This window comes from Streptomyces sp. NPDC052079, from assembly GCF_040680275.1.
Classification (GTDB): Bacteria; Actinomycetota; Actinomycetes; order Streptomycetales; family Streptomycetaceae; genus Streptomyces.
The window spans coordinates 93595-135760 of record NZ_JBFAWL010000001.1; the positions used below are offsets into that span (position 1 = coordinate 93595).

Here is a 42166-nt window from a genome sequence, read left to right on the forward strand (position 1 = left end):
GGGGTCCCGCGTGGGGACCGGAGTCGGGGCTGGGTGCCGGGTCTGTACGGGGCCCGCAGCCGACGTCCGGTGCTGAGCCTGTGCGGGGTCGGGGCCCCGCGTCGGAACCGGAGTCCGTGCGGGGAGCGGAGCCTGCGCGAGGCCCGCAGCCGGCGCCTGGTGCTGAGCCTGTGCGGGGTGGGGGTCCCGCGTGGGGACCGGAGTCGGGGCTGGGTGCCGGGTCTGTACGGGGCCCGCAGCCGACGTCCGGTGCTGAGCCTGTGCGGGGTCGGGGCCCGGCGTCGGAACCGGAGTCCGTGCGGGGAGCGGAGCCTGCGCGAGGCCCGCAGCCGGCGCCCGGTGCTGAGCCTGTGCAGGGTGTCGAGCCCGCGCCGGGATCGGAGCCCGGGTGGGGGTCGGAGCCTGCTCGGGAATCGCAGTCTGCTCCGGGCCCGCAGCCGACGTCCGGTGCTGGGCCTTTGCGGGGTGGGGGCCCCGTGCCCGGACCGGAGTCCGTGCGGGGAGCGGAGCCTGTGCGAGGTGCCGGGCCCGTGCCAGGCATGCATCCCGTGCCGGGCGCGCTTCCCGTGCCGGGGTCGGAGTCCACGCGGGGTGTGGAGCCCGTCTCCGGGGCCGAGTCCGCGCCCGGTGTGGAGGCCGGGCGGGGGAGTGGGGCCGACGCCGACCGGGCGACGCACCTTCTGCGTCGCTTGCCGGGAGCGCAGGCGCCGGCGGAGCCGGATGCCGTGCGGGATGCGACCCCCACCTACAAGCTGCGGCCGGTCCCCGAGCCACGCGCTCCCCGGGACGCCGTGCCGACGTTCGAGCTGCGGGCCGTGCCCGGGCAGGCGGAGGGCACGCCGCCGGGCACGGTCGTGCCCCCGACCGGCGAGTTCGGTCCGCCCCCGCCCATGGATGTGAGGCCCCACCCCGCGGAGCAGGAGCGGGAGCGAGAGCCCGAGCCGGAGCCGGACCGCATGTCGGACGTCATGCCGGACGCTGACACCAAGCCCACGCCGCCCCGTGGGTTCGACGCCGTGGCGGAGGCGGTGCTCGGGGATGAGCCCCTCGCCGGATCCGGCGAGAACCACCTCGCCGTGCCCATGGCGCGGGTCAACGACGCCGTCCGCTCCGGCCGGATCGACACGGCCGCCCGCCTGGCGGAGGAGACCGTGACGGAGGCGTCAGCCACCCTGGGGCCGGAACACCCCGAGGTGCTCCGCCTGCGTGAACTCACGGCGTACATCGCCTACCTGGCCGGTGAACCGCTGCGCGCCTTCCGCCTCTCCCTCGACCTCGCCCGGATCTGCCGCCGCGCGCAGGACGCCGAGGCCGCCTACGGCAACGTCCGCAGCGCCGCCACCGCATGGCGCGCGGTGCGCGACCCGCAGATCGGACTGGAGCTCGGGCACGAACTGATCGCGCTGTGGACCGAGCTCACCACCGAGGGCGGCCCCGCCGCCGACGAGATGGAGGAACTGGAATCCGCCCGCGCCCGCATGGGCCGCCTGACCGAACGCGCTCGCACGCAGCAGACCTGACCGGCCCCGTTCCGACGCGCGCGTGTCCCTAGTGCAGGCAAAACTCGTTGAGTTCCGGGTCGGCCATCACCAGCCAGCTCCCGGAAGGCTCGTCCACCTGTCTCAGCACCCGCGCACCGAGCTCCTCGAGCCGGGCGAGTTCCTCCTCGCGGCGCCCCTCACCGGGATGCAGATCGAGATGCAGCCGGTTCTTGACCGTCTTCTCCTCCGGTACCCGCTGGAAGAGCAGCCGCCGCCCGCGGCCGGTGCCGCTCTCCTCGTCATAGGGGTCGTCGGGGTGCCGTACCGCCGCCAGGTCGCGCCAGGCGTGGCGGCCGTGGGACTCGGTGACGAGCTCGGCCGGGACCGCTCCCGCGCCGAGCAGCTTTCCGATGAGCGCGCTGTGGTCCTCCACCACGTACCGGAGGGCGGCGGCCCAGAAGTCGGCCTGCGCGTGGGGGTCGGCCGCGTCGATGACGACCTTCCAGTGCACGGGCGTGGCCGGAGTCGGTGTCTGCGTCATGGCACCAGTTATAGAGCCCGGCGCTGACAACGCCCGGCGGCTCGGCGCCCGCGCCGCGCGTGGTGCGCGACAGCCCCCTACGGCCTCGTCCCCAGCGCGTCCGCCTCGGGCGCGGCGGGTACGCCCTCCGGGCTCCGCTCGGCAGCCACCGGAGCCGTGGCGGTCGCCAGCGGGGCGCGGCCGTCGGCCAGGGCCCGCGCGGTCCGGCGGGAGGTGCGCAGCGCGTCCCAGGTCAGCAGGGTCAGCGCCAGCCACACCAGCGCGAAACCGGCCCAGCGCTCGGGCGGCATGGCCTCCTTGAAATAGAGGACGCCGAGCACGAACTGGAACACGGGCGCCAGGTACTGCAGCAACCCCAGCGTGGACAGGGGCACGCGGATCGCGGCGGCACCGAAGCAGACCAGGGGGAGCGCGGTGACCAGTCCGGTCGCGGCGAGCAGCACCGCGTGTCCGGCGCCCTCGGCGGCGAAGGTCGACTCGCCCCGGGCGCCCAGCCACAGCAGGAAGCCGAGGGCGGGCAGGAACTGGATCGCCGTCTCGGCGGCCAGCGACTCGACACCGCCGAGGTTGACCTTCTTCTTCACCAGCCCGTACGTGGCGAACGAGAACGCGAGACAGAGCGAGATCCACGGCGGCCGGCCGTAACCGATGGTGAGGACCAGCACCGCCGCGACGCCGATGCCGACCGCCGCCCACTGTGCGGGCCGCAGGCGCTCCTTCAGCAGCAGCACGCCCATCGCGATGGTGACCAGCGGGTTGATGAAGTAGCCGAGCGAGGCCTCGACGACATGCCCCGAGTTCACGGCCCAGATGTAGACGCCCCAGTTGACCGTGATGACCGCCGCGGCCACCGTGATCAGCGCCAGCCTGCGTGGCTGCCGCACCAGCTCACCGAGCCAGGCCCAGCGGCGGACGACGAGCAGGGCGGCGGCCACGAAGAACAGCGACCAGACCATCCGGTGGGCCAGGATCTCCACGGCCCCGGCCGGCTTCAGCAGGGGCCAGAACAGCGGCACGAGCCCCCACATGCCGTACGCCGCGAAGCCGTTCAGCAGTCCTATCCGCCGCTCTGCGGCCGACTTCCCGGTCACGGGCCCTCCCTCGTGCCTTGTCGCATGTCGCATGCCCTGTATCCGCGATGCGCGCCGAACGCGCGCGATGCTCGCCGGACGACGTTAACGCCGGACACCCCCGCGTGTCATGTCCGTACCGGCAGACGGTCATGACGGGCGGGGGTGGGAGGGCGGAGGGCCCAGGGCTCCGAACCGTGACGCGGCTCAGCCGACGACGGTCCAGGTGTCGCCGCCGGCCAGCAGCGCGCCGAGGTCGCCCTTGCCGTTCTGCTCTATGGCGGCGTCGAGCTGGTCGGCCATGAGGGTGTCGTAGACGGGCCGGTCGACCGAACGGAAGACGCCGATGGGCGTGTGGTGCAGGGTGTCGGGGTCCGCGAGCCGGGACAGGGCGAACGCGGTGGTCGGGGACGCACCGTGCGCGTCGTGGACCAGGATCTCTGCCTCGTTCTCCGGTGTCACCGTGACCACCCTCAGGTCACCGGTTCGCTGGTCCCGCACGACGCCCTTGGAACCGTCGGCGCCGAAGCGGATCGGCTCGTCGTGCTCCAGGCGGATCACGGCCTCCTCGGCCTGCTGCCGGTCCTTGAGGACCTCGAACGCGCCGTCGTTGAAGATGTTGCAGTTCTGGTAGATCTCCACCAGCGCCGTGCCGGGATGGTCGGCGGCCTGGCGCAGCACCTCGGTGAGGTGCTTGCGGTCGGAGTCGACGGTGCGGGCGACGAACGAGGCCTCGGCGCCGAGGGCCAGCGACACCGGGTTGAAGGGCGCGTCGAGGGACCCCATCGGCGTCGACTTGGTGATCTTGCCAACTTCGGACGTGGGGGAGTACTGGCCCTTGGTGAGCCCGTAGATCCGGTTGTTGAAGAGCAGGATCTTGAGGTTGACGTTGCGCCGCAGGGCGTGGATGAGGTGGTTGCCGCCGATCGACAGGGCGTCGCCGTCACCCGTGACGACCCAGACGGACAGGTCCCGGCGGGAGGCGGCCAGGCCGGTGGCGATGGCCGGGGCACGGCCGTGGATGGAGTGCATCCCGTAGGTGTTCATGTAGTACGGGAAGCGGGAGGAGCAGCCGATGCCGGAGACGAAGACGATGTTCTCCCTCGCCAGGCCCAGCTGGGGCATGAAGCCCTGCACGGCGGCGAGCACGGCGTAGTCGCCGCAGCCGGGGCACCAGCGCACCTCCTGATCGGACTTGAAGTCCTTCATGGACTGCTTGCCCTCGGCCTTGGGGACGAGCTGGAGCAGCGCGTTGGCGTCAGTCATCGATGGCCTCCTTCAGCGCCGCGGCGAGCTGCTCCGCCTTGAACGGCATGCCGTTGACCTGGTTGTACGAGCGAGCGTCGACCAGGTACCTCGCCCGGACGAGAGTGGCGAGCTGCCCGAGGTTCATCTCGGGGACCACCACCTTGTCGTATCTCTTGAGAACCTCCCCGAGGTTGCGCGGGAAGGGGTTCAGATGCCGCAGATGGGCCTGGGCGACCGGCTCCCCGGCGGCACGCAGCCGCCGCACGGCCGCCGTGATGGGGCCGTAGGTCGAGCCCCAGCCGAGCACCAGCACCCGCGCGGTCCCGTCCGGGTCGTCGACCTCCACGTCCGGAACCTCGATGCCGTCGACCTTGGCCTGGCGGGTGCGGACCATGTGATCGTGGTTGGCGGGGTCGTAGGAGATGTTGCCCGTGCCGTCCTGCTTCTCGATGCCGCCGATGCGGTGCTCCAGACCCGGCGTGCCGGGGACCGCCCAGGGACGTGCCAGGGTCTGCGGATCACGCTTGTACGGCCAGAACACCTCGGTGCCGTCGTCCAGGGCGTGATTGGGGCCCTGCGCGAACTGCACCCGCAGATCGGGCAGCTCCTCCAGCTCCGGGATCCGCCACGGCTCGCTGCCGTTGGCCAGATAGCCGTCGGAGAGCAGGAAGACGGGAGTGCGGTAGGCCAGCGCGATCCGCGCCGCCTCCAGGGCGGCGTCGAAGCAGTCGGCCGGAGTGCGCGGCGCGACGACCGGGACCGGCGCCTCGCCGTTGCGGCCGTACATGGCCTGCAGCAGATCCGCCTGCTCCGTCTTGGTCGGCAGGCCGGTGGACGGGCCGCCGCGCTGGATGTCCACGATCAGCAGCGGCAGCTCCAGCGACACCGCCAGACCGATCGTCTCGCTCTTGAGCGCCACACCGGGGCCGGAGGTCGTGGTCACCGCCAGCGACCCGCCGAACGCCGCGCCCAGCGCCGCCCCGATACCGGCGATCTCGTCCTCGGCCTGGAAGGTGCGCACACCGAAGTTCTTGTGCCGGCTCAGCTCGTGCAGGATGTCCGACGCCGGAGTGATCGGATAGGAGCCCAGGAACAGCGGGAGATCCGCCTGCCGGGAGGCGGCGACCAGCCCGTAGGCCAGCGCCAGGTTCCCGGAGATGTTGCGGTAGACACCCGGCGGGAACGCCGTCGCCGCCGGCGCCACCTCGTAGGAGACCGCGAAGTCCTCCGTGGTCTCACCGAAGTTCCAGCCCGCCCGGAAGGCCGCGATGTTCGCCTCCGCGATATCCGGCTTCTTGGCGAACTTCGACCTCAGGAACTTCTCCGTGCCCTCGGTGGGCCGGTGGTACATCCAGCTCAGCAGCCCGAGCGCGAACATGTTCTTGCTGCGCTCGGCCTCCTTGCGGGTCAGGTCGAACTCCTTCAGCGCCTCCACCGTCAGCGTGGTCAGCGGCACCGGGTGCAGCTGGTAGCCGTCCAGCGAGCCGTCCTCCAGCGGGGACGCGTCGTAGCCGACCTTCTGCATCGCCCGCTTGGTGAACTCGTCCGTGTTGACGATGATCTCCGCGCCGCGCGGCAGATCGCCGATGTTCGCCTTGAGCGCCGCCGGGTTCATCGCGACCAGCACGTTGGGGGCGTCGCCGGGCGTGAGGATGTCATGGTCGGCGAAATGCAGCTGGAAGGACGAGACACCGGGCAGAGTGCCGGCGGGCGCGCGGATCTCGGCCGGGAAGTTCGGCAGCGTCGACAGATCGTTGCCGAACGACGCGGTCTCCGACGTGAAACGGTCTCCGGTGAGCTGCATGCCGTCACCCGAGTCCCCCGCGAACCTGATGATCACTCGGTCGAGCCGGCGGACACCCTTCGTGTCCGCCGCTTCGCGCTGCTCTCCTACGACTGCTCCGTCGGCCTGCTCGGCCGTGCTGCTGACCTGCCTGGTCACTGAACTGGACCTCCTCGAGGGCGGCTGTCCGGGACGGCCTTCCCGCAGGCCATCCCCGGATCAACCCTACGACCGTAAGGGTCGCCTTCCTGGGGTCATTCGCATGTTGGACACCACATCGGACGTCCCACTGGGCTTATCGCACGTCCTCAGGAGGTCACGCCTCAGGAGTTGAGGTAGGTGAGAACCGCCAGGACCCGCCGGTGGTCGCCGTCGCTCGGGGAGAGCCCCAGCTTCAGGAAGATGTTGCTGACGTGCTTCTCCACCGCACCGTCGCTGACCACCAGCTGCCTGGCGATCGCCGAGTTCGTCCGCCCCTCGGCCATCAGCCCGAGGACCTCCCGCTCGCGCGGGGTGAGCCCAGCGAGCACGTCCTGCTTACGGCTGCGTCCCAGCAGCTGCGCGACGACCTCCGGGTCCAGCGCCGTACCGCCCTCGGCGACGCGCACCACCGCGTCCACGAACTCGCGCACCTCGGCCACCCGGTCCTTCAGCAGATAGCCGACGCCCCGGCTGGAACCGGCGAGCAGTTCCGTGGCGTACCGCTCCTCCACGTACTGCGAGAGCACCAGCACCCCGACACCCGGATGCGTCCTGCGCAGCTGCACCGCGGCCCGCACGCCCTCGTCCGTGTGCGTCGGCGGCATCCGTACGTCCGCCACCACGACGTCCGGGAGCAGGTTCTGGCCGTCCAGCTCGTCGATGGTCTTGATCAGCGCATCGCCGTCGCCGACACCGGCCACGACCTCGTGCCCCCGGTCGGTCAGCAATCGGGTCAGGCCCTCCCGCAGCAGCACCGAATCCTCGGCGATGACCACCCGCACCCTGTCCTCCACGTCCCTCGCCCCCCACACGACTGCGCCGGGCCCGCCCTTCTGGCGGGTCCGGTCGTGAACAGGTCCAGCATTCCAGCATCCGCCGGTGGGACGGGCCCGGGCAACGCGATTGGGGAGTGTCATCAGGGTTGCCCGTCCGGTGAGCGGGGCGGGTGCGCGCCCGCCCGGCGTTTCCGGGAGACGTTCAGTCCGTGTCCGGGTCCGTGGTCACCGGGTCCCCTCCGCGCGCCACGGCAGTTCGGCGGTCACCCGGGTCGGCCCGCCGGCCGGGGAGTCCACCACCAGGATCCCGTCCACCGCGTCCAGCCGCTCCGCCAGACCCGACAGTCCGGAACCCCGGGAGGTGTCGGCGCCACCCACCCCGTTGTCCACGACCTGGAGCATCAGCCGGTTCTCCGACCGCCACACCTCCACGGCCGCCCAGGTGGCCCGCGAGTGCTTGCTGATGTTCTGCAGCAGCTCCGAGGCCGTGAAGTAGGCGATGCCCTCGATGGCCGGCGCGGGCCGCTCCGTGAGGTCCACCTCCACCTGCACCGGGACCGTGCACCGCGAGGCGACCGAGGAGAGCGCCGCGTCCAGACCTCGGTCGGTCAGGACCGCAGGATGGATACCGCGCGCCAGGTCCCGCAGCTCCTGCAGGGCCGTCTTCACCTCGCCGTGCGCCTCGTCCACCATCTGCGCCGCGACCCGCGGGTCCTCCCGCAGCTTCTCCTTCGCCAGACCCAGATCCATGGCCAGCGCCACCAGCCGGGCCTGCGCCCCGTCGTGCAGATCCCGCTCGATGCGCCGCAGGTCCGCCGCCGCCGTGTCCACCACGACCCCACGGTCCGACTCCAGCTCCACCACCCGCGTGACCAGCCGGGACGGACCGAGCAGCCCGTGCACCATCAGGCGGTCCACCATCGTCAGCGCCCGCACGATCCACGGCGTGGCGAGCGTGAACAGCAGCCCCACCCCCGCCGTCACCGTGATCTCGAACGGGTTGTCCAGATAGACCCGGTGGGTTTCGTCGCCGTACAGCTGTAGGCCGTCCTGCCCGGCGTACGCGGGGAAGACCCAGAACCACAGCGGATACGTCAGCAGCGTCCAGCCCAGCGACCAGAGCGTCACGGTGACCGTGAAGGAGAGCACCGCCCACGGCAGCTGCAGCACCGCGTAGAGCAGGGACCGCCAGGAGGCGCCGCTCTTGAGTACGGCGCCGACCCACGCCATGAGCCCGTTCCGCCGGGTTCGCAGCGGCTCCGGCTCGCCCACCTCCAGGCCCAGCAGCCCCCGCGCCCGCGCCCGCTCCACCGACCCGAGGCCGCGGCAGCCGGCGAGCGCCGCCGCCAGTACCGGCACGCCGAGGAACGTCACCAGCAGGCCCGCCCCCAGCGCCACCATCGTGACCGCGTACGTGAACAGCAGAACGCTGATCGGCAGGCTCAGCAGCACATACCCCAGCTCACGCCATGTGCGCCCTTCGACCGGCGCCCGCAGCGCGGCCGGCAGCCGATGCCGCCGTTCCCCGGCGCCCCCGGGATGTCCGGGCTCCGTGCGGACCCCGTAACCCTGTCCGTACTCCGTGGTCATCGGCGTCGTCCTTCTTCCCGTCCGGAGGCTGTGCTGTCGTATCTCCAGACTGCTCCGCCGCAGGTGGGCGGACCATGGAGTCCGGCGCAGTCTTGGACGGGGGGTTTTCCCTACCTCCTACCGCGGGCGGGCGCCCTCCTGGCCGTCCGCGCGTTCGGGGCGAGGTGGCCGGAACGGTCGCGCCACGGCAGTTCCGCCGTCACCGTCGTCGGACCGCCCACCGGCGAGTCCACGACGAACAGACCGTCCACCGCGTCCAGCCGGTCGGCCAGGCCCCGCATGCCCGTCCCGCCGTCCATCCGCGCACCACCGTGCCCGTCGTCCCGGACCTGGAGGAAGAGCCGGCCGTCCGACCGCCAGGCCTCGACCGATGCCGACCGGGCGCCGCTGTGCTTGCTGACGTTCTGCAGCAGCTCCGAGACGGTGAAGTAGGCGATGCCCTCGATCGCCGCGGCCGGGCGCTCGTCCAGGTCGACCGTCACCGTCACTGGCACCGTGCAGCGCGAGGCGACGGAGGACAGCGCGGCGTCCAGCCCCCGGTCGGTCAGGACCGCAGGATGGATACCGCGCGCCAGGTCCCGCAGCTCCTGCAGGGCCAGCTTCACCTCGCCGTGCGCCTCCTCCACCATCGACGCGGCGGCGTCGGGATCCTCCAGCAGCTTCTCCTTGGCCAGCCCCAGCCCCATCGCCAGATTGACCAGCCGCGCCTGCGCCCCGTCGTGCAGATCGCGCTCGATGCGCCGCAGGTCCGCCGCCGCCGTGTCCACCACCACACCCCGGTCGGACTCCAACTCGGCGATGCGCCGCTCCAGCTCGTCGGAGGGCGACAGCAGACCGCGCACCATCGCCCGGTCCGCGTTGGCCAGGGCCCGTACGACGAACGGCAGCACCGGCCACAGCACGAACAGACCGGTCAGCGTGACGACGAAGGTGACGATCCCCCAGGGCAGCCGCATCAGCTCGTACAGCACCGTGCGCCAGCCCACCGGATCCTTCAGCGCCAGCCACAGCCGCGGCCACAGCCTCCTGGCTCCGCGCCACGGCAGCCGGCTCGGCTCCTCCACCCGCACCCCGAGCAGCTTCCTGGCCCGCGCCCGCTCCAGCCGGCCCAGCAGCCGCGCGCCCACCAGCCCCACGGCGAGCAGCGGGAGCCCAATCACCGTCACGGCCAGCCCGGCACCGGTGAACAGCATGGTTACCGTGTAGGTGAAGCCGATGAGCGACACCGGCAGATTGGCCAGGAGATGCCCGATCTCCTTCCAGGTGTGCACGTCGTAGGCGAAACGGGCCGGCGGCGGGCCGTCGTCGGCCCCGGCCGGTTCCGGCAACGCCGTCACGGGCGGGCCCGGGGGCGCGAAAGGTTCGGTCATGTGCCCCAGCCTGCCCGCAGCCGGGGGCCGGCGCCATGATGCGGACCGCCGACGGACACTGGGGAAATCCCCACCCCCGCGTCCGACCGGAGACGGGCTGCTTACCGGTCCTTTATCAGGGCCTAGACTCCCGTGCGTACAGATCGTCGAACCAGGGCGTTCGGCGTTCACCGGCAGAGATCGAGGGCACGGGACAGACATGGGCCCGGGTGCCGATCCGAGGGAGTGAGGTTCGGACGTGCGGGAAACGACCGTCGTCGCGGCGGACTACTTCCAGTCCTACTCGGTCGTCGGGCTGCTCGTCGCCGTCGGCCTGCTGTTCGTCGCCGTCGCCTTCGGGGCGGGACGCCTGCTGCGTCCGGTGGTGCCCACGCCCGAGAAGCTCCTGACGTACGAGTGCGGCGTCGACCCCGTCGGCGAGGGCTGGGCCCACACCCAGGTCCGCTACTACGTCTACGCCTTCCTCTACGTGATCTTCGCCGTCGACTCGATCTTCCTGTTCCCCTGGGCGACCGTCTTCGCCGCCGACGGCTACGGCGCGACCACCCTCGTGGAGATGTTCGTCTTCCTCGGCTTCCTCGCCGTGGGTCTGCTGTACGCATACAAGAAGGGCGTCCTGACATGGACGTGAACCCTGCCGCCCCCGAGCCGGTCCTGCTTCCGGAACCGAAACAGCTCGGCGCGCTCGCCCGGCTGGCGCCCGAGCCGATGAAGGTGATCCTCAACTGGGGTCGCCGCTACTCGCTGTGGGTCTTCAACTTCGGCCTCGCCTGCTGCGCGATCGAGTTCATCGCCGCGTCGATGGCCCGGCACGACTTCATCCGCCTCGGCGTCATCCCGTTCGCCCCGGGGCCGCGCCAGGCCGACCTGATGGTCGTCTCGGGCACGGTCACGGACAAGATGGCGCCCGCGGTGAAGCGCCTGTACGAGCAGATGCCCGAGCCCAAATACGTCATCTCCTTCGGCGCGTGCAGCAACTGCGGCGGCCCCTACTGGGACTCCTACTCCGTCACCAAGGGCGTGGACCAGATCATCCCGGTCGACGTCTACGTCCCCGGCTGCCCGCCGCGGCCCGAGGCGCTGCTCCAGGGCATCCTGAAGCTTCAGGAGAAGATCGCCCGGGAGTCGCTGGGGGAGCGGTACGGATCCGGCGGCGGGCGGCCCTCGGCGGCGGCGCTGCAGAGCGGACTGGTCCGGCCTCCGGCGCCGGCCGGTGAGGGGGAGGGCCGATGACCGCGGTCGGCTGGCTCCCCGCCGACACCGGGGAACTCTTCGGTACGGAGGCCACGGCGGAGGAGTCGTACGGCGTCCTGACCGTCGACGTACCGCCCGCCTCCTGGATCACCGCCCTGCGGGCCGCGCGCGACCGTCTCGGCTGCACCTTCTTCGACTGGCTGAGCGCGGTCGACGAACCCGGCACGGGCTTCCGCGTCTCGGCGCACGTCGCCGCGCTGGCCCCGGTGCGGCGCCTGCTGCTGCGCACCACGGTGCCGCACGACGCCCCGACGCTGCCGTCCGCCGTGGACGTCTACGCGGGCGCCGCCTGGCACGAACGCGAGACGCACGAGATGTTCGGCGTCGACTTCACGGACCACCCGGGTCTGGACCACCTCCTCCTCCCGGACAACTTCGAGGGGCACCCGCTGCGCAAGGACTTCGTCCTCGCGGCCCGGGTCGCCAAGGCGTGGCCCGGCGCCAAGGAACCGGGTGAGTCCGAGCACGGCGGCCCCAAGCGCCGGCAGATGCTGCCCCCCGGCGTCCCCGACCCGAACGAATGGGGCCCCCTCAAGGGCCAGCTCCCCCCGGCCCCGACCCGCCCGGCCCGCGGCGCGGCCCGCACCGCCGGCGACCGCCCACCGCGCCGGTCGCGTACGGCGGCGGAGGGCTCGGCGAGCCAGACGCCCACCGGGGAGACCCCCGACCGGCCCACCGCTCCACCGCGCCGGTCGCGTACGGCGGCGGAGGGCTCGGCGAGCCAGACGCCCACCGGGGAAACCCCCGACCGGGCCGCCACCCCGCCGCGCCGGTCGCGTACGGCGGCGGAGGGCTCGGCGAGCCAGACGCCCACCGGGGAAACCCCCGACCGGGCCGCCACCCCACCACGCCGCTCGCGTACGGCGGCGGAGGGCTCGGCGAGCCAGACGCCCACCGGGGAAACCCCCGACCGGGCCGCCACCCCGCCGCGCCGGTCGCGCACGGCGGCGGAGGGTTCCGTGAGCCAGTCGGCGGAGGCGCGCCCCGAGCGGGAAGCGCGCCCCGAGCCGGGTGCGGGTCCGCGGCGACGGGCGCGGAGCGCGAGCGAGGGGTCGGCGTCGCAGCGCTCGGACACCCCCGCCGCCCCCCGCCGGGCGCGCACCGCGTCCGAGGGGTCCGCGAGCCAACGTGCCGCCGCGGACGAAGCCGCAGCAACGGGCGGCAAGCCCGCCCCCGCCGAGGGCCGACCCGACCGGAAGCCGCCCGTCACCCCGCGCAGCACGGACGCCCCCTGGCACCACGCCCGCCCGGCCTACACGGAGCCGGGACCGGAGCGCGCCGCCGAGCCGGAACCGGAGCGCGCCGCCGAGCCGGACGCCGGGCCTCGCCCCGACGCCGGGACGGTCACCGAACCCGGTACCGGACCCGTCCGCGAGGCCGCCCCCGAACCGGAGCCTGAGGCCGAGGGCGGCCGGGGCCAGGATCAGGGCGATGGCGAGGCAGATGGTGGGTCCCGGGCGGCCGCCGACGTCCCCTCCGAGACCGGCGACGACCACCCCCGGACCACTGACCCCCAGACCCGCGACTCGCAGACCACCGACCCCCAGAGCCCCAACCCCGAAGACCCCTCAGGAGGCCCGCGGTGAACGACGTGCTCGACGTCGCTCTGCGACTCCTGGTCGTGTTCGTCGTCTTCCTCACCTTCCCGCTGATAGTGGGTCAGACCGAGCACAAGGTGATGGCCCACATGCAGGGCCGCCTCGGCCCGATGTACGCCGGCGGCTTCCACGGCTGGGCCCAGCTCATCGCCGACGGCGTGAAGTTCGCGCAGAAGGAGGACGTGGTCCCGGCCGGCGCGGACCGCCGTATCTTCCAGCTCGCCCCCGCCGTCGCCCTCCTGCCCTATCTCCTCGTCCTGCTCGCCATCCCGATCGGCCCGGGCGAGGGCGCGGTCGGCCAGGTGCTGGACGCGGGCGTGTTCTTCGTGCTCGCCGTCATGGGCGTCGGCGTCCTCGGCGCGCTCATGGCCGGCTGGGCCTCCGCCAACAAGTTCTCCCTCCTCGGCGGCCTGCGCACCGCCGCCCAGCTCCTCGCCTACGAACTCCCGATGCTGCTGACCGCCGCCTCGGTGGCGATGGCGGCCGGAACCGTCTCCCTCGTCGGCATCCTCGACGCCTTCGAGTGGTGGTGGGTGCCCTGGCAGATCACCGGCGCGCTGGTCTTCTTCATCGCCGGCCTCGCCGAACTCCAGCGGCCTCCCTTCGACATGCCGGTCGCCGACTCGGAGATCATCTTCGGCGCGTACACCGAGTACACGGGCCTGCGCTTCGCCCTGTTCCTCCTCGCCGAGTACGCCGGGATCGTCGTCCTGTGCGGCCTGACCACCGTCCTGTTCCTGGGCGGCTGGCACGGCCCCTGGGGCGCCGACGGGCTCGGCTGGGTCTGGACCCTGCTGAAGACCGCCGTCCTCGCGTTCGTCGTCATCTGGCTCCGCGTCACCTACCCACGCCTCCGCGAGGACCAGCTCCAGAAGCTCTCCTGGACCCTCCTCGTCCCCCTCTCCCTCGCTCAGATCGCCTTCACCGGCGTTGTCAAGGTGGTGATCCGGTAACCATGGCTCCCTTCCCCGGCTCCGGTCTGGCCAAGGGCCTGGCCGTCACCCTGCGGACGATGACGAAGAAGTCCGTGACCGACCAGTACCCCGACACCCAGCCCGACCTCCCGCCCCGCAGCCGCGGAGTGATCGGCCTGTTCGAGGAGAACTGCACGGTCTGCATGCTGTGCGCCCGCGAGTGCCCGGACTGGTGCATCTATATCGACTCCCACAAGGAGACGGTCCCGGCGGCGGCCCCCGGCGGCCGCGAGCGCAGCCGCAACGTCCTCGACCGCTTCGCCATCGACTTCTCCCTGTGCATGTACTGCGGTATCTGCATCGAGGTCTGTCCTTTCGACGCCCTGTTCTGGTCCCCGGAGTTCGAGTACGCCGAGACCGACATCCGCGACCTCACCCATGAACGCGACAAGCTCCGCGAGTGGATGTGGACGGTTCCGGCCCCGCCCGCCCTCGACCCCGGCGCCGAGGAGCCGAAGGAACTCGCCGCCGCCCGCAAGAGCGCCGACAAGCTCGCCGCCGCCCAGGCCGAACAGCGGGAGGAGGAGTCGTGACCCTCGCCGCAGCCGCCGGAACGGCCGCGCATGCCACGACCACCACCGCCGCCGAGACACACGGCTTCCTCTCCCCGGCCGGGGTGGAGATCGCCTTCCTCCTCGTCGGCCTGGTCACCCTCGGGGCCGCGATCATCACCGTCACCACCCGGCAACTGGTGCACGCCGCCCTCTGGCTGGTGGTGGCCCTCGGCGGCCTCGCCGTCGAGTACCTCCTGCTCACCGCCGAGTTCATCGCCTGGGTGCAGGTCCTCATCTACGTCGGTTCCGTCGTCGTCCTCCTCCTGTTCGGGTTGATGCTCACCCGCGCCCCCATCGGCCGCTCACCGGACGCTGACTCCGGCAACCGCTGGGTCGCCCTCGCCGTGTCCGTCGCCGCCGCGGCCGCCCTGGTGTGGGTGGTCGTGGACGCCTTCCGGACCACCTGGATAGACCTGGACGGTGCCCCCGCCGGCTCCACCGAGGTCACCGGTGCGAGCCTCTTCCAGCACTGGGTCCTTCCCTTCGAGGCACTGTCCGTCCTCCTGCTCGCCGCCCTCGTCGGCGCCATCGTCCTGTCCCGCAGGGCGAAGGCCGACGCCGCGACCCGAGCGAGCGCCACCCGGCGCGACACGGAGGAGACCCGCTGATGCACCTCGCCTATCCCGCCGTGCTGTCCGCCCTCCTGTTCTGCACCGGCCTGTACGGCGTCCTGGCCCGCCGCAACGCGATCCTGGTCCTGATGTCGGTCGAGCTGATGCTCAACGCCGTCAACCTCAACCTGGTCGCCTTCGACGTCTGGCTCAGCCGGGCCGCCGAGGACACCCTGCACTCCGGCCAGGCACTGGCGCTGTTCACCATCGCCATCGCCGCCGCCGAGATCGGCATCGGCCTGGCGATCGTCCTCGCCGTGTACCGCAACCGCGGCACCTCGGACATCGACAAGCTCCGCGACACCGCCGAGGGCCAGGAGCCCGACGACCCCGACAGCGACGCCACCGGCCGCGAAGCACCCGCGCCCGGGGCTGCCGGCGAGAAGGCTGAGGCCACCGCGTGACCACGACCACCCTGGCCGTCCTCGTTCCCCTCCTTCCGTTCCTCGGCGCGATCGCCGGGCTGCTCCTGGGGCGCACCGCCCCCGGATTCGTCCGCCCGCTCGCCGTCCTGCCGACACTCGTGTCGCTCGCGGCGGCCGCCCTGGTCGCCGCGCGCCAAGGCGGCGACGGGGCGGTGGACGCCGCCACCGAGCTCACCCCGACCGGCTCGGTCCCCATCGAACTCGCCCTGCACATCGACGGCTTCGCCGCGCTGACCGCCGTCCTGGTCACCGTCGTCGCCGGCTGTGTGCAGATCTACTCGACCGGCTATCTGCGCGACGACCCGCGCTACCCCTCCTACGCCGCCCTGGTCTCCCTGTTCACCTCCGCGATGCTCCTGGTCGTCTACTCGGGCGACCTGATGGTCCTGCTGGTCGGCTGGGAAGTCATGGGCATCTGCTCCTACTTCCTCGTCGGCCACTACTGGGAGACCCCCGAGGCCCGCGCCGCCTCCCTCAAGGCCTTCCTGGTCACCAAGCTCGGCGACGTCCCCTTCCTCATCGGCCTGTTCGCCCTGGCCACCGAGGCCGGCTCCTTCCGCATCACCCGGATCCTCGGCGCCGTCGCGAACGGCGGCATCGAACACCCCACCTTGATCGCCCTGCTGCTCCTGGCGGGCGTGGCCGGCAAGTCGGCGCAGTTCCCGCTGCACACCTGGCTCCCCGACGCGATGGCGGGCCCGACCCCCGTCTCCGCGCTGATCCACGCCGCGACCATGGTCGCCGCCGGTGTCTACTTCATCGCGCGTCTCCTTCCGCTCTTCGAGGCCTCGCAGGCCGCGATGACCGTCCTCGCCGTCATGGCCGCCGTCACCATGACCGGCTCGGCGCTCGCCACCCTCGCCCAGGACGACATCAAACGTGTCCTCGCCTACTCGACGATCGGCCAGCTCGGCTACATGACCGGCGCCCTCGCCGTCGCCGACCGCGGCGCCGCCGTCTTCCACCTCCTGTCCCACGGCGCCTTCAAGGCGCTGCTGTTCCTCGCCGCCGGCGTGATCATCCACGCCGCCGGCACCAACTCGCTGGCCGCCATGTCGCGCATGGGCCACCTGCGCGACCGCGTCCCCGACGCCTACTGGACGATGACCGTGGCACTCCTCGCGCTCGCCGCGATCCCGCCGTTCAGCGGCTTCTTCTCCAAGGAGGCCGTCCTCGGGGTCGCCGAACACGTCGTCACCGGCCACACCGAACACGCCCCCGCCGCGGCGGGCTGGATCGTCCTCCTCGCCGGCCTCGTCACCGCCCTGCTCACCGCGGCGTACGCGATGCGCCTGTGGCTGCTGGCCTTCCGCGGACACGGCACCGAGGCCCCCGGCCACGGCAGGCAGCCGCTGACCATGACCGTGGTGCTGTGGGTGCTCGCCGTACCGTCCCTCGCGCTCGGCGGCCTCGCCTTCCGCGTGCTGCCCGACTGGTTCGACGGCCACGACCTGACCCCGACGCTCACCACCTCCGTACTCGGCACGGGCGTGGCCCTGGCCGGCGGCATCGTCACCTACGCCGCCTGGCGGCACACCACCGCCCAGGCGGCCGCCCGGGTCCCGCTCGGCGCCGTCGCCGCCCATACCGGGGGCGACGCCGGACTGGTCGAGGCCGAGGCAATCGCCAGCCACGAACCCGCCTACGGAGACATCGCGTACGCACCCGACCCGTCGGACCCCGGACGGCTGCTGCTCGGACCACTGCACCGGCACGCGGCCGTCGGCTTCCACCTGGACGCCGTGTACTCGGCCCTCTTCGTCCGCCCCGTCCGCGCCGGCGCGAGCCTCGTACGGTTCCTCGACCGCGAGGTCGTCGACACCTACGCACGCGGCGCGGGAACCCTGCCCCGCTGGCTCGGCGCCGCCGTACGACGGGCCCAGACCGGCAATCTGCAGACCTATGTGAGCGCGCTGCTCGCCGGCACCGTCGTCCTCGCGGTCGCCGCCGTACTCGTCGCCACGGGAGCGTGAGCAGGCGTGATCGATATCAACGAGTCCGTGATGCAGTTCCTTCTGGCATTCCTCGTCGTCGGCCCGCTCCTCGGCGCCGCCGCTGCTCTCCTGCCGGCCCCGCCCGGACTGAAGGGGAAGTCACCCGAGCAGGCCGTGCTCCGCCACGGCGTGACCGTGACCGGCGCGGTCCTCATCGCGGCGATCGTCCTCGCGCTGGGCTTCGACCACGACCAGCCGTCGAAGATGCAGGCCACAACCGACATCAGCTGGATCCCCGCACTCGACGTGCGCATCCACCTCGGCACCGACGGCATCTCCCTCCCCCTTCTGGTCCTGACCGCGCTGCTGACCTTCCTCAGCGCCCTCTACTCATACTTCAAACCACCGGCGGGCCCGGCCCCCAAGGCCTTCGTCGCCCTGCTGCTCGTCCTCGAGTCCGGCACCCTCGCCACCTTCGCCGTCCTCGACCTGATCCTGTTCTTCCTCGCCTTCGAAATGGTCCTGATCCCGATGTACTTCCTCATCGCCCGCTGGAGCGGCGAGGGCCGGGCCGAGGCCGCCTGGAAGTTCATCCTCTACACGCTGCTCGGCTCTGTGGTCATGCTGCTCGGCCTGCTCCTGATCGGCATCACGGCGCGCACATTCGACATGGTGGCACTCGCCACTGACAACAGCCGGACCCTGACCGCATCCGTGCAGGTCACCGCGGTTCTGGCGGTCGGGATCGGGCTCGCGGTCAAGACCCCGATGTGGCCCCTGCACAGCTGGCTGCCCGACGCCCACACCGCCGCGCCGACGGTCGGCTCGGTCCTGCTCGCCGGCGTCCTGCTGAAGATGGGCACATACGGCTTCGTCCGGATCCTGCTGCCCGCCGCGCCGGACGGTTTCCGCACCTTCGCGCCGTACCTCGCGGCGTTCGCCGTCGTCGGCATCATCTACGGATCCCTCGCCTGCCTTGCCCTCGCCGGACGGGGCGCGAAGGGCGACCTCAAGCGCCTGATCGCCTACTCCTCCGTCGGCCACATGGGCTTCGTCCTCCTCGGCATCGCGACCATGACACCGACCGGCGTCAACGGCGCCCTCTTCGCCAACGTCGCCCATGGCCTCATCACCGGCCTGCTGTTCTTCCTGGTCGGCGGGCTCAAGGAGCGCACCGGCAGCACCGACCTCGACGCCCTCGCGCAGGAGACCGGCGCCGCCCTCTACGGCAAGGCCCCGCGCCTCGGCGGCCTGCTCGCCTTCGCCGCCGTCGCCTCCCTCGGCCTGCCGGGCCTCGCCGGGTTCTGGGGCGAGATGCTCGCCCTGTTCGGCGCCTTCGACCCCGCCGGAGGACTCAGCCGCCCCGCCTTCCTGACCTTCATGGCGATCGGCGCGTTCGGCACCCTGCTGACCGCCGCCTACCTGCTGGTCGTGGTCCGCAGGGTCTGCATGGGCGCCGTCCCCCAGGACGCCCCGAAGCTCACCGACGTGCGCTCCTACGAGTTCGCGGCCTGGTCCCCGCTCGTCGTCCTCACCGTCGCCGCGGGACTGTGGCCGGGGGCCCTCCTCGGACTGACCGATCCGGCCGTGCAGCAGCTCCTCGCAGGAGGCACCCGATGAGCTCCCTCGTCCAGTCCGTCGACTGGCTGGCCATCGCGCCGCCGACCATCACGGCGGTCGTCGGACTCGTCGTCCTCGTCGCCGACCTGTTCGTGAGCGAGAAGAGGAAGCCCCTGCTCGGCCGGCTCTCGGTGGCCGGTCTCGCCGCCGCCACGCTGATGCTGCTGCCCCTCCTCGACGCCGACCGCAGCACCTTCTGCCTGGTCGGCGACGAAGGCGCGTGCAGCTACACCGCGGACCGCTTCACCCTCGTCATCCAGTTCCTGGTGCTCGGCGGCGCCCTCCTGGCCGCCCTTCTGTCGGTCACCGCCCTGAAGGACGAGAACAAGCGGCTCCCCGAGGGCGAGTACTGGTTCCTCTTCCTCTCCTCGGCGGCCGGCGCAGCCCTGCTGCCCGCCTCCCGCGACCTCGCGACCCTCGTCGTCGCCCTCGAGGTCGCCTCCCTGCCCGCCTTCGCCCTCGTCGGCCTCCGGCATGGCGACCGGAAGTCGTCCGAAGCGGCCCTGAAGTTCTTCCTCTCCTCCGTCACCGCCACCGCGGTCAGCCTGCTCGGCATCAGCTTCGTCTACGCCGCCACCGGAACCCTCCACCTCACCCTCGTCGCCGAGCGGATCCAGACCGTCGACGGACAGCTCCACACGCTCGCCCAGACCGGTGTCGTCCTCACCCTCGTGGGCTTCGCCTTCAAGACGGCCGCCGTTCCCTTCCACTTCTGGGTCCCCGACACCTACGTGGGAGCCCCCCTGCCGGTCGCCGCCTACCTGTCGGTCATCGGCAAGGCGGTCGGCTTCTCCGGCCTGATCCTCATCACCGTCGTAGCCCTGCCGTCCTACGCCGACGTATGGGGCCCCGCCCTCGCCGCACTGGCCGCCCTCACCATGACCGTCGGCAACGTCGGCGCCCTCAGACAGCAGGCCGCGCGCGCGTACAGCGCGGTACGCCTCCTCGCCTGGTCGTCCGTCGGCCAGGCCGGCTACCTCCTGGTGCCGATCGCCGCCGCCGCGTACGCCGACGACGCCGAGAAGTCGATCGGCTCCACGCTCGCCTACGCCCTCATGTACGGCGCCGTCAACCTGGGCGCGTTCGCGGTCGCCGCCCTCGTCGGCCGTACGCACCGCCTCAACCGCGTCGCCGACTACCGCGGCCTGTACGCCTCCAGCCCGCTCACCGCCCTCCTCCTGGGCTTCTTCCTGCTGTGCCTCGCCGGACTCCCGCCGGGCATCATCGGCCTCTTCGCCAAGGTCACGGTGTTCGCCGCCGCCGTTGATGCCGGCCTGGGCTGGCTCGCCGTCGTCATGGCCGTCAACGTCGTCATCGCGCTGGTCTACTACCTCCACTGGACGGCCCTGCTGTTCCGCGCCCCCGAGGGGGAGCCGGTCCGCCACCGCCTCCCCGCTCCCCTCACCGCCGCGATCGCCCTGACCGGTGTCGTCGGCATCGCCCTGTCCGGCGCACCCCAGCTGGTCCTCCGCTTCACCGACACCGGACTCTTCTGAGCACACCGGAGCACGCCGACGGGGCAGCCGTCACCCGGACGGTTGACACGCGCCACCGCGCGCACAAGGGAACTAGTGCCCTTCGCCTCGCGTTGACCGATACGGGAGGGTCCACTGGAGGTGACACCACCGGACCAGTGGACAGCGCAGGTCAGAAGAAGGATCAGCAAGCAAGGGTTCCCCTGCCGTACGACTTGGAGGGCGTACCGTGCACCGCCGGCACAACGGGCTCAAGACCGCAGTCCTCCTCGGGGGACTGTCCGCGATCATCATCGTCATCGGCAGCTTCTTCGGCCGTACGGGGCTCCTCGTCGCCGTCCTGATCGCGCTGGGCACCAACGCGTACGCGTACTGGAACAGCGACAAGCTGGCCCTGCGGGCGATGCGCGCCCGTCCGGTGAGCGAGTTCCAGGCACCGGGGCTGTACCGCATGGTCCGCGAGCTGTCGACCGAGGTCCGTCAGCCCATGCCCCGTCTGTATATTTCCCCGACGGAGGCCCCCAACGCCTTCGCCACCGGCCGCAACCCGCGCAACGCGGCCGTGTGCTGCACGGAAGGCATCCTGCGCTTGCTCGACGAGCGAGAGCTGCGCGGCGTCATCGGTCACGAGCTCAGCCATGTCTACAACCGCGACATCCTGATCTCCTCGGTCGCGGCCGCCCTCGCCTCCGTGATCATGTTCCTGGTCAATTTCGCCTGGCTGATCCCCATCGGCCGTTCGGACGACGACGAGGGCCCGGGTCTGCTCGGGATGCTGCTGATCCTGATCCTCGGCCCGCTTGCCGCGTCCATCATCCAACTGGCCATCAGCCGCTCCCGGGAGTACGAGGCCGACGCCTCCGGCGCCCAGCTCACCGGCGATCCGCTTGCCCTCGCTTCCGCACTGCGCAAACTGGAACACGGCACCAAGCAGCTTCCGCTGCCCGCCGAGCCCCGTATCGAGACGGCCAGCCACATGATGATCGCCAACCCGTTCCGTCCGGGGCAGGGCCTGGCGAAGATGTTCTCCACCCACCCGCCGATGGCGGAACGTATCGCCCGGCTCGAGAAGATGGCAGGTCACGCCCAGTGAAGACTGTCCTCAATCTCATATGGCTCGTCTTCAGCGGCTTCTGGCTGTTCCTCGGCTACCTGTTCGCGGGCGTGCTGCTGTGCATCACGATCATCGGCATCCCGTTCGGCGTCGCCGCCTTCCGCATCGGTGTCTACGCCCTGTGGCCCTTCGGGTACACGACGGTCCAACGCCGGGACGCGGGTGCCCCCTCGTTCCTCGTCAACGTGCTGTGGCTGCTGCTGGCCGGCTGGTGGCTGGCGCTCGGTCACATCGTCACCGGCATCGCCCTGTGCGTGACGATCATCGGCATCCCGCTCGGCATCGCCAACTTCAAGCTGCTCCCGGTCGCGCTGTTCCCGCTGGGCCGCGAGATCGTGCCCACGGACCGGGCGTTCACCGAGCGCTGGTAGCGACGGGACCCGGTCCTTCCCCAGCACGCCTCAGGGCGTTGTCCACAACCCCGAGGTTGTCCACAGGCCCGCACGGTCGTCGGCGGCGGCCCGCATGCTGAAGCCATGACCGAGCACGAGCAGTTACCAACCCCGGCGGGGGACAGGACACACGTCCGCCCACCGCATCAGGCTTGCCTCCCCGACATACGACCTGCGACCGCCTTCCGGACGGCGCGCCCGCCCGCTACCGCCCGCCACCCGACCGGCGCACGCCGTACACCAGCACGCCCGCCAGCAGCACCCCGGCACCCCCGGCCACCGAAACCCACGGCAGCGAGAACGCCAGCACCAGACAGCCGGCGAGCCCCACCGCCGGCACCACCCGGGTCACCGGCCTCGCATCGAGCGTCCAGGCCGACGCATTGGCCACCGCGTAGTACGTCAGCACACCGAAGGAGGAGAAACCGATCGCACCCCGCACATCCACAGTGGCGGCCAGCACGGCGACCACGGCACCCACCGCCAGCTCCGCCCGGTGCGGCACCCGGAACCGCGGGTGGACGGCGGCCAGGGCACCCGGAAGATGCCGGTCCCGGGCCATGGCCAGCGTCGTCCGCGACACCCCGAGGATCAGCGCGAGCAGCGAACCCAGAGCCGCCACCACCGCACCGACCCGCACCACCGGGGCGAGCTCCGGAACCCCGGCGGCCCGCACCGCGTCCGCGAGCGGCGCGGCGGTGTCACCGAGCTCCCGCGCCCCCAGCACCGAGAGGACGGCCACGGCGACAGCCGCATACACGCTCAGCGTGATACCGAGGGCCAGCGGAATCGCCCTGGGGATGGTGCGTGCCGGCTCCCGGACCTCCTCACCGAGGGTGGCGATACGGGCGTACCCGGCGAAGGCGAAGAACAGCAGACCGCCGGCCTGAAGCACCCCGCCGGCCCCGCCCGGCACCCCGATGTCCAGCCGCCCGGCATCGGCCTCCGCCGACGTCAGACACCCGACCACCACGGAAGCGAGGACCGCCAGGACCACACCCACGATCACCCGCGTCAGCCACGCGGACTTCTGGACACCGCTGTAGTTCACCGCGGTCAGCAGCACCACGGCGGCGACCGCCACGGCGTGCGCCTGGTCCGGCCAGACGTACGCGCCCACGGTGAGCGCCATCGCCGCGCAGGAGGCCGTCTTCCCGACCACGAAGGCCCAGCCCGCGAGGTAGCCCCAGAAGTCCCCGAGCCGCTCGCGTCCGTACACGTAGGTGCCGCCCGAGGCCGGGTACAGGGCGGCGAGGCGGGCCGAGGAGGTGGCGTTGCAGTAGGCGACCACGGCGGCGACCGCCAGGCCCAGGAGCAACCCGGTGCCGGCCGCGTGCGCGGCGGGTGCCAGGGCGGCGAAGATCCCGGCTCCCACCATCGAGCCGAGACCGATCACCACGGCGTCGCCCAGACCGAGCGTGCGGCGGAGCTCAGGGCCCTTCGTTCCTGTCACGGGCCGCACCCTACTGATCGCAAGCAACCGGCAGATGGACGTGTGACGTCTTCCCGGGTGCAAGGACGGCGGGAAAGGGGCAGGTGCACGGCATGACGATCATCAGTTGGATCATCCTGGGACTGCTGGCCGGAGGGATGGCGAAGTTCCTGCTCCCCGGCCGCGATCCGGGCGGACTCATCGGCACGACCCTGATCGGCGTGGCCGGAGCGTTCATCGGCGGCTGGATATCGGCGCGTTGGCTCGACCACCCGATCACCAAGGACTTCTACGACGGCACCACCTGGCTCGCCGCGATCGGCGGTTCGCTGGTCCTCCTGGTCGCCTACCGCATCCTGTTCGGCCACTCGCGCAACTGAGACGGGGCGGGCACCGCCCGGGTGCCCACCCCTCCCGTCCGCGTCCGAGGACCTACCGGTAGTTCACGAACTGCAGCGCGAAGTCGAAGTCCTTGCCCTTGAGCAGGGCGATGACGGCCTGGAGGTCGTCCCGGCTCTTCGAGCTCACCCGCAGCTCGTCGCCCTGCACCTGCGCCTTCACGCCCTTCGGACCTTCATCCCGGATGATTTTCGCCACCTTCTTCGCGTTGTCCTGGGAGATCCCCTCCTGGATCGACGCGAAAATCTTGTACTCCTTGCCCGAGAGCTGCGGCTCGCCCGCGTCCAGGGCCTTCAGCGAGATGCCCCGCTTGATCAGCTTGGACTGGAAGACGTCGAGGACAGCCTTCACCCGGTCCTCGGAGTTCGCCTCCATGAGGATCTTCTCCCCGGACCACGAGATCGAGGCGCCCACGCCCTTGAAGTCGTAGCGCTGAGAGATCTCCTTGGCGGTCTGGTTGAGGGCGTTGTCGACCTCCTGCCGCTCGACCTTCGAGACGATGTCGAAACTGGAGTCGGCCATGTCCTGTGGCTCCTTGGATCGGGGTGCGTATCGGGCTGCGCACCGAATGCGTACCGGCGTACATGCGGCGGCCCCCGAGCACGGCATCGGCCCCGGACCGCATCCGGACCAGCCTAGTCACCCGCCGGCCCGCCGGTGGCGATCAACGGGGTGGCGAAGCACCCCCACCCATCAGGTATTGTTTACGTCGTTGCCACGGAGCACCGCCGAAAGGCGGTACGAAGGCAGCAACCCCGGCGGTGTGCCCGAGCGGCCAAAGGGAGCAGACTGTAAATCTGCCGGCTCAGCCTTCCCAGGTTCGAATCCTGGCGCCGCCACACTGGGGAAGACCCCCTTCGGACTGCGGAAACGTGGTCCGGAGGGGTTTTTCGTGCTCGTGGGTTGAGGCTCCGGGGGCACACTGGCCGCATGTCGTCCCCTCGCCGTCCCTGCCCCGAGTGCCGTCGTGAGATCGCCGTGGTCGCCGGGCGGTATGCGCGGCACGACCCGCCCGGCGCCCGGGGGAGCCGGGAGCTGACCTCGTGCTCCGGATCGCGCAGGCGGGCGCCGCTCGGTGCGGAGCAGCCCTCGCTGGACGGTCACGTTGTGCCGGAGTTCCCGGGGCAGATGCCGCTGTTCTAGCGCCCGGCGATGCTCAGTTGCCCGCCACCGACTTGACGGCAACCGACACCGGAACGGACCCGCTGATGAGTTCCAGGGTCAGTCCCGCCGTGGCCGGTGTGTCCACCAGTTCCGCCAGTACAGCGGCCACGTCGTCGCGCGGGACCGTTCCGGGGCCCGTGTGCGCCTCCAGGCGGACCAGGCCGGTGCCGGCGTCGTTGGTGAGCTGACCGGGACGCAGGATCGTCCAGTCCAGGGCGTCCAGGCCGCGGATGTACGCGTCCGCCTCACCCTTGGCACGCAGGTACACGTCAAAGACCTCGTCGCCCTGGTGCGCCGGGTCCGCACCCATGGACGACACGATCAGGAAGCGCCGTACGCCCGCGCGGACGGCCGCGTCGGCGAAGAGGATCGCCGCCGCCTTGTCCACCGTTTCCTTGCGCTCCACCCCGCTGCCCGGGCCGGCGCCCGCCGCGAACACCGCGGCGTCCGCACCCTCCAGGCGTTCCGCGACCTCCTCCACCGACGCGGACTCCAGGTCGAGGACGACCGGTTCGGCGCCCCGCTCCCGCAGGTCGTCGGCCTGCTCGGGTTTGCGGATGATGCCCGCCGCCTCGTACCCGCGCGCGGCGAGCAGCCGCTCCAGCCGCAGCGCGATCTGACCATGACCACCAGCGATGACAATGCGCATGCCTCCGACCGTACGCCGGGGCGACCCCATGCGCCGCGCGACGCCGCGACGCGCCTACGTGAACCCCCGCCCCTGCCGCGGCAGTCCGTGCCCCGCCGTCGCCGTCGAATCGCAGTACTCCCGCACCGCACTCGTCCGCGCCACCACCCGCCCCCCGTGCACCACGACGCGGCTGTACGCCAGCGACAGCGCGCCCGGCAGCCCGTCCCCGCGGACGGCCAGCAGTTCGGCCGGAAAGCCCGCCTCCACCCGCACCTCGGGCAGCCCCAGAGCGGCCCGCGCCGCCGTGCTCACCGCGGCGTAGGCGTCCTCGGCGGGCAGGCCCTGGTGCGAGGCCAGCAGATAGGCGGCCTCCAGCGGGTCGCCGCGGCCCACCGGGTTCGACACGTCCCGCAGGGCGCCGCTCCCGGCGGCCACCCGCACCCCCGCCGAGCGCAACAGCCGTACCGGCGCCGGGCCCCGGCCGTCTGCGGCGCCGCAGCCGCCCTGCGGCAGGCACACCACCGTCACCCCGGCCGCGGCGAGCCGGTCCGCGGTCCGGGCGGCCAGCTCCTCCGGCAGCCTGCCGAGACCGCCGCACGGGCCGAGCGCCACCCCCGGCCGTAGCCCGCCCGCCATGGCCGCGAACCGGGCCAGCCGGGCGGGATCGGTGGCGTCCGTGTGCAGGTCGACGGGGCAGCCGTGCTCCGAGGCGACCTCCAGCACCGCCTCCACATAGCCCGTGGGGTCCGGGTCGAGGTCCGGACAGCCGCCCACCGCTGACGCTCCCATCTTCAGCGCGTCCCGCAGCACCGCGAGCCCGTCCGCCCCCGCCACCCCGGTCAGCACCCGGGGCATCGCCACCGTCGTCAGCTCGGCCAGCCCGCGCAGCGAGCGCCCCGCGTCCAGTACGGCGGTGAGCGCCCCCAGCCCGGCCAGATCACCCACGCGCACATGGGCTCGCAGCGCCGTGGCGCCGTGCCCGAGCTGGAGCAGGGCCGCCCGCGTCGCGCGGCGCTGGACGTCCTGGGGGTCGTCCGAGGCGGGGCCCTCGCCGCCGGCGGACAGGGCGGTGTCCGCATGGGCGTGGGGTTCGGCGGGGGCCGGCAGGAGGAGATAGCCGGTGAGGTCGAGATGGGTGACGCACGCGCGCGTGCCGTCCGCCGCCAGGCTGCCGGCCGTACCGACCGCCTCGATGCGCCCGCCGCCCAGCCGTACGTCCACCGTGCGCCCGTCGGTGAGCCGTGCGCCACACAGCAGGACCGGGGCCGGGTCGGCGGCACCCGGGCCCGGCAGCGACGGCCAGGGGTCGGACGGTGGCTGCGGCCGGCTTTCGGGCATCGCGCTCCTGGGGCTCGGGCTGCGCACGAGGACGCACGTCACATTGAGACGAGATCCCGTTGAGACAAGATCACGGAGAGTGAGTCGAGCCTAGGATGGCCGCCCGCCGCTCGCCGGGAGGAGCGCAATAGTCGTACCGGCGTGGTCCCTCCATGGCGGGACAGGGGCCCGAAACGGATTTGGGCGAACGGCGGCGGACCGTGTAATGTCTTCATCGCTCGCCCCAATAGCTCAGTCGGCAGAGCGTCTCCATGGTAAGGAGAAGGTCAACGGTTCGATTCCGTTTTGGGGCTCTGGTGTGTGAGGTTCCCGCCGCCAGGCGGGGCCGATCGCATCACAGCGGTGTAGCTCAGTCGGTAGAGCAAGCGGCTCATAATCGCTGTGTCACCGGTTCAAGTCCGGTCACCGCTACAGACAGTAGCCGATTGCGGGGTCGGTCCTTCGATCGGCTACTCTTCTTGCGTTAATACCGTCAATCCGTTCGTCAAGGAGCACTCACGTGGCTGCCACCGACGTCCGCCCGAAGATCACGCTGGCCTGCGTGGAGTGCAAGGAGCGGAACTACATCACCAAGAAGAACCGGCGTAACAACCCGGACCGTCTTGAGATGAAGAAGCACTGCCCGCGTTGCAATGCGCACACCACGCACCGCGAAACGCGATAAAACAGGCTCGTACACGAGGCCGTCCCCCCACTCGGGGGGCGGCCTCGTGTCGTTTCGGTACAGGCTCGTTTCAGATCTCGTTCCAGATACAGGAGGTGCCGCGCGCATGGCGCTCGACCAGTCCTTCGTGGGGCGGAGCTACCCGCCCACCGAGCCCTACGAGGTGGGCCGGGAGAAGATCCGTGAGTTCGCCGAGGCCGTGGGGGACGCCAACCCGGCGTACACGGACGTGGAGGCCGCCAAGGCGCTCGGCCACCCCGATGTGATCGCCCCGCCGACCTTCGTGTTCGCGATCACCTTCAAGGCCGCAGGGCAGGTCGTGGCCGACCCCCGGCTCGGTCTCGACTACAACCGGGTCGTGCACGGCGACCAGAAGTTCGCGTACAACCGTCCGGTGCGCGCCGGTGACCGGCTGACCGTGACCTCGACCATCGAGAAGATCAGGTCGATGGCCGGCAACGAGGTACTGGACATCCGTGGCGAGGTCCACGACCAGGCCGGCGAACATGTCGTGACCGCCTGGACCAAGCTGGTGGCCCGCGCGGCCGAGGAGGCGTGAAGCACACCATGACGGCGAAGATCTCCTACGCGGACGTCGAGGTCGGCACCGAACTGCCCGCCCGGACGTTTCCCGTGACCCGCGCCACCCTCGTGCAGTACGCGGGCGCCTCCGGCGACTTCAACCCCATCCACTGGAACGAGAAATTCGCCAAGGAGGTCGGGCTGCCCGACGTCATCGCGCACGGCATGTTCACCATGGCCGAGGCGATCCGCGTGGTGACCGACTGGGCGGGCGACCCGGGCGCGGTCGTCGAGTACGGCGTCCGCTTCACCCGTCCGGTCGTCGTCCCCAACGACGACCAGGGCGCCACCATCGAGGTCAGCGGCAAGGTCGCCGCCAAGCTCGACGACAACACGGTCCGCGTGGACCTCACCGCGACGCACGACGGACAGAAGGTCCTGGGCATGTCGCGCGCGGTCGTCCGGCTGGCCTGACCCGGACCGGCCGGGGGAGCGGGGCCCGCGGTGCCGTCTCGTAGTCTTGGGCCCGTGCAGGAACTCCATGACGCCCCCCTCGCCCCGCTGACCACATTCCGGCTGGGCGGCCCCGCGACCCGGCTGGTCACCGCCACCACCGACGACGAGGTGATCGCCGTCGTCCGTGACGCCGACGACAGCGGCACCCCGCTGCTGATCATCGGCGGCGGATCCAACCTGGTCATCGGCGACAAGGGCTTCGACGGCACCGCCCTCGTCATCGCCACCCGCGGCTTCGCCCTGGACGGTACGAGCCTGGAGCTGGCGGCCGGAGAGGTGTGGACGGACGCCGTCGCCCGCACCGTGGAGGCAGGCCTGGCCGGTGTCGAGTGCCTGGCCGGCATCCCCGGCTCGGCAGGCGCCACCCCGATCCAGAACGTCGGGGCGTACGGCCAGGAGGTCTCCTCCACCATCACCGAGGTCGTCGCCTACGACCGTCGTGCAGGACAGACCGTCACGCTGAGCAACGAGGAGTGCGCCTTCTCGTACCGCCACAGCCGCTTCAAGTCCGACCCCAAGCGCTACGTCATGCTGCGCGTGCGCTTCGCGCTGGAGGACGCGGGCGGTCTCTCCGGTCCTATCCGGTACGCCGAGACGGCCCGCGTCCTCGGTGTCGCGCCGGGGGAGCGGGTGCCGCTGGCCACCGCCCGCGAGACGGTTCTCAAGCTCCGCGCGGGCAAGGGCATGGTCCTGGACCCCGAGGACCACGACACCTGGTCGGCGGGCTCCTTCTTCACCAACCCGATCCTCGACGATGTGGCGTTCGCCGCATTCCGCGCCCGTGTGCGAGAGCGGCTCGGTGAGGGCGCCGAGGCCCCGGCCTACCCGGCCGGCCCGGGTCACACCAAGACCTCCGCGGCCTGGCTGATCGACAAGGCCGGCTTCACCAAGGGATACGGCAGCGGCCCCGCCCGCATCTCCACCAAGCACACCCTCGCCCTCACCAACCGCGGTGACGCGACCACCGAAGACCTCCTGGCGCTGGCCCGCGAGGTCGTCGCCGGAGTGCACGAGGCCTTCGGCATCACGCTGGTCAACGAGCCGGTCACGGTGGGCGTGAGCCTGTAGCCCCGGCAATCCCCGTTACCGCCGCGCACGGGCACACGCACCCCCGATCAGGTCCACCAGTCCTACGGGCTGCGGCCCAGCACATGGCCGGAGCTGCGCCGCTCGTCGGTCCGTGCACGCCTTTGACCGTCCGTACCGACGGCAGCCGGGACGTGTTAGCCGAGGCGGCCATGAGCTGTGCGTATGCGGCGGGGGTGGGCGCAGCGGCTAGAGGCGTGACCAAGGGGCGCATGGCGATGGTGTCGAGCCTCCCCGGGCTCGTGCAGCGGCCCGGCGGCGGGCACCCCGACGAGATCCTGCTCTGCTTCGAGCCGTATCCGCCCTACTCCCACTTCAAGCGGCCGGAGTGGCCGCCCGCCCCTACGCCGGGGACGTGAGCCAGTCGTCCACGCCCGACAGAAGCTTGGCCTTCACGTCCTCCGGTGCCGCCGAGCCGCGTACCGACTGGCGGGCCAGTTCCGCGAGCTCCGCGTCCGAGAAACCGTGGTGGAGCCGCGCGATCTCGTACTGCGCCGCCAGCCGGGAACCGAACAGCAGCGGGTCGTCCGCGCCCAGCGCCAGCGGCACCCCCGCCTCGAACAGCGTCCGCAGCGGTACGTCCTCGGGCTTGTCGTAGACCCCCAGCGCCACGTTCGATGCCGGGCAGACCTCGCACGTCACCTGGCGGTCCGCCAGCCGCCGCATCAGCCGGGGATCGTCCGCCGCCCGGACCCCGTGACCGATCCGGTGCGCCTCCAGGTCGTCCAGGCAGTCCCGTACCGACGCCGGTCCCGCCAGTTCGCCGCCATGCGGCGCGGACAGCAGGCCGCCGTCCCGGGCGATCGCGAACGCACGGTCGAAGTCGCGGGCCATCCCGCGCCGCTCGTCGTTGGAGAGACCGAACCCGACCACGCCCCGGTCGGCGTACCGCACCGCCAGCCGGGCCAGCGTGCGCGCGTCCAGGGGGTGCTTCATCCGGTTGGCGGCCACCAGCACCCGCATCCCCACCCCGGTGTCCCGCATCGCCGAGTCCACCGCGTCCAGAATGATCTCCAGCGCCGGGATCAGCCCGCCCAGCCGGGGCGCGTACGACGTCGGGTCGACCTGGATCTCCAGCCAGCCCGAGCCGTCGCGCACGTCCTCCTCCGCCGCCTCCCGCACCAGCCGCTGGATGTCCTCCGGCTCCCGCAGACACGAGCGCGCCGCGTCGTACAGCCGCTGGAAACGGAACCAGCCGCGCTCGTCCGTGGCCCGCAGTCTCGGCGGCTCCCCGCTGGTCAGCGCGTCGGTCAGCGCCTCGGGCAGGCGCACCCCGTACTTGTCGGCCAGCTCCAGCAGGGTGGTGGGCCGCATGGACCCGGTGAAGTGCAGGTGCAGATGGGCTTTCGGCAGCTCAGAGAGATCACGTACACGCTCCATCGGACGATCCTGCCGCACGTCCCACCCGTCCCGGTAGCGCTTTCCCCTTACGTGGTCTTGCTCGCACAAACGAACAGGGGCGCCCGGAGTGACATCCGGGCGCCCCTGTGGCGAGGGGGAGATCAGTCCCGCGCCTCCGCCAGCAGCTTCTGGAGCCGGCTCACGCCCTCGACGAGGTCCTCGTCGCCCAGCGCGTACGACAGCCGCACATAGCCGGGCGTGCCGAACGCCTCACCGGGCACCACCGCGACCTCGGCCTCCTCCAGGATCAGCGCGGCCAGCTCGACCGTGTTCTGCGGCCGCTTGCCCCGGATCTCCTTGCCGATCAGCGCCTTCACCGACGGGTAGGCGTAGAACGCGCCCTCGGGCTCGGGGCAGACCACGCCGTCGATCTCGTTGAGCATCCGCACGATGGTCCTGCGCCGCCGGTCGAAGGCCTCGCGCATAGCCGCGACCGCGTCCAGGTCGCCGGAGACGGCGGCGAGGGCGGCCACCTGGGCGACGTTGGAGACGTTCGACGTGGCGTGCGACTGGAGGTTGGTCGCGGCCTTCACCACGTCCTTCGGGCCGATGATCCAGCCGACCCGCCAGCCCGTCATCGCGTACGTCTTCGCCACACCGTTGACCACGATGCACTTGTCGCGCAGCTCGGGCAGCAGCGCGGGCAGGGACACGGACGCGGCGTCGCCGTAGACCAGGTGCTCGTAGATCTCGTCGGTGAGCACCCACAGGCCGTGCTCGACGGCCCACTTGCCGATCGCCTCGGTCTCGGCCTCGCTGTAGACCGCGCCGGTGGGGTTGGACGGCGAGACGAACAGGACGACCTTCGTCTTCTCGGTGCGGGCCGCCTCCAGCTGCTCCACGCTGACGCGGTAGCCGGTGGTCTCGTCGGCGACCACCTCGACCGGGACACCGCCGGCCAGCCGGATGGACTCCGGGTACGTCGTCCAGTAGGGCGCCGGGACGATGACCTCGTCGCCCGGGTCGAGGATCGCGGCGAAGGCCTCGTAGATGGCCTGCTTGCCGCCGTTGGTGACGAGGATCTGGGAGGGGTCCACCTCGTAGCCGGAGTCGCGCAGCGTCTTGGCGGCGATTGCGGACTTCAGCTCCGGCAGACCGCCGGCCGGCGTGTAGCGGTGGTACTTCGGGTTCTTGCAGGCCTCGATCGCGGCCTCGACGATGTAGTCCGGCGTCGGGAAGTCGGGCTCACCGGCGCCGAAGCCGATCACCGGTCGCCCGGCGGCCTTGAGGGCCTTGGCCTTGGCGTCCACGGCGAGGGTGGCGGACTCGGAGATCGCGCCGACTCGGGCGGAGACCCGGCGCTCGGTGGGAGGGGTTGCAGCGCTCATGGGCCCATCGTTTCAGACCCGGATCCCGCCGGGCACGAGGGTTTCACGAACTGAACATGACCGGGCAAACCACTGGACACCAGTCCGGATCCCCCGCGTCATGGCCGCGGCCAGGACGATCTTCCCCCGTTCCGACGCCGGAGCGTTCCGTCCCGGGGACTTTCTGTTCGACGCCCGGCCCAGGAACACGTACACTCTCACCTCGTTGGCCCCGAGCGGCCCGCACTCAGCCGGTGCACACCAAGCATCCGGTCGGATGCGGTACGTTGGGGAGCGCACAAAGGGTCGTAGCTCAATTGGTAGAGCACTGGTCTCCAAAACCAGCGGTTGGGGGTTCAAGTCCCTCCGGCCCTGCTACACACACCATCGCCAGGATGTGTGCGCATGTACGTACAGCAATGCACCGCCGTGCGGGCTCAGACCGGGCGCGGCACGGCCACGACCCGGAATCAGGTGAGGACGAGTGACGGACGCCGTGGGCTCCATCGACATGCCTGATGCCCAGGACGAGGCTCCGGACTCCAAGAAGACCCGCAAGGGCGGTAAGCGGGCCAAGAAGGGTCCGCTGAAGCGCCTGGCGCTCTTCTACCGTCAGATCATTGCGGAACTCCGCAAGGTTGTCTGGCCGACCCGTAACCAGCTGACGTCGTACACGACCGCAGTGATCGTCTTCGTGGTGGTGATGATCGGCCTGGTTACCTTGTTCGACTATGGCCTCAGCAACGCCGCCAAGTACGTCTTCGGCTGATCCCCGAGCGAAGAGCGCCGAGGTACCCGGCGCTCCTTTCGCATGTTCCACCCCTATGTATCCAGGAAGAAGCAGCCACCGTGTCTGACCCGAACGTGAACGACGCCGTTGAGCCTCACGGCGAAGGGGCCGAGTCCGCCGAGGACGCGCTCGCCGCCGTCGAGGGCGCGGACGTCGAGGACACCGAGGCCTCCGCCGAGGCCGAGGCTGCCGGCATCACCGAGGACGAGGCCGCCGCAGCGGAGGAGACCGCCGAGACCACCGAGGCCGCGGAAGCGGCCGAGGAGGCCGAAGAGCCCGAGGACGAGCGCGACCCGGTCGAGAAGCTCCGCGAGGAACTGCGGACGCTCCCCGGCGAGTGGTACGTCATCCACACCTACGCGGGCTACGAGAACCGGGTGAAGACCAACCTGGAGCAGCGCGCTGTCTCGCTGAACGTCGAGGACTACATCTTCCAGGCCGAGGTGCCGCAGGAAGAGGTCGTCCAGATCAAGAACGGCGACCGCAAGACGATCAAGCAGAACAAGCTCCCGGGCTACGTCCTCGTCCGTATGGACCTGACGAACGAGTCCTGGGGCGTCGTCCGCAACACGCCCGGTGTCACCGGCTTCGTGGGCAACGCCTACGACCCGTACCCGCTGACGCTGGACGAGATCGTCAAGATGCTCGCCCCGGAGGCCGAGGAGAAGGCCGCCCGCGAGGCCGCCGAGGCCGAGGGCAAGCCGGCTCCGCAGCGCAAGGTCGAGGTCCAGGTGCTGGACTTCGAGGTCGGCGACTCGGTCACCGTCACCGACGGCCCGTTCGCCACGCTGCAGGCGACCATCAACGAGATCAACCCCGACTCCAAGAAGGTCAAGGGCCTGGTGGAGATCTTCGGCCGCGAGACGCCGGTCGAGCTCTCCTTCGACCAGATCCAGAAGAACTAGCCTTCTGGAAACGGCTGACATACAGCTTCCGCGCAGGTCAGGCGAGCGCTCGCGCGTTTGTCTGACCTGCTCGGTTTTTGGCCGCGCATCTATACCCGTTATCGTTGTGCGGTATGCCTGCGTCCGGGTTGTCCCCATGACGTGGGCAGGACCCGAATCGAAAGGACCCGGAGAGCCATGCCTCCCAAGAAGAAGAAGGTCACGGGGCTCATCAAGCTCCAGATCCAGGCCGGTGCCGCCAACCCGGCCCCGCCGGTCGGCCCCGCGCTGGGCCAGCACGGCGTCAACATCATGGAGTTCTGCAAGGCCTACAACGCCGCGACCGAGTCGCAGCGCGGTTGGGTCATCCCGGTGGAGATCACGGTCTACGAGGACCGTTCCTTCACCTTCATCACCAAGACCCCGCCGGCCGCCAAGATGATCCTCAAGGCCGCGGGCGTGGAGAAGGGCTCCGGCGAGCCGCACAAGACCAAGGTCGCGAAGATCACGCGTGACCAGGTCCGTGAGATCGCCACCACCAAGATGCCCGACCTCAACGCCAACGACCTGGACGCCGCCGAGAAGATCATCGCCGGCACCGCCCGTTCCATGGGCGTCACGGTCGAGGGCTGACCTCCACCCCCGTAAGTCAAGCAGTAGTGGCAGGGCCTGCTCGGCCCGGACCACGACTCCTCAGATTCCACAGGAGCTTTCAGTGAGCAAGCGCAGCAAGTCTCTCCGCGCTGCGGACGCCAAGATCGACCGGGAGAAGCTGTACGCCCCGCTCGAGGCCGTCCGTCTCGCCAAGGAGACGTCCACGACCAAGTTCGACGGCACCGTCGAGGTCGCCTTCCGTCTGGGTGTCGACCCGCGCAAGGCCGACCAGATGGTCCGTGGCACCGTGAACCTCCCGCACGGCACCGGCAAGACCGCCCGGGTCCTGGTCTTCGCGACCGGTGACCGTGCCGAGGCCGCGCGTGCCGCGGGCGCCGACATCGTCGGCGCCGACGAGCTGATCGACGAGGTGTCGAAGGGCCGTCTGGACTTCGACGCCGTCGTCGCCACCCCGGATCTCATGGGCAAGGTCGGCCGCCTCGGCCGCGTGCTCGGTCCCCGTGGTCTGATGCCGAACCCGAAGACCGGCACCGTCACCCCGGACGTCGCCAAGGCCGTCAACGACATCAAGGGCGGCAAGATCGAGTTCCGTGTCGACAAGCACGCGAACCTGCACTTCATCATCGGCAAGTCGTCCTTCGACGACACCAAGCTGGTGGAGAACTACGGCGCCGCGCTGGAGGAGATCCTCCGTCTCAAGCCGTCCGCCGCCAAGGGCCGCTACATCAAGAAGGCCGCCATCAGCACCACGATGGGCCCCGGCATCCCGCTCGACCCGAACCGCACCCGCAACCTCCTCGTCGAGGAGGACCCGGCCGCGGTCTGAGCCGGGTGGGCCGGCCGGCCCGCACCGCTGTGAGAAGCCCGTCCCCACGCCTCCCGAGGCGCGGGGACGGGCTTTGTCGTACGCCAGTGTCGGTCCCTTGCGTTACCGTTCTTCTCATCGCACAGACGTTGCACAGCGCACACACACAACACAGGGGTGGGACCTATGGGGATGTCCGCATGGAAGCGCGCGGGTGTCTGTCTGACGGCCGCGGCCGTCGTCGCCGGTGTCGCGGGATGTGGTGGGGGTGACAAGGACGGCAAGAAGAAGGGCGCCGACTCGTCGCAGTCCAAGGTGCAGACGCAGCACGAGATGACGAAGGTCCTCCAGGCCGCCTTCAAGAACACCTCGGAGGCCAAGTCCTCCAAGGTCCGCATGACGATGGAGATGCCGGCCGGCCTGGAAGGCGGCGGCACCATGGAGATGTCCGGCGTCCAGGGCTGGGACCCGGCCGTCATGGACGTCACCATGAAGGGCTCCGCGCTCACGGAGGGCGACCCGGACGCCCCCGAGCAGGTCCGCATGATCATGCTGGACCAGGCCATGTACATGGACATGGGAGCGAAGGCGGCCGCCGACATGGACGGCAAGCGCTGGATGAAGATGGACTTCGGCGCCATCGCCGAGGCGTCCGGCGACCCCGAGATCCAGAAGCAGATGACCGGGGGCATCGAGAACATGAACCAGGACCCGGCACAGCAGCTCGCCATGCTGCTCGGGTCGAAGAACCTGAAGCACGTGGGCCCGGAGAAGGTCGACGGCGTCCAGACGCAGCACTACAAGGGCACGCTGACCATCGAGGAGATGCTCGACGCCAACAAGGGGCTCGACGGTGTGTTCACCGAGAAGGAGCGCGAGCAGCTCGTCGCCAACATGAAGAAGACCGGCCTGAAGGGCTACGACACCGAGGTCTGGGTCAACGAGGACGACTACCCGGTCAAGATGATCGTCGGCATGCAGATGAACCAGGGCACGATGAAGATGACGGCGCACTACTCCGACTACGGCGCCGCTGCCGACGTCAAGGCGCCGGCGGAGAAGGACACGTTCGACTTCATGAAGATGATGCAGGAGCTGGAGGGCATCGGCGCGGGTGCCTAGGCGATTTGCTTGACACCGATCCGTTCGCGTACTCTTCCACGGAAGCCAAAGACCGCTGGTCGTTGCCGTGCGCTCGTCAGAGGGCGCGGTGGCCGAAGGATCCGCTGAACTGCGGACGACCCGCGTAGGTGTCAGTGGAAGAGTTCCCGGAATTCGCCGCCGTGAGGCCGCGAGTGACCGGTTGAGCTACGCCCCGTGCGCCTGCGCCCGGGGCGTTTCGTTTTCCCCAGTCCTCCTTCGGGTCCGCGCGGTCCGAATCACCCGGAAGGAGGCCGAGGCTCATGGCGAGGCCTGACAAGGTCGATGCCGTCGAGGAGATGCGGGACAAGTTCCGCAACTCCAACGCTGCTGTCGTTACCGCGTACACCGGTCTCACCGTGGCTCAGCTCAAGCAGCTGCGCCGTTCACTCGGTGAGAACGCTCAGTACCGTGTGGTGAAGAACACGCTGACCAAGATTGCGGCCCAGGAGGCCGGGATCACCACGCTCGACGACCTGTTCGCGGGTTCGTCGGCGGTCGCCTTCGTGACCGGTGACCCGGTCGAGGCGGCGAAGGGTCTGCGCGATTTCGCCAAGGAGAACCCGAATCTCGTCATCAAGGGCGGTGTCCTTGACGGCAAGGCGATGTCCGCCGACGAGATCAAGAAGCTTGCGGACCTCGAGTCCCGCGAGGTTCTGCTCGCCAAGCTGGCGGGTGCCTTCAAGGGCAAGCAGACGCAGACTGCTCAGCTCTTCCAGGCGCTCCCCTCGAAGCTCGTCCGCACCGTGGACGCGCTTCGTGCCAAGAAGGACGAGCAGGGCGGTGCCGAGTAATTCGGCTCGCTTTCCGATCCTCGCCGCATGAACCGCATGAGGTGAGGGTCGACGCGGGCCCGACGTACGCCCGCCTCACCCCGTACATCCGGCACCTGCCGATTTAGTGGAAGGACCGCCATCATGGCGAAGCTCAGCCAGGAAGACCTGCTCGCGCAGTTCGAGGAGATGACCCTCATCGAGCTCTCCGAGTTCGTGAAGGCCTTCGAGGAGAAGTTCGACGTCACCGCCGCCGCCGCGGTCGCCGTTGCCGGCCCGGCCGGTCCGGCCGCCCCGGCCGAGGCCGCCGAGGAGAAGGACGAGTTCGACGTCGTCCTCACCGGCGCCGGCGACAAGAAGATCCAGGTCATCAAGGTCGTGCGCGAGCTGACCTCCCTGGGTCTCAAGGAGGCCAAGGACCTCGTCGACGGCACCCCGAAGCCGGTCCTCGAGAAGGTCAACAAGGAGACCGCCGAGAAGGCCGCCGAGTCCCTCAAGGCCGCCGGCGCCTCCGTCGAGGTCAAGTAAGACCTCGCGGGTCCGGCAGGATCCGTAGGCACGTTCCACGGGACGTGTAACGCTCAAGCGCTGAGGAGCGATCATCCATCCGGGTGGTCGCTCTTCGGCGTACCGGGGGTCCGGCGGCGGCTGCCTTGCACCCGGGACGGCGGGGGGTATGGTGATCTTCGTTGTGCCTCCAGGGGCCCGCGGAGAATCGCCTCGTGGGAGGCAGTCGGGGCAGAGGGGGCCTTGACGAACCGCACGCAGCGCGCAATTCTCAGGACGCGTCGTCACAAGGATCCGAATCCGAGGCATGGATCGACGGCAAAGAGGGCAGTATCACGGTGCGTTGAGGGCAGCGCCTTGTCGCAGGAGATGAGAACAACGAGGGCCACTACCCGGTCTCGTACACCGCACTGGACATCAGTGTGCCAAGTGGCTACACTGACCCTTTGCGCTGCCTGTTAGCTGTCCCCTGCCCGTCACCAGGGGCATGCCCTCACTCGAGCACTGACGACAAATGATCTCTGACCTGGGGTTTTCTCCCTATCGGAAGATTCTGTCCCTGTGCACAGTGGGGGGCCGGTACGCGCGTAGTGAGTCCGAGCCCTCGGAAGGACCCCCTCTTGGCCGCCTCGCGCAACGCCTCGACCGCGAATACGAACAACGGCGCCAGCACCGCCCCGCTGCGCATCTCCTTTGCAAAGATCAAGGAGCCCCTCGAGGTTCCGAACCTTCTCGCGCTGCAGACCGAGAGCTTTGACTGGCTGCTCGGGAACGACGCCTGGAAGGCTCGCGTCGAGGAGGCTCTCGAGAACGGGCAGGACGTCCCCACCAAGTCCGGTCTGGAGGAGATCTTCGAAGAGATCTCCCCGATCGAGGACTTCTCCGGGTCGATGTCGCTGACCTTCCGTGACCACCGCTTCGAGCCCCCGAAGAACTCCATCGACGAGTGCAAGGAGCGCGACTTCACGTACGCCGCCCCGCTCTTCGTCACCGCCGAGTTCACCAACAACGAGACCGGCGAGATCAAGTCCCAGACCGTCTTCATGGGCGACTTCCCGCTCATGACGAACAAGGGCACCTTCGTCATCAACGGCACCGAGCGTGTCGTGGTGTCCCAGCTGGTCCGCTCGCCCGGTGTCTACTTCGACTCCTCCATCGACAAGACGTCCGACAAGGACATCTTCTCCGCCAAGATCATCCCCTCCCGGGGTGCCTGGCTGGAGATGGAGATCGACAAGCGCGACATGGTCGGTGTGCGCATCGACCGCAAGCGCAAGCAGTCCGTCACCGTCCTCCTGAAGGCGCTCGGCTGGACCACCGAGCAGATCCTCGAGGAGTTCGGCGAGTACGAGTCCATGCGCGCCACCCTGGAGAAGGACCACACCCAGGGCCAGGACGACGCGCTGCTCGACATCTACCGCAAGCTGCGTCCGGGCGAGCCCCCCACCCGTGAGGCCGCGCAGACGCTGCTGGAGAACCTCTACTTCAACCCCAAGCGCTATGACCTGGCCAAGGTCGGCCGCTACAAGGTGAACAAGAAGCTCGGCGGGGACGAGCCGCTGGACGCCGGCGTGCTCACCACCGACGACATCATCGCCACCATCAAGTACCTGGTGAAGCTGCACGCCGGTGAGACCGAGACGGTCGGCGAGTCGGGCCGCTCGATCATCGTCGAGACCGACGACATCGACCACTTCGGCAACCGTCGTATCCGCAACGTCGGCGAGCTGATCCAGAACCAGGTCCGTACGGGTCTCGCCCGTATGGAGCGCGTCGTGCGCGAGCGCATGACCACCCAGGACGTCGAGGCGATCACGCCGCAGACCCTGATCAACATCCGGCCGGTCGTCGCCTCCATCAAGGAGTTCTTCGGCACCAGCCAGCTGTCCCAGTTCATGGACCAGAACAACCCGCTGTCGGGCCTGACGCACAAGCGTCGTCTCAACGCCCTCGGCCCGGGTGGTCTCTCCCGTGAGCGGGCCGGCTTCGAGGTCCGTGACGTCCACCCGTCGCACTACGGCCGCATGTGCCCGATCGAGACGCCGGAAGGCCCGAACATCGGTCTGATCGGTTCGCTCGCCTCCTACGGGCGGATCAACCCGTTCGGCTTCATCGAGACGCCGTACCGCAAGGTCGTCGACGGCCAGGTCACCGACGAGGTGGACTACCTGACCGCCGACGAGGAGGACCGCTTCGTCATCGCGCAGGCCAACGCGCCGCTCAGCGACGAGATGCGCTTCGTCGAGAACCGCATCCTGGTCCGCCGCCGCGGCGGCGAGGTCGACTACGTCCCCGGTGACGAGGTCGACTACATGGACGTCTCGCCGCGCCAGATGGTGTCGGTCGCGACCGCCATGATCCCGTTCCTCGAGCACGACGACGCCAACCGTGCCCTCATGGGCGCGAACATGATGCGTCAGGCCGTGCCGCTGATCAGGAGCGAGTCCCCGCTCGTCGGCACCGGCATGGAGTACCGCTCCGCCGTCGACGCCGGCGACGTGGTCAAGGCCGAGAAGGCGGGTGTGGTCCAGGAGGTCTCCGCGGACTACATCACCACCGCCAACGACGACGGCACGTACATCACGTACCGCCTCGCCAAGTTCTCCCGGTCCAACCAGGGAACCTCGGTCAACCAGAAGGTCATCGTCGCCGAGGGCGACCGGATCATCGAGGGCCAGGTCCTCGCCGACGGTCCGGCCACCCAGAACGGTGAGATGGCGCTCGGCAAGAACCTGCTGGTCGCGTTCATGCCGTGGGAGGGTCACAACTACGAGGACGCGATCATCCTGTCGCAGCGCCTCGTGCAGGACGACGTCCTCTCCTCGATCCACATCGAGGAGCACGAGGTCGACGCCCGTGACACCAAGCTCGGCCCCGAGGAGATCACCCGGGACATCCCGAACGTCTCCGAGGAGGTCCTCGCCGACCTCGACGAGCGCGGCATCATCCGTATCGGTGCCGAGGTCATCGCCGGTGACATCCTCGTCGGCAAGGTCACGCCCAAGGGTGAGACCGAGCTGACCCCCGAGGAGCGTCTGCTGCGCGCGATCTTCGGTGAGAAGGCCCGTGAGGTCCGTGACACCTCGCTGAAGGTGCCGCACGGTGAGACCGGCAAGGTCATCGGCGTGCGCGTCTTCGACCGCGAGGAGGGCGACGAGCTTCCCCCCGGTGTGAACCAGCTGGTGCGCGTCTACGTCGCGCAGAAGCGCAAGATCACCGACGGTGACAAGCTCGCCGGCCGGCACGGCAACAAGGGCGTCATCTCCAAGATCCTGCCCATCGAGGACATGCCGTTCCTCGAGGACGGGACCCCGGTCGACATCATCCTCAACCCGCTGGGTGTGCCGTCCCGAATGAACCCGGGACAGGTCCTGGAGATCCACCTCGGCTGGCTCGCCAGCCGCGGCTGGGACGTCTCCGGCCTCGCGGACGAGTGGGCGCAGCGGCTCCAGGCCATCGGCGCCGACCAGGTCGAGCCCGGCACCAACGTCGCCACGCCGGTCTTCGACGGTGCGCGTGAGGACGAGCTCGCGGGTCTGCTCCAGCACACCATCCCGAACCGCGACGGCGAGCGCATGGTGCTCCCGACCGGTAAGGCGCGGCTGTTCGACGGCCGTAGCGGTGAGCCGTTCCCGGACCCGATCTCGGTCGGCTACATGTACATCCTGAAGCTGCACCACCTGGTCGACGACAAGCTGCACGCGCGTTCGACCGGTCCGTACTCCATGATCACCCAGCAGCCGCTGGGTGGTAAGGCTCAGTTCGGTGGCCAGCGGTTCGGCGAGATGGAGGTGTGGGCACTCGAGGCGTACGGCGCCGCCTACGCGCTCCAGGAGCTGCTGACCATCAAGTCCGACGACGTCACCGGCCGCGTGAAGGTCTACGAGGCCATCGTCAAGGGCGAGAACATCCCCGAGCCCGGCATCCCCGAGTCCTTCAAGGTCCTCATCAAGGAGATGCAGTCCCTGTGCCTGAACGTGGAGGTGCTGTCCAGCGACGGTATGTCCATCGAGATGCGTGACACCGACGAGGACGTCTTCCGCGCTGCGGAGGAGCTCGGCATCGACCTGTCCCGGCGCGAGCCGAGCAGCGTCGAAGAGGTCTGACGGGAGTGGGGCGGCCCCCGGGACTCCGGGCCGCCCCCCCCCCGGCCCCCCCATAAGAACCCCACAGATTAGAAA

The 42166-nt window shown here is 70.4% G+C and carries 40 protein-coding genes, 4 tRNA genes and 1 pseudogene; 32 read left to right on the top strand and 13 right to left on the bottom strand.

Features of this window, described 5'->3' with window-relative positions; genetic code table 11:
• Nucleotides 1-788: 788 nt before the first annotated feature.
• Nucleotides 789-1520 (top strand): annotated as a pseudogene (locus AB0L56_RS00460) (tetratricopeptide repeat protein); the annotation flags it as partial.
• Nucleotides 1521-1548: 28 nt separating this feature from the next.
• Here the strand turns inward: AB0L56_RS00460 and AB0L56_RS00465 are convergent.
• From AB0L56_RS00465 to AB0L56_RS00495, 7 genes are all read right to left on the bottom strand, one after another.
• Nucleotides 1549-2022 carry a VOC family protein gene (locus AB0L56_RS00465; protein ID WP_361031192.1) on the bottom strand — a complete coding sequence of 158 codons (474 nt, stop codon included), beginning with the start codon at nt 2020-2022 and terminating at the stop codon, nt 1549-1551.
• A 77-nt stretch (nt 2023-2099) separates the two neighbouring features.
• Complete coding sequence (gene rarD, locus AB0L56_RS00470; RefSeq protein ID WP_365417367.1) at nt 2100-3113, bottom strand: EamA family transporter RarD; 1014 nt, start codon at nt 3111-3113, stop codon at nt 2100-2102.
• A 186-nt stretch (nt 3114-3299) separates the two neighbouring features.
• Nucleotides 3300-4358 carry a 2-oxoacid:ferredoxin oxidoreductase subunit beta gene (locus AB0L56_RS00475; protein ID WP_365417369.1) on the bottom strand — a complete coding sequence of 353 codons (1059 nt, stop codon included), beginning with the start codon at nt 4356-4358 and terminating at the stop codon, nt 3300-3302.
• Nucleotides 4351-6282 (bottom strand): 2-oxoacid:acceptor oxidoreductase subunit alpha, encoded by a 1932-nt coding sequence (locus tag AB0L56_RS00480; protein WP_365417372.1) that lies wholly within the window; start codon nt 6280-6282, stop codon nt 4351-4353. The genes AB0L56_RS00475 and AB0L56_RS00480 overlap by 8 nt, the downstream gene beginning before the upstream one ends.
• A gap of 164 nt (nt 6283-6446) precedes the next feature.
• Nucleotides 6447-7106 (bottom strand): response regulator transcription factor, encoded by a 660-nt coding sequence (locus AB0L56_RS00485; RefSeq protein WP_365418791.1) that lies wholly within the window; start codon nt 7104-7106, stop codon nt 6447-6449.
• Nucleotides 7107-7325: 219 nt separating this feature from the next.
• Entirely contained in the window at nt 7326-8690 is a 1365-nt protein-coding gene (locus tag AB0L56_RS00490) for a sensor domain-containing protein (RefSeq protein WP_365417374.1), read from the bottom strand.
• A 110-nt stretch (nt 8691-8800) separates the two neighbouring features.
• Complete coding sequence (locus AB0L56_RS00495) at nt 8801-10060, bottom strand: sensor domain-containing protein (RefSeq protein ID WP_365417376.1); 1260 nt, start codon at nt 10058-10060, stop codon at nt 8801-8803.
• A gap of 238 nt (nt 10061-10298) precedes the next feature.
• Between AB0L56_RS00495 and AB0L56_RS00500 the strand changes: the two genes are divergently transcribed.
• From AB0L56_RS00500 to AB0L56_RS00555, 12 genes are all read left to right on the top strand, one after another.
• Nucleotides 10299-10691 carry an NADH-quinone oxidoreductase subunit A gene (locus AB0L56_RS00500; protein ID WP_365417379.1) on the top strand — a complete coding sequence of 131 codons (393 nt, stop codon included), beginning with the start codon at nt 10299-10301 and terminating at the stop codon, nt 10689-10691.
• A complete protein-coding gene (locus AB0L56_RS00505) occupies nt 10682-11293 on the top strand; it encodes an NADH-quinone oxidoreductase subunit B family protein (RefSeq protein ID WP_361031216.1) in 612 nt (203 codons plus the stop codon). Before AB0L56_RS00500 ends, AB0L56_RS00505 begins: the two co-directional genes overlap by 10 nt.
• Entirely contained in the window at nt 11290-12900 is a 1611-nt protein-coding gene (locus tag AB0L56_RS00510; RefSeq protein WP_365417381.1) for an NADH-quinone oxidoreductase subunit C, read from the top strand. The genes AB0L56_RS00505 and AB0L56_RS00510 overlap by 4 nt, the downstream gene beginning before the upstream one ends.
• Nucleotides 12897-13865: a complex I subunit 1 family protein gene (locus AB0L56_RS00515; RefSeq protein WP_361031222.1), complete on the top strand. Its 969-nt coding sequence runs from the start codon at nt 12897-12899 to the stop codon at nt 13863-13865. Before AB0L56_RS00510 ends, AB0L56_RS00515 begins: the two co-directional genes overlap by 4 nt.
• Nucleotides 13866-13867: 2 nt before the next feature.
• On the top strand, nt 13868-14419 hold the full coding sequence (locus AB0L56_RS00520) for an NADH-quinone oxidoreductase subunit I (RefSeq protein WP_361031225.1): 552 nt from the start codon (nt 13868-13870) through the stop codon (nt 14417-14419).
• Entirely contained in the window at nt 14416-15048 is a 633-nt protein-coding gene (locus AB0L56_RS00525) for an NADH-quinone oxidoreductase subunit J (protein ID WP_365417385.1), read from the top strand. Before AB0L56_RS00520 ends, AB0L56_RS00525 begins: the two co-directional genes overlap by 4 nt.
• On the top strand, nt 15048-15455 hold the full coding sequence (nuoK, locus tag AB0L56_RS00530) for an NADH-quinone oxidoreductase subunit NuoK (RefSeq protein WP_361031231.1): 408 nt from the start codon (nt 15048-15050) through the stop codon (nt 15453-15455). Before AB0L56_RS00525 ends, nuoK begins: the two co-directional genes overlap by 1 nt.
• Nucleotides 15452-17449, top strand: a complete 1998-nt coding sequence (locus AB0L56_RS00535) for an NADH-quinone oxidoreductase subunit L (protein WP_365417388.1) — start codon at nt 15452-15454, stop codon at nt 17447-17449. The genes nuoK and AB0L56_RS00535 overlap by 4 nt, the downstream gene beginning before the upstream one ends.
• A gap of 6 nt (nt 17450-17455) precedes the next feature.
• Nucleotides 17456-19030, top strand: a complete 1575-nt coding sequence (locus AB0L56_RS00540) for an NADH-quinone oxidoreductase subunit M (RefSeq protein WP_365417391.1) — start codon at nt 17456-17458, stop codon at nt 19028-19030.
• Entirely contained in the window at nt 19027-20526 is a 1500-nt protein-coding gene (locus AB0L56_RS00545) for an NADH-quinone oxidoreductase subunit N (protein WP_365417394.1), read from the top strand. Before AB0L56_RS00540 ends, AB0L56_RS00545 begins: the two co-directional genes overlap by 4 nt.
• 208 nt (nt 20527-20734) lie before the next feature.
• A complete protein-coding gene (gene htpX / locus AB0L56_RS00550) occupies nt 20735-21598 on the top strand; it encodes a zinc metalloprotease HtpX (RefSeq protein WP_361031244.1) in 864 nt (287 codons plus the stop codon).
• Nucleotides 21595-21990 (top strand): YccF domain-containing protein, encoded by a 396-nt coding sequence (locus tag AB0L56_RS00555; protein WP_365417398.1) that lies wholly within the window; start codon nt 21595-21597, stop codon nt 21988-21990. The genes htpX and AB0L56_RS00555 overlap by 4 nt, the downstream gene beginning before the upstream one ends.
• A 226-nt stretch (nt 21991-22216) precedes the next feature.
• On the opposite strand, the gene AB0L56_RS00560 is transcribed toward AB0L56_RS00555, so the two are convergent.
• On the bottom strand, nt 22217-23464 hold the full coding sequence (locus AB0L56_RS00560) for an APC family permease (RefSeq protein ID WP_365417401.1): 1248 nt from the start codon (nt 23462-23464) through the stop codon (nt 22217-22219).
• A gap of 92 nt (nt 23465-23556) precedes the next feature.
• On the opposite strand from AB0L56_RS00560, the gene AB0L56_RS00565 reads away from it, so the two are divergent.
• On the top strand, nt 23557-23823 hold the full coding sequence (locus AB0L56_RS00565) for a GlsB/YeaQ/YmgE family stress response membrane protein (RefSeq protein ID WP_361031253.1): 267 nt from the start codon (nt 23557-23559) through the stop codon (nt 23821-23823).
• 52 nt (nt 23824-23875) lie between these two features.
• Here the strand turns inward: AB0L56_RS00565 and AB0L56_RS00570 are convergent, their stop codons facing one another.
• Entirely contained in the window at nt 23876-24364 is a 489-nt protein-coding gene (locus tag AB0L56_RS00570; RefSeq protein ID WP_365417405.1) for a YajQ family cyclic di-GMP-binding protein, read from the bottom strand.
• Between the two features lie 235 nt (nt 24365-24599).
• Here AB0L56_RS00570 and AB0L56_RS00575 point away from each other — a divergent pair.
• Together AB0L56_RS00575 and AB0L56_RS00580 are read left to right on the top strand one after the other, a co-directional pair.
• A tRNA-Tyr gene (locus AB0L56_RS00575) sits at nt 24600-24681 on the top strand.
• A 91-nt stretch (nt 24682-24772) separates the two neighbouring features.
• The gene (locus AB0L56_RS00580; protein ID WP_365417408.1) at nt 24773-24985 is read left to right on the top strand and encodes a hypothetical protein; all 213 of its coding nucleotides are present in this window, start codon (nt 24773-24775) and stop codon (nt 24983-24985) included.
• 13 nt (nt 24986-24998) lie between these two features.
• On the opposite strand, the gene AB0L56_RS00585 is transcribed toward AB0L56_RS00580, so the two are convergent.
• Nucleotides 24999-25655 (bottom strand): NAD(P)H-binding protein, encoded by a 657-nt coding sequence (locus AB0L56_RS00585; protein WP_365417411.1) that lies wholly within the window; start codon nt 25653-25655, stop codon nt 24999-25001.
• A 54-nt stretch (nt 25656-25709) separates the two neighbouring features.
• Nucleotides 25710-26975 (bottom strand): hydrolase, encoded by a 1266-nt coding sequence (locus AB0L56_RS00590; RefSeq protein ID WP_365417414.1) that lies wholly within the window; start codon nt 26973-26975, stop codon nt 25710-25712.
• Between the two features lie 220 nt (nt 26976-27195).
• On the opposite strand from AB0L56_RS00590, the gene AB0L56_RS00595 reads away from it, so the two are divergent.
• The 7 genes from AB0L56_RS00595 to AB0L56_RS00625 all read left to right on the top strand — a co-directional run bounded on the left by AB0L56_RS00595 (nt 27196) and on the right by AB0L56_RS00625 (nt 30122).
• Nucleotides 27196-27268 (top strand) — tRNA-Thr (locus AB0L56_RS00595).
• A 45-nt stretch (nt 27269-27313) separates the two neighbouring features.
• A tRNA-Met gene (locus tag AB0L56_RS00600) sits at nt 27314-27386 on the top strand.
• 88 nt (nt 27387-27474) lie between these two features.
• Entirely contained in the window at nt 27475-27639 is a 165-nt protein-coding gene (rpmG, locus tag AB0L56_RS00605; protein ID WP_125496543.1) for a 50S ribosomal protein L33, read from the top strand.
• Between the two features lie 106 nt (nt 27640-27745).
• Nucleotides 27746-28198: a MaoC family dehydratase N-terminal domain-containing protein gene (locus tag AB0L56_RS00610; protein WP_361031270.1), complete on the top strand. Its 453-nt coding sequence runs from the start codon at nt 27746-27748 to the stop codon at nt 28196-28198.
• An 8-nt stretch (nt 28199-28206) separates the two neighbouring features.
• The gene (locus AB0L56_RS00615) at nt 28207-28635 is read left to right on the top strand and encodes a MaoC family dehydratase (protein WP_361031394.1); all 429 of its coding nucleotides are present in this window, start codon (nt 28207-28209) and stop codon (nt 28633-28635) included.
• A gap of 54 nt (nt 28636-28689) precedes the next feature.
• Entirely contained in the window at nt 28690-29745 is a 1056-nt protein-coding gene (locus AB0L56_RS00620; protein ID WP_361031273.1) for a UDP-N-acetylmuramate dehydrogenase, read from the top strand.
• A gap of 215 nt (nt 29746-29960) precedes the next feature.
• Nucleotides 29961-30122 (top strand): hypothetical protein, encoded by a 162-nt coding sequence (locus AB0L56_RS00625; RefSeq protein WP_361031276.1) that lies wholly within the window; start codon nt 29961-29963, stop codon nt 30120-30122.
• Here the strand turns inward: AB0L56_RS00625 and AB0L56_RS00630 are convergent.
• Together AB0L56_RS00630 and AB0L56_RS00635 are read right to left on the bottom strand one after the other, a co-directional pair.
• Nucleotides 30106-31143, bottom strand: coding sequence for an adenosine deaminase (locus AB0L56_RS00630; RefSeq protein WP_361031279.1), 1038 nt, complete (start codon nt 31141-31143; stop codon nt 30106-30108). The genes AB0L56_RS00625 and AB0L56_RS00630 overlap by 17 nt on opposite strands.
• Before the next feature lie 122 nt (nt 31144-31265).
• Entirely contained in the window at nt 31266-32492 is a 1227-nt protein-coding gene (locus AB0L56_RS00635) for a pyridoxal phosphate-dependent aminotransferase (RefSeq protein WP_361031282.1), read from the bottom strand.
• Between the two features lie 281 nt (nt 32493-32773).
• Here AB0L56_RS00635 and AB0L56_RS00640 point away from each other — a divergent pair.
• The 9 genes from AB0L56_RS00640 (at nt 32774) to rpoB (ending at nt 42091) form a co-directional block, all read left to right on the top strand.
• Nucleotides 32774-32846, top strand: a tRNA-Trp gene (locus AB0L56_RS00640).
• A 109-nt stretch (nt 32847-32955) separates the two neighbouring features.
• The gene (gene secE / locus AB0L56_RS00645; protein WP_361031285.1) at nt 32956-33240 is read left to right on the top strand and encodes a preprotein translocase subunit SecE; all 285 of its coding nucleotides are present in this window, start codon (nt 32956-32958) and stop codon (nt 33238-33240) included.
• 80 nt (nt 33241-33320) lie between these two features.
• Nucleotides 33321-34166, top strand: coding sequence for a transcription termination/antitermination protein NusG (gene nusG, locus AB0L56_RS00650; protein WP_361031288.1), 846 nt, complete (start codon nt 33321-33323; stop codon nt 34164-34166).
• A 177-nt stretch (nt 34167-34343) separates the two neighbouring features.
• Nucleotides 34344-34778: a 50S ribosomal protein L11 gene (rplK, locus tag AB0L56_RS00655; RefSeq protein WP_006130605.1), complete on the top strand. Its 435-nt coding sequence runs from the start codon at nt 34344-34346 to the stop codon at nt 34776-34778.
• A gap of 82 nt (nt 34779-34860) precedes the next feature.
• Nucleotides 34861-35586, top strand: a complete 726-nt coding sequence (gene rplA, locus AB0L56_RS00660) for a 50S ribosomal protein L1 (protein ID WP_125504757.1) — start codon at nt 34861-34863, stop codon at nt 35584-35586.
• A 165-nt stretch (nt 35587-35751) separates the two neighbouring features.
• Nucleotides 35752-36687 carry a hypothetical protein gene (locus AB0L56_RS00665; RefSeq protein WP_365417422.1) on the top strand — a complete coding sequence of 312 codons (936 nt, stop codon included), beginning with the start codon at nt 35752-35754 and terminating at the stop codon, nt 36685-36687.
• Between the two features lie 281 nt (nt 36688-36968).
• Nucleotides 36969-37499, top strand: a complete 531-nt coding sequence (gene rplJ, locus AB0L56_RS00670) for a 50S ribosomal protein L10 (RefSeq protein ID WP_361031296.1) — start codon at nt 36969-36971, stop codon at nt 37497-37499.
• Nucleotides 37500-37622: 123 nt separating this feature from the next.
• Nucleotides 37623-38006, top strand: a complete 384-nt coding sequence (gene rplL, locus AB0L56_RS00675; RefSeq protein ID WP_361031299.1) for a 50S ribosomal protein L7/L12 — start codon at nt 37623-37625, stop codon at nt 38004-38006.
• Nucleotides 38007-38605: 599 nt separating this feature from the next.
• Nucleotides 38606-42091 carry a DNA-directed RNA polymerase subunit beta gene (gene rpoB / locus AB0L56_RS00680; protein WP_361031302.1) on the top strand — a complete coding sequence of 1162 codons (3486 nt, stop codon included), beginning with the start codon at nt 38606-38608 and terminating at the stop codon, nt 42089-42091.
• The last annotated feature ends 75 nt before the right edge of the window (nt 42092-42166 follow it).

Bases quoted from the DNA above. Each gene is read 5' to 3' on its own strand.
- AB0L56_RS00465 (WP_361031192.1), bottom strand. From the start codon at position 2,022: ATGACGCAGACACCGACTCCGGCCACGCCCGTGCACTGGAAGGTCGTC.
- AB0L56_RS00475 (WP_365417369.1), bottom strand. From the start codon at position 4,358: ATGACTGACGCCAACGCGCTGCTCCAGCTCGTCCCCAAGGCCGAGGGC.
- AB0L56_RS00490 (WP_365417374.1), bottom strand. From the start codon at position 8,690: ATGACCACGGAGTACGGACAGGGTTACGGGGTCCGCACGGAGCCCGGA.
- AB0L56_RS00495 (WP_365417376.1), bottom strand. From the start codon at position 10,060: ATGACCGAACCTTTCGCGCCCCCGGGCCCGCCCGTGACGGCGTTGCCG.
- AB0L56_RS00505 (WP_361031216.1), top strand. From the start codon at position 10,682: ATGGACGTGAACCCTGCCGCCCCCGAGCCGGTCCTGCTTCCGGAACCG.
- AB0L56_RS00510 (WP_365417381.1), top strand. From the start codon at position 11,290: ATGACCGCGGTCGGCTGGCTCCCCGCCGACACCGGGGAACTCTTCGGT.
- AB0L56_RS00520 (WP_361031225.1), top strand. From the start codon at position 13,868: ATGGCTCCCTTCCCCGGCTCCGGTCTGGCCAAGGGCCTGGCCGTCACC.
- nuoK (WP_361031231.1), top strand. From the start codon at position 15,048: ATGCACCTCGCCTATCCCGCCGTGCTGTCCGCCCTCCTGTTCTGCACC.
- AB0L56_RS00545 (WP_365417394.1), top strand. From the start codon at position 19,027: ATGAGCTCCCTCGTCCAGTCCGTCGACTGGCTGGCCATCGCGCCGCCG.
- AB0L56_RS00565 (WP_361031253.1), top strand. From the start codon at position 23,557: ATGACGATCATCAGTTGGATCATCCTGGGACTGCTGGCCGGAGGGATG.
- AB0L56_RS00570 (WP_365417405.1), bottom strand. From the start codon at position 24,364: ATGGCCGACTCCAGTTTCGACATCGTCTCGAAGGTCGAGCGGCAGGAG.
- AB0L56_RS00580 (WP_365417408.1), top strand. From the start codon at position 24,773: ATGTCGTCCCCTCGCCGTCCCTGCCCCGAGTGCCGTCGTGAGATCGCC.
- AB0L56_RS00585 (WP_365417411.1), bottom strand. From the start codon at position 25,655: ATGCGCATTGTCATCGCTGGTGGTCATGGTCAGATCGCGCTGCGGCTG.
- AB0L56_RS00590 (WP_365417414.1), bottom strand. From the start codon at position 26,975: ATGCCCGAAAGCCGGCCGCAGCCACCGTCCGACCCCTGGCCGTCGCTG.
- AB0L56_RS00610 (WP_361031270.1), top strand. From the start codon at position 27,746: ATGGCGCTCGACCAGTCCTTCGTGGGGCGGAGCTACCCGCCCACCGAG.
- AB0L56_RS00615 (WP_361031394.1), top strand. From the start codon at position 28,207: ATGACGGCGAAGATCTCCTACGCGGACGTCGAGGTCGGCACCGAACTG.
- AB0L56_RS00630 (WP_361031279.1), bottom strand. From the start codon at position 31,143: ATGGAGCGTGTACGTGATCTCTCTGAGCTGCCGAAAGCCCATCTGCAC.
- AB0L56_RS00635 (WP_361031282.1), bottom strand. From the start codon at position 32,492: ATGAGCGCTGCAACCCCTCCCACCGAGCGCCGGGTCTCCGCCCGAGTC.
- rplK (WP_006130605.1), top strand. From the start codon at position 34,344: ATGCCTCCCAAGAAGAAGAAGGTCACGGGGCTCATCAAGCTCCAGATC.
- AB0L56_RS00665 (WP_365417422.1), top strand. From the start codon at position 35,752: ATGGGGATGTCCGCATGGAAGCGCGCGGGTGTCTGTCTGACGGCCGCG.
- rplJ (WP_361031296.1), top strand. From the start codon at position 36,969: ATGGCGAGGCCTGACAAGGTCGATGCCGTCGAGGAGATGCGGGACAAG.
- rplL (WP_361031299.1), top strand. From the start codon at position 37,623: ATGGCGAAGCTCAGCCAGGAAGACCTGCTCGCGCAGTTCGAGGAGATG.